The sequence below is a fragment of the Pseudomonas syringae pv. tomato str. DC3000 genome (assembly GCF_000007805.1).
Taxonomy (GTDB): Bacteria; Pseudomonadota; Gammaproteobacteria; order Pseudomonadales; family Pseudomonadaceae; genus Aquipseudomonas; species Aquipseudomonas avellanae.
Genome location: NC_004578.1, coordinates 2,621,227 through 2,676,520, shown reverse-complemented (window position 1 = coordinate 2,676,520; position 55,294 = coordinate 2,621,227). Strand labels below are relative to the sequence as shown.

Sequence of the window (55,294 nt, the reverse complement as noted above, 5' to 3'; positions counted from 1 at the left end):
GTGGCACTGCCGACAATTTCAGCAAAGGTGAACACCCGCCCCACGCCGTGCGCTACCGCATTGCCAAGGAACACATTGAAGTGGTCAAGGGGCTGTGGGACTCGTGGGAAGACGACGCTTTTGCCTACGACAAGCAAAAAGGCGAGTTTTTCACCCCTGGCAAACTGCATGCGCTGGATCACAAGGGCGAGTTCTTCTCGGTGAAAGGCCCGCTCAATATCGCTCGCTCCCCACAGGGCCAGCCGGTGATTTTCCAGGCGGGCACCTCAGAGGCCGGGCGTAACTTCGCCGCCGGCAACTCTGATGCAATCTTTGTCCACGCCGAGAGCCTGGACGAAGCGCGTGCTTACTATGAGGACCTCAAACAACGAGCCAAAGGTTTTGGCCGTGATCCGCATGCACTTTCGATTCTGCCGGGCATTCGCCCTATCGTCGGCCGCGATGAGGCTGAAGTGGAAAGCCGCTACCGGCAGGCTGTTGAACTGGTCACCATCGAAGACGCCATCGTCGCCCTTGGTCGCCCGTTCAATGACCATGATTTCAGCCAGTACCCATTGGACGAGCCATTCCCGGAACTGGGCGATCTGGGTTCCAACAGCCAGAAAGGCGGTTCGGACCGGATCAAGCAACTGGCCAGAGACGAAGGCCTGAGCCTGCGAGAAGTCGCCCTGCGCTTCTCTCTGCCGCGCCGCGACTTTGTCGGCACGCCCGAGCAGCTTGCCGATGCCCTTCAGACGTGGTTCGAACAAGGGGCTGCCGACGGTTTTATCATCAACAGCGTGCTGCCGGACGGTCTGCAATATTTCACCGAATGGGTGGTGCCGGTTTTGCAGCAGCGCGGTTTGTTTCGTACCGAATACAGCGGCACAACGCTGCGTGAAAACCTCGGTCTTGAAGTGCCTGCCAATCGTCATGCAAAGGCTGTCGCCCATCAACCAAGCGAGGCGGTGGCATGACTCAACTCGTGATAGCCAGCCAACTGGAAGATGAATTCAATCTGGTAATCCGCGAGCGGCTTGCAGTAACCCATCCTGAAGCGAGGGTCATCGGCGTACCGGCCGGGGTGCCCAGCGACCTGCCTGCCGAGGTCAGTATTCTGCTGGCGCGACCGATCAATGTCCGAGGCTACGAAGCACCCGCCTCGCCGCCACCGGGCTGGCCTTATGGCCTGAAATGGATTCAGGTGGTGTCTTCCGGCATCGATTTCTACCCGCCCTGGCTGTTCGACGGCCCGCCGGTGAGTACCTCACGGGGCAGCGCGGCAGAAAACATCGCAGAATTCTCGCTGGCCGCGATTTTTGCTGCAGCCAAGCACCTGCCCGATATCTGGGTGCATGACTCGCAATGGAATTTCACCGCCCTGACGCCGCTCAAGGGCACCACGCTGGGGATTCTCGGTTTCGGTGCCATCGGCCGCAGCCTGGCCAGCAAGGCACAGGCACTGGGTATCAAAGTGGTTGCGTTGCGGCAGAGTTCGGCCCCTTTCGAGGTTGAAGGCGTCGAAGCCGCACGCGACATCCACGACCTTTTCTCCCGCGCGGACCACTTGGTACTGGCCGCGCCGCTGACACCGGCCACCCGGCATATCGTCAACGCCGACGTGCTGGGCAGTGCCAAACCGGGCCTGCACCTGATCAACATCGCCCGTGGCGGCCTGCTTGATCACGAGGCGCTGCTCACGGCGCTGGATCAAGGCAGCATCGGTCTTGCCTCGCTTGACGTCACCGAGCCCGAGCCGCTGCCGGACGGCCATCCACTGTACTCACACCCGCGAGTGCGCTTGTCACCGCACACCTCGGCGATTTCCAGCAACAGCCACCATGAGATCGCCGACAGTTTTCTGGCCAATCTGGACCGTTTTGTGAATGGGCAGGCCTTGCACAATCAGGCTGATCGCCAGCGCGGGTATTGACGCAGTCCAACCCCGTTAGGCTGCGCAGGATACGATTCCTGACCCTCAGCATCATCTCTAAAATACCGAGCGAGCCATGTCCAGACCGATAAAAAACACCTCACCCGGCTACCGTCGCCCGCTGCTGGCAGGATTGTTTGCGGCGCTGGCTCTGTGCATCGCCCTCCCCGTCGAGGCTCAGGAAACGCTACGGATCGGCTACCAGAAATCATCGACACTGATCACCCTGCTGAAAACCCAGGGCACTCTGGAAAAAGCCCTTGCGCCCCAGCACGTCAACGTCACCTGGCATGAGTTCCCGAGCGGCTTGCCGCTGCTGGAAGCGTTGAACGTGGGCAATGTCGACATCAGCGCGGACGTGGCCGACACCGTGCCGATTTTTGCTCAGGCGGCGCAGGCCAGGCTGACGTACTTTGCACAGGAAGCAGCCTCGCCTTCGGCCCAGGCGATCATCGTTCACAAAGACTCGGCCGTGCAGCAACTGTCTGACCTCAAGGGCAAAAAAGTCGCCGTAACCAAGGCAGCGGGTTCTCACTACCTGCTGATCGCGGCCCTGCAAAAAACCGGTCTGGCATTTTCAGACATTCAGCCCGCCTACCTTTCGCCCGCCGACGGGCGAGCCGCCTTCGAGAACCACAAGGTTGATGCCTGGGTGACATGGGAACCCTTTCTGACCAGCGCACAGCGCCAGTTGCCAACCCGTACCCTGGCGGACGGCAGCGGACTGGCCAGTTACAAACGTTATTACCTGACCGGCACCGGCTACGCCAAGGCTCATCCGCAGGTGCTCAGCGTGGTTTACGATCAGTTGCACAAGACCGGAAACTGGCTCAAGGCCAACCCGAAAGACGCCGCGCAGGTACTGAGCCCTTTGTGGGGCAATCTGGACATCGAAACAGTCGAAATCGCCAACAGCCACCGCAGCTATCAGATCCGGCCCGTGAAGCGCGACGAACTGGGCGAACAACAGAAGATCGCCGACGCCTTCTTTGCAGCGGGCCTATTGCCCAAGGCAGTGGATGCGGGCGATGTCGAGATCTGGAAGCCCTGAAAACCGGTTTAACGCCTTCGCTGTGCAAAATATCCGGGGGCCTTGGTCTAAAAATGGCTTTTGCAGTTCTCAGACAACTAACAACGTGCCATCATTTTGGATCCTAACCCAGCGATAAACGGACGTACCGATGGCACAGCAATATTTGACACCTGCTCTGATCGGGCTCTTCAGCTTGCTATTTCTGGGTATTGGCTTCTGGATCAACAGCCGTGTGGCAGCCAGCAAGCTTGCACAACAGCTCGCCGAACTGAAGGCAGCGCATCAAGCTGAACATCAACAATTGTTGAATGATGCAGCGCTCGCGCACCAGCGAGAACAACAGATGCTTCATGAGCAGGAAGAGCACCAACGCGAGTTGGCACTGCTCAGCGAGGACATTGGGCGTCACCGGGACGTCGAGAGACAACTCAGTATTCAGCTCGGCGAACTCAAGGCGTCGCTGGACGCAGAAAAGCAGCGCATGTCCGACAAAGTCGAGCAACTCACTGAGGTAAACACCCTCGCCGAAAATCGCAGCCTGGAATCCAACAAACTAAGAATGCAGCTCGGAGAACTCAGGGTGCAAGTTGGCCAGGGTCAGGAACAAACAAGACAACTGGAGGAGCTTAAGCAAATACTCGCGCAGCATCAGATGCGGCTGGAAGCTGCTCAACTGCAATTGCAAAAGCAAGGCGAACAACTCGGACAAAGCACCGAACAGGCTAACCAACTGCTGGAATTGAAGGCTGCCCACGCCAACTCACAAACCCGTATCGAAAAAGCAGAGGAAGAATTCAAAAAGCAGCGTGAACAGTTGGGTCAGGCTGCGGAACAGAAAGAGCAACTTGATGTGTTGCGAGGCACGTTGGTGCAGCGCGATAAAGAATTGGGCGTGGTGCGAGATGAATTGAGCCTCGCTAAGCAAAGCCTCGCAGAAGTCAACATGCGTCACGCGCGTGACCAGCACTCCGCCGCCGAGAAACTGCAGCTACTTGAAGACAACAAGGTTCAGCTCAAGCAAGAATTTCAAAACCTTGCCAATCAGATTTTCGACAGCAAGCAGCAGAGTTTCTCCGAACAGAGTCGTCAAGGCCTGGATACGTTGCTGAAACCATTCAAGGACCAACTCGACTCATTTCGCCAGCGGGTAGATCAGGTTCACTCCGACACAGTGCAAGGACAAAGCTCGATGAAAAACGAGCTGGTCAAGCTGATGGAGCTGAATGCCCAGATCACCACGGAAGCATCAAACCTTACCAAGGCACTCAAAGGCGACAAGAAGCTGCAGGGCACGTGGGGCGAACAGAAGGTCGAAATGCTGCTTGAACAGGCCGGATTGCGCAAAGGGTTCGAGTATCACCGTGAGGCCAACTTCAAGAATGATGAGGCTGGAAACAATCGACCGGACTTTGTCGTCAATTTGCCCGAAGGCAAACACATCATCATTGACAGCAAGATGTCACTGGTCGCCTATACGGAGTACGTGTCCGCCGAAACTGACGAAGAACGCACCCGAGCGTTGTCTGCACACGTTCTTGCCCTCAAGAATCATATCAACGGCCTCTCCGACAAAAAGTACACCGACCTTAACGGCATTAATTCGTCTGACTTCGTATTTTTGTTCATGCCGGTCGAGCCTGCCTATCTGGTTGCCGCAGAGCACAGCCCGGGCGTTTTTCAGGCGGCCTATGAAAAACGTATCGCGATCATCACGGCGACGACATTGCTGCCAGTACTTCGCGTCGTTTCAAACCTCTGGAGTATCCAGCGCCAGAACAGCAGCACATTACAGCTCGCTACCATGGCGACCAAGGTCTACGACAAGTTGCGGGTTTTCGTGGAAAAAATGGACAAACTGGGCAATCAAATTGCAACAGTGCAGAAAAGCTATAACGAAAGCATCACCACACTGAAAGGAGATCACGGCAGCCTGACCAAGACCGTGGACAAATTCGTCGCGCTGGGCGTTACAGTTTCCAAGCGTTTGCCAGCTTCTGCTATTGGGGAAGACGAAGAGCTGGAAAGCGAATTGGCAATACTGCCGGTTGAAGGTGCGGCCAACACTTGAAGAGAGCAACAGATGAGCATCTGACCCGACACGCAAGCGTCGATTGTTTCTCGAAAAGCAGAAGGCCTGAACCGGGTTCAGGCCTTCTACAATCTTCAACGATTTCTATCGTTTTTCAAACACGCGGCGGCCTCGGAAACACGCCGCGAACCTGCTCGTAGGCCTGCGCGACGCGCAATGCCAGAGCATCCTGAAAGCGCGGTGCGACGATCATCATCGCGACCGGCAGGCCATCGGCGAGACCGGCCGGGATCGAGGTGGCCGGGTGGCCGGTCAGGTCGAACGGTGCGGTGTTGGCGAGCATGTTCAGCGCGCTGTGCACGTACTCTTCAATCGGCGCATCGGCGGCGGTCAACGGGGTCGCCACGAACGGCATGGTCGGCATCACCAGCACGTCGAAGTCCTTGAACGCTTCGTCGTATTGGCGAGTGAGTTCCGGCACCAGCATGCGCGCCTTGGCGTAGTAGGCACCGTGCAGGTTGTTCAGGCTGTAATGCCCGGTCAGCGCCACAGCGCGTACGCTGCTGGACAGCGTGTTGGCGTGTTCGCGACGCTTGGCACCGAAGTAGCTCATGATCTCTGGGTCGTAGTAGCCGTCGACGTTCATGCCGTAGCCATTGCCTTGCAGCATCTGGTACGCCGCGCCGTCAGTGGCGATGACGTTCCACATGTCCAGCGCCACACCATGGTGCCACGGCACGCTTGCCTCGCCGACCGTGGCCCCGAGGCTTTGCAGTTGTGCCACGGCAGCTTTGACCAGCGCATCCACCTGCGGCTCGGACATGCCGGGGATGGCGAAACCTTCGCGCAACAAACCGATTTTCAGGCCGGCAACGCCTTGATCCAGGGTCGCGACACAACTGACCGCTGGCGGATTCTTCTGCCTTGAGTCGAGACCGTCAGCACCGGCAATCACGTCGAGCATCACCGCGCAGTCGCGCACGTTGTTGGCCATCGGGCCGACATGGTCGATGGTGCGTTCAATCGGGAAAGCACCGGTGTAAGGCACCAGGCTGTACGTCGGCTTGTGCCCGACGATGCCGCTCCACGCCGACGGCATACGGATCGAACCGCCCTGATCGCCGCCAATGGCCATGTCGACCTCTTGCAGCGAAACCAGCACGGCACTGCCGCTGGACGAGCCGCCCGCGTTGCGGGCCAGGTCCCACGGGTTTTTCACCGCGCCGCTGGCCGAGGTAAAGCTGGCTCCCGAGAAACACAGGTCTTCGCACACTGACTTGCCGACCACCGTCGCACCAGCGGCCAACAGGCGTTTGACCACCGTGGCGTCTTCAGACGGCACGTAGCCATCAAGGCTCAAAGAACCATTAGCCATCGGCACGCCCGCCACTGAAACGTTGTCCTTGATGACCACCGTTCTGCCCGCCAGAGGACCGTTTGGCGCACCGACGATGTGGGTTTTTACGTACCAGGCACCGTGCAGGTTTTCGGCATCTGCCGGCTTGCTGTGCTCGCGTACCGGCGTGGGCTGTGCGACGTGGGCAGCGTATAACGCATCGATGGCTTCGTAGGAACTCAGGGTTTCGTCAGCCAGATTCAGGAATGACGCCATCTGGCTGTCGGACAACTCGTACCCGTGGTCCTGAGCGGCAATCAGAAAATCGGCTTTGCTGGGGCGTTTTACGGACATGATGTTCTCCAGATAACGGTAAGGACCGCCCGAGGTCGGGCAGGCACTGACTGGAGCCGCCTGAGCAGGATGCGCAGGCCTGGGCTCGATCCGGAGGACGCCGTTGTCCATGCCGGTCGCCACGCGGTGTTCCATACCTGCCGGGTCAGGGCGTATGGCAAGCGTCCACGCAGAAGAGGATCAGGCCCGCAGGCCGACACTCGTCGCTCGTCAAAACCTGCTCAGGAGCAGGCCTGTTGAAACAATTCATGGGCCTTGACCAGAGCCTCGGCGATCTTTTCCACCGGCTCGCGCTTGGCCATGGCCTGATCGCGCAGTGCGTTGTAAGCGTCTATTTCAGACAGCCCTTTGGTTTCCATCAGGATGATTTTTGCCTGCTGCACGGTACGCATCACCGCCATGCGCCCTTCCAGGCGCTTGACGTGTTTTTCCCGCTCGCGGGTTTTGCGCGCCTGGCTCAAGGTGATCGCCAGCGCCGTCAGCAGGCCGAACGACCTGACCGGTGAAGGGATCACCGAACAGGCGTTGAGCTGCACCAGCGCCTCGACGATGATCGGGTTTTCATAGGCGATCACCGGGATGATCGGTGGCGTTGCGCTGTGCAACAGCCACGGCGTGTTGGTTGACAGACTCTCCGGTGACACCGCCAGCACGATCACGTCGGCCTCGCTGTGCAGTCGCTCGGGGATCGGCCACTGCACCCGCACCTGACAGCCGATGCGCTGCAACTGGGCGATCAGGTTGCGACCGTCTTCGTCATCCGGGTGGATCACCAGCACGCTGATGTCGCGCAGGTCCTTGATGCCGCCTGCGCTGTCATTGCGCAGGCGTTTCTTGGCGGCACGCAGAGTCATGGACGCCTCCCGGTCAGGCTGGACCAGCCCCTGAAATCCGGCGCAACGGCGTAAGGGTCGGGCTTCAGCGCTTTCTGGCTTTCGTAGAGAATGTCGAACTGCCCTTCGGCGTTGGCCCGGCCGATCCGCGAATACAGGTAAGTGTGATGGTTGTGTTCATCGATACGCACACGCCCCTGCGGCGCGTCGTATTCCAGGCCGCGCATGGTCTGCAGCACATCTTCCACTTCGGTGCTGCCCGCTCGGGCTATCGCCTTGGCCAGCAGGTGAACCTGAAAGTAGGCAGCCTCCCAGCAGCGGTCGGTGACCTGATGCTGGCCAAACATTTCCCGATAGTGGGCAATGCACTGGCGATTGAGTGGCGTGTCGATCGACTGGAAATAGGTCGCCGCCGATATGTGCCCGGCGCCCAGATGAACGCCCATTTGCTGAATGTCGGTTTCACTGGTGGTCACGCTGGCAATCGGCATGACGGCGGGGTCGAACCCGGCGTCGGCGTAGGCCTGGTACAGGTGAGCCATGGTGTCACCGACCACCGTGGAGAAGATGAACGACGGTTTCAGCTCCCGCGCCTTGACCATCAGCCTGGCGAAGTCTTCGGCCCGGGCGTTTTTCAGCGGCAGGTAATACTCGCCCAGTTTGCTGCCGCCCCGCTCGTAGAGCAGGTCGCTCACCAGCCGATTGGTTTCGTAGGGGTAAACGTACTCGGAGCCGATCATCAGCACGCGGCTGCCGAAGTGGTCGAACATGTAATTGCCCAGCGGCACGGCGTTATGGTTCGGCGTGGCCCCGGTGTAGATGATGTTGCGCGAATACTCGAAGCCCTCGTAGTACACCGGGTACAGCAGCAATGCGTTGTAACGTTCCACCACCGGCAACACGGCCTTGCGCGCCGCCGAGGTGTAGCAGCCGAAGAAAAACCGCAGGTTTTCGTCGCGGATCAATGATTCGACGTGCATGGCAAACAGCGCAGGCGTGGAATCGGGATTGCGCAGAATCAGCTCCAGAGGGCAGCCATTCACGCCACCGGCCGCGTTGATCTGATGGATAGCAAACTGTGCGCCGCGCATCGTTGAACACTCACCGGCAGCGGTAACGCCGGTATTGGAAAACAGACCTCCTATGCGGATCGACGGGTCAACCATGCCTATAAACCTTGTTCAACGTGAGGAGAGACGCCCGCCATTGGCCGGGGTCTGGAAGAGTGCTGAGCGAAAAACCGTGAATTCAACGGTGGCTCTCAGGCGGTTGTGCCTGGGGCTGGCGTGACGACAGTGTCAGGACCAGTCATGCGAGGGGCCTTCCACACCTGCCGAGAATGGGCGTGTGGCAAGGGACCCTGCGAGGGTATCTGCTGGCAGTCATGCAGATAGCGGGCCATGCGGGGTGTGTGGGTGTTGATGATTTGTGTGTCTGCTGGCTGGGGCGGTGCTGACGTAACAGGCATTTGTTTGCAGGGATGGGCGTACATTCGCAAGGGTTGTGTCGCATGACACATCGCTTTCGCGAACAAGCGAAGCGTCGCCCGGTTCGCACACAAAAGCATCGCATTTCAGCCATTGAAAGCGCGCGCGTTACGGAAAAAGCGTGCGCAGCCTCACGTTTTTGGTGCGCAAAAGTCGGGTTCGCGCCAAAGCGGCGCATGGCGGTTTATTCGTGCAATAGATGAAGGGACGCCCTGCGCCCACACTCGATTTCTGGTGTAAAAGGCTGTTTCTGCACTTGGCACTGTGCTTGCTAAGTCTCTTCTGAGACATCGCGCCAGCTGTTTGCCCTACGCCCCCTTGGCAAGTAGGGAGACACCTCGCGTACGACTGGATCGGACACAGTTTGTCCCGCCAGATTCGGCACAGAAGCCTGACCTCCCGCCCATTGATTTGGCCGGGACGTCGGGCTTTTTTTATTCCTGGGAGAGAAGTGAATGCACAACGACAAACGCCGTTTGATCAAGCATGCTCTGTTGCTGGGCGCGATCAGCCTGCTGCCGTTTTCCCTGATCAGTCAGGCGCAGGCGGCCGACGCTGTGAAGGTCGGGATAATCCACTCGCTGACCGGCACCATGGCGATCAGCGAAGCCTCGGTGGTCGACGCCGAAAAGCTCGCCATCGAGGAGATCAACGCCAGCGGCGGTGTGATGGGTAAAACCATCGAGCCGATCATCGAGGACGGTGCCAGCGACTGGCCAACCTTCGCCGAAAAAGCGCGCAAACTGTTGGAAAACGATCACGTTGCGGTGACCTTTGGCGCCTTCACCTCGGCGTCGCGCAAAGCGGTGCTGCCGGTCTTCGAGCGCAACAAGGGCCTGCTCTACTACCCGACCTTCTATGAAGGCCTGGAAAAATCCCCGGCCATTATCTACACCGGCGCGGAAGCCTCGCAGCAAACCCTGGCAGCCGTGAGCTGGCTGATGGCCAACAAAGGCAAAAGCGTCTATCTGGTCGGCTCCGACTATATCTGGCCGCGCACCACCAACAAGCTGGCGCGCGCCTCGGTGACGAAACAGGGCGGCTCGATCGTCGGTGAAGATTACCTGCCGCTGGGGGCTATCGAATTCTCCTCGGTGATCAACAAGATCAAGGTCGCCAAACCGGACATCGTGCTGTCGACCGTCGTCGGCGGCTCCAACGTCGCATTCTACAAACAGCTCAAGGCTGCCGGGATCGACAGCAGTAATCAGACGCTGATGGCGCTGGCCGTTACCGAGGAAGAGGTCACCGGCATCGGTGCGGAAAACCTGGTCGGCTTCCTGACCTGCATGAGCTACTTCCAGAGCCTGAAAAACCCGGTCAACGAGAAATTCGTGCAGGCCTTCAAAACGCGCTACGGCCAGCAGCGCGTGGTCGGCGACCCGATGGCAGCAGCCTACACAGCCGTGTACCTGTGGAAGAAGGCGGTCGAGAAAGCCGGCAGCTTTGAGGTACCGGCCGTCATTGCCGCGTCCTCGGAACTGACCCTTGACGCCCCCGAAGGCGAGATCAAGGTGCACAAGGACAACCATCACCTTTGGAAACGCGCGCGCATCGGCACGCTCAATGCGCAGGGCCAGGTGGACGTGATCTACGAGTCCGCGCCCATCGAGCCCAACCCGTTTCCGAAACTCTGATACCGGGCCGGGCGCGACTCGCTTCGCGCCCGCTTTCGTCAATGTGCAGCCACAGGTAACGACGGCATGACTCTCGATACGCTGGTAATGCAAGTCTTCAGCGGGTTTTCGCTGTTTTCGGTGCTGGTGCTGATGGCACTCGGGCTGACCATCGTGTTCGGCCTGATGGGCGTGATCAACATGGCCCACGGTGAACTGATGGCGATGGGCTCATACGCGACCTACGTCACTTCAGTGGTGTTTCAGCGCTACTTTCCCGAGCTTATGGGTTGGTACTTCATCATCGGCATCGGGGTGGCCTTCGTGGTGACGTTTGCCTTTGGTTTTCTGCTGGAGCGCTGTTTCATTCGCTTCATGTACAACCGCCCGCTGGACACGCTGCTGGCCACCTGGGGCCTGTCGCTGGTGTTGCAACAACTGTTTCGTCAGGTGTTCGGCCCCAAGGAAGTCAGCGTGCCCACTGTGCAGTGGCTGCAGGGCGCTTGGAAAGTCAGCGAGGGCCTGGAGCTGCCGCTCAACCGGATTTTCATCATCGGCCTGACCTTTGTCATCGCCGCTGCCGTGTTTGTGTTTCTGTACCGCAGCCGCTGGGGCCTGCGCATTCGTGCCGTGACCCAGAACCGGGCGATGGCCGGTGCCGCCGGGATCAATACCGCGCGGGTCGATTCGGTGACGTTCGCGCTGGGCTGCGGCCTGGCGGGTATTGCCGGCAGCTCGTTCACCATGCTCGCCTCCACCGGTCCGGTGAGCGGCCAGCAGTATCTGGTGGACACCTTCATCGTCGTCGTGTTCGGCGGTGTTGAAAGCTTACTTGGCACGTTCCTGTCGGCCTTCGCCATCGGCCAGACGCAGATCTCGCTGGAATACCTGACCACCGGTTCCATGGCCAAAGCGATCACCTTGCTGGTGGTCATCGTGCTGCTGTTCTTCCGCCCCAACGGCCTGTTCGCCACGAAAGTGAGACGTTGAGATGAACAACATGACTGAAAAGCCGCTGACCGCGACGCCGGTCAAAGCGGGCCGAGCAGGCTGGCTGAGCGCGGGCTGGTTGCCGCTGATCGAGCGTTACAGCCTGATCTGGCTCTCCCTCCTGTTGTTGGTGGTACTGCCGCTGATACTGGGCGACTTCCGTCTCGGGCTGGCGGGCAAATACCTGAGCCTGGCGTTCTGCGCCGTGGGCATGGTGATGATCTGGGGTTACGGCGGCATTCTCAGCCTCGGCCAGGGGATCTTTTTCGGCCTGGGCAGCTACATGATGGCGATGTACTTGAAGCTGGAAGCCACCGCCACCGACGAAGCTGCCAGCGCCCTCGCCGCGTTCTACGGCTCGGCCCTGCCGGACTTCATGATCTGGAACAGCGTCGAAGCCCTGCCTTGGTGGTGGAAGCCATTCGAGTCGGCAACCTTCACTCTGGCTGCCATTCTGATCCTGCCTGCGCTGCTGGCGTTTCTGTTCAGCTACGCCTACTTCAAGAAACGCGTCGGCGGTGTGTACTTCTCGATCATCACCCTGTCGCTGGCCTCGATCATGTCAATCATGATCATCGGCCAGCAGGGCTACACCGGTGGCGTCAACGGCCTGACCGACTTCAAGACCGTGTTCGGCCTGAGCCTGCAAACGCAGCAGACGCCGTGGATTCTCTACCTGATCACCACGCTGTTGCTGCTGGCCAGCGTAGCGATGTGCGGGTTCATCCTGCGCAGCCGCCTGGGCAAGGTGATCGTCGCGATCCGTGACCGCGAAGACCGGGTGCGTTTTTCCGGCTACAACACCGCGCTGTTCAAGGCGTTCATCTTTGCCGTCGCAGCGCTGATCTCGGCGCTGGGTGGCGTGATGTTCACCTTGCAGGTCGGCCTGGCCTCGCCGTCACTGGTGGGCATCATTCCGTCCACCGAAATCGTCATCTACGCCGCGCTGGGCGGTCGTCTGTCCCTGGTCGGTGCGGTGTACGGCACGTTGCTGATCGGCGCGGCCAAAACCTATCTGTCGGAGAACTTCGTGAGTTTCTGGCAATACTTCATCGGCTTTCTGTTCATGGGCGTGGTGCTGTTCCTGCCAACCGGGCTGGCCGGCTTGCTGCAACGCCTGAGCAACAAGGAGGTGCAGTCATGAGCGGGATGTTACTGAGTGTCGAAGACCTGACCGTGTCATTCGACGGCTTCAAGGCGGTCGACAACCTCAATTTCTATGTCGAGGAAAACCAGGTGCATGTGGTGATCGGCCCCAATGGCGCGGGCAAGACCACCCTGCTCGACATGATCTGCGGCAAAACCCGCCCCAGCGCAGGCCGGATTCGTTTCAAGGACCTGCAACTGGAAACCATGATCGAGTACCAGATCACCCGCGCGGGCGTGGGGCGCAAGTTTCAAAACCCGTCGGTGTACGAAGACCTCACCGTGCGCGAAAACCTTGATATTTCTTCGCCGGACAAACGCGGCATCTTCAACTGCCTGTTCGCCGGCAAGAATGCCGCGCTGAACAGCGAGATCGAACAAACCGCCGAGATGATCTTCCTCAAGGACCAGTTGGGGCGCAAGGCCGGGCTGCTGTCCCACGGCCAGAAACAGTGGCTGGAGATCGGCATGCTGCTGATGCAGCGCCCGGAATTACTGTTGCTGGACGAACCGGTGGCCGGCATGAGCGCGGGCGAACGGGAGAAAACCGCCGGGCTGCTCAAACTCATCGCCAAAGGTCGGGCCATGGTGATTATCGAGCACGACATGGAGTTCGTGAAATCGGTGGCCGACAAAGTCACCGTCCTGCATCAGGGCAAGACCCTGGCCTACGGCTCGATGGATCAGGTGCAGAAAGATCCTCGCGTCATCGACGTCTATCTGGGGCACTGAACATGCTGAACGTCTCCAACATCAACGTGTATTACGGCGACAGCCACGTGTTGCGCGACCTAAGCCTGGACCTTGCGCCAGGCGAATCGCTGGCGATCATGGGTCGCAATGGCATGGGCAAGACCACGCTGTTGCGCAGCCTGGTGGGCATGCTGCCAGCTCGCAGCGGCAGCATCACGCTGGCCGGGCAGGAACTGACCGGCAGCAAGAGTTACGAGCGGGTCGCGGCCGGCGTCGGTTTTGTGCCCCAGGGGCGGATGATATTTCCCTACCTGAGCGTCGAGGAAAACATCCTCTCCGGCATGCAGGGCGCGCCTGCCGCGCCGATTCCCGACTACATCTTCGAATACTTCCCGGTGCTGTTCGAGATGCGCCGACGCAAGGGCGGCAACCTCTCCGGCGGTCAGCAGCAACAGCTGGCCATCGCACGGGCACTGGTTTCCAACCCCAAGGTATTGGTGCTCGACGAACCCACAGAAGGCATTCAGCCATCAATCATCAAGGACATCGCCAAGGCGCTCAACCTGCTGAAAAAGGAACGTGGTTTTTCGCTGATTGTTTCCGAGCAGGTGCTGTCGTTCGCCATGGCCGTGGCAGACCGCTACCTGATCATCGAGAAAGGCGAATTCGTGCACAGCGAAGTCCGCGAAACCGTCGATCGCGAGCGCATTTTGCGCTACCTGACCATCTGAACCGAACACCGGAGCCATCGCCATGCTGATACTCGACCGCATTCTCGGCCAGGCCAGCGACCCTGCCCTCGCTGACCGTCTGCACGACCTGAGCCACGCCGGCCAGGTGGAAACCCTGAGCCTGTCGGGCAGCGACATCCAGCGGCATCGCCTGCGCCTGGCCAGCGACCGGGGCACCGATTGCGCCATCCGCCTGGAGCGCCATCAGCAATTGCGTAACGGCTCGGTGCTGATGCTCGACAGTCAGCGCGCCATCGTTGTGCAGATGCAGGATCAGCACTACCTCGACCTGTTGCCAAGAGACTCGGCGGCGGCGCTGGAACTGGGTTACTTCGCCGGCAACATGCACTGGGCGGTGCGCTTTGCCGGTGACACGTTGCAGATTCCGCTCAATGGGCCTGAAGCGGATTACCTTGAGCGCCTGGCACCGATGCTCGCAGACGGCCGGGTGCGACGCGCATGAATACCTTGAGTAGCCTGCTGCTGGCCCTGCAACAGGCCGACAGTTTCTTTCCCGGCGGCGCGGTCGCGTGGTCGTGGGGGCTGGAAACACTGGTGGCCGACGGACGACTGGGGGCAGGCGAAAGGGTCACCGCGCGACGTCGTCAACGGGCAGTCCGTTTGGACCGCAGCGCCGCAGTGCGAGGTTTTGTCGAAGGCCAGTTGCGCCATCGCTGGCACAGTTTTGACCGGGTGTTTCTGCTCGCGGCATGGAATGCTGCCGATGACGTTTCTGCGCTGACAAACCTGGACGCGCAAATCGAAGCCCTGACCCTCGCCAAGGAGTTGCGCCAAGGCTCGCGGCGTGTCGGGCAAGCGCTGCTGGGCGTGCATGTCGCGCTGGGTACGCCGGGGGCGGCGGCTTATCAGCAACAGGTGCGGGCAGGCAACACGCCGGGGCATTTGCCGGTGCTGCAAGGCCTGCTCTGGAACCGCTTGGGCATGCACCGTGAACACTGCCAGCTGGCTGCCGCGCACGGTTTGTGTACCGGGCTGGTCAGCGCCGCCGTACGTCTCGGGGTCATGGGCCACATCGATGCACAACGGGTGCTGACCGATATCCAGCCGCTGATCACCGAGCTGCTGGCGCTGGAGCCGCCCGAACCGGAAGACGCCTGCGGCTTCACGCCGATGGCCGAAATCGCCGTTATGCGCCACGAAACCCAGGACCTGCGCCTGTTTGCCAATTGAACCGGGAACCCCGCCATGCTGCTGACCCCAACCGAGCTTGAACGGCTCACGCTGTACACCGCTGCCGAGCTGTCGCGCAAACGCCGTGGCAAGGGCCTGCGCCTGAACTTCCCGGAAGCCTCGGCGCTGATCGCCGACGAAATTCTTGAAGGCGCGCGTGAAGGTCGCAGCGTCGCCGAGCTTATCGGTTTTGGCTCGACGATCCTCAACACCGACGACGTCATGCCGGGGGTCGCCGACCTGCTGCCGGTGCTGCAAGTCGAAGGCACCTTCCCGGACGGCACCAAACTGGTCACCGTGCACCAGCCGATCCGGCCAGGCAAGCTGCCGCTGGCGGTCATGCCGACACCTGGCGAAATACTGTCGCCGAACAGCGATATCCAGCTTAACAACGGCCGACCGATCGCAACCCTGCGCGCGATCAACACCGGCGACCGGCCGGTGCAGATCGGCAGCCACTACCACTTCTTCGAGGTCAACAAGGCGCTGGATTTCCCCCGCGAAACAGCCTTCGGCATGCACCTCGACATTCCCGCCGGCACGGCAGTGCGCTTTGAGCCCGGTGAGTTGCGCGAGGTGCAACTGGTGCAGTTCGGCGGCACCGGCGACATTCACGGCTTCAGCGGCCTGACCAACGGCAACCTGCACGACCCGGCCTGCAAACGCGCAGCGCTGGAGCGTGCCCGCGCCCAACATTTCAAGGGAGCCTGAGGCATGGCGACGATGACCCGCAAGGAATACGCCGCCATGTACGGCCCCACCACGGGCGATGCAGTGCGTCTGGGCGACACCTCGCTGCTGGCCGAGGTCGAATTCGACCACTCGACGCCCGGCGATGAGTGCCTGCACGGCGGCGGCAAGACCCTGCGCGACGGCATGGGCCTGATGCCCGGTCATGACAGCTCCGACGGGGCGCTCGACATGCTGATCTGCAACGCGCTGATCATCGACCCGGTGATCGGCATCGTCAAAGGCGACATCGGCATCAAGGACGGCAAGATCGTCGCCATCGGCAAGGCGGGCAATCCGCAGATCATGGACGGCGTACACCCGCAACTGATCTGCGGCGTCGCCACCACCGTGCGCGATGCCGAGGGCTTGATCGTCACCCCCGGCGGCATCGACGTGCATGTGCATTTCGATTCGGCGCAGCTTTGCGATCACGCACTGGCGGCGGGCCTGACCACACTGATCGGCGGCTCGCTGGGGCCGATTACCGTGGGCATCGACTGCGGCGGCGAATGGAATGTCGGCAAGATGTAACAGGCCGCCGAAGCGTGGCCGATCAACTTCGGCTTTCTAGGGCGCGGCAATTCCAGCAAGCCCGAATCGCTGCTCGGGCAACTGCGCGGCGGCTGTCTGGGGCTGAAAATCCATGAAGACTGGGGCGCCATGCCGGCGGTGATCGACACCTGCCTGAAAGTCGCCGACGAGTACGATTTTCAGGTCCAGTTGCACACCGACACGCTGAACGAGTCAGGGTTTCTCGAAGACACACTGGCGGCCATCGGCGACCGCACTATCCACATGTATCACACCGAAGGCGCAGGCGGCGGGCATGCGCCGGACATCATCAGCGTGGCCGGCAAAAGCAACTGCATTCCCTCCTCCACCAACCCGACCAACCCTTACACGGTGAACACCTTCGACGAACACCTGGACATGATCATGGTTTGCCACCACCTCAACCCGGACGTGCCGGAAGACGTGGCGTTCGCCGAATCGCGGGTGCGCCCGCAGACCATCGCCGCCGAAGACATTCTTCACGACACCGGGGCGATTTCGATCCTCGGCTCCGACAGCCAGGGCATGGGGCGCATCAACGAAGTCATCTGCCGCACTTGGCAACTGGCGTCGAAAATGAAGGATCAGCGCGGCCGTCTGCCGGAAGAAACCACGGCACTGGGCGACAACGAACGGATCAAGCGCTATATCGCCAAATACACCATCAACGCTGCGCGGGTGTTCGGCATCGACAGCTACATCGGCTCGCTGGAGCCCGGCAAACTGGCCGATCTGGTGCTGTGGCGCCCGGCGTTCTTTGGCATCAAGCCGGAACTGGTGGTCAAGGGCGGCTTTATTGTGCACGGCGTGATGGGCGACTCTGCGGCCTCGCTGTACACCTGCGAACCCTTGGTGATGCGCCCGCAATGGGGCGCATTCGGTGAAGCGAAACAGGCGCTGTCGGTCAACTTCGTCAACCGCCTGGCCGTCGAGGCCGACACTGCGACCCGGCTGGGGCTCAAGAAAAAGCTGCTGCCTGCGTTCGGCACTCGCACATTGCGCAAGTCCGACATGCTGCACAACGATGCCTGCCCGGACATCCGCGTCGACCCGCAAACCTTCGATGTGTATGCCGACGGCGAGCGCCTTTATTGCGAGCCGGTCAGCGAAGTGCCCCTCGCGCAGCGCTACATGCTGCGCTGAAACCCTTATCGCACAGGAAACCTGAGCATGAGCTTGCCCTTGAATACACCTGCCCTGCACGCCAACACACAACCCCACCCCGGTGCCGCGCGCGTCGGGATCGGCGGCCCGGTAGGCTCGGGCAAGACCCGTTTGCTGGAGCAACTGATTCCACGTTTTATCGCGCGAGGCATCGAGCTGGCGATCATCACCAATGACCTGGCCACCCGCGAAGACGCCGAGCGCGTGCAGCGCAGCGGTCTGATCGACCCGCAGCGGGTGCGCGCCGTGGAAACCGGTGCCTGCCCGCACACCGCCATCCGCGAAGACCCGACCCTCAACCTGCAAATGGCCGACGAACTTGAAGCACGTTTCGGCAATCTCGACCTGATACTGATCGAGTCCGGCGGCGACAACCTGGCATCGACCTTTTCGCTGGACCTGGTGGACTACTGGATCTTCGTTATCGACGTCGCCGGTGGCGATGACATCCCGCGCAAACGTGGCCCCGGCGTGTTGAACTGTGACCTGCTGGTGGTCAATAAATATGACCTGGCGCCCTACGTCGGCGTCGACCTGCCGCGCATGCGTCGCGAGTCCGCTGAGGCCAGAAACGGCAGACCGGTGCTGTTCACCAACTGCGCCACAGGTGAAGGCGTGGATGAAGTGGTCGAAGCCATCAGCCGCGCCGTACTGTTTGATCGCCCATGAACGCCCACTCGTCGTTACTGCCCATCTGTAAAAAAGCCACGGCACACATTGCCTTTAGCAAAGCGCCTTCGGGCATCAGTTATGTGTCTCGCCAGGAGGTCGGCTACCCTTTCCACCTCGGGCGCACGCTGAAGCTGCCGCAAGACCCGCCCGGCATGGCGGCGATCTATCTGCAGTCGTGTTCGGGCGGCCTGTTTGCCGGGGAAACGCTGCACCTGCAACTGCACGCCGGGCCGCACACGCAGGTGCATGTCAGCACTGGCGCGGCAACGGTCGCGCACAGCATGCTTGAACAACCCGCGCGGCAGACCGTCACGCTGATCGCCGAAACCGGCGCACTGCTGGAATACCTGCCGATGGCGACCATTCTGTTCCCGCAGGCACGACTGCACAGTGTGGTAAACGTCACGCTGCACCCGAACGCACGGGTGATGCTCTGCGACGCGTTTTGCTTGCACGTCCCGCCAGGCAGCGCAGGATTACCCGGCTTCTATCGCGCCGATCTGCACATACGGTGCCCGGCCGGAACGTTACTGGCGGGTGACCGGCTGGCGTTGACCGGCGCCGACCTGCAACGTCGTTTGCCGGGCGTCAGCGCAGAGCTGCAGGCCTTGGCAACCTTCATGCTGGTGGGTCAGGATTTACCGGTGGATGAGTTGAAACGGGCCTTGCGCGACGCATTGCGCGTCGTTCCCGAGAGTTACTTGGGCGTCAGCGCCCTGCCGAACGATTGCGGCGTGTCGGTACGCATCATGACCGCCGATGCCGTGGCACTGCGCAGCGCCCTGCACCTGGCCTGGGCGTGCGCTCGCCAGCAACTGACCGGTATTGCGCCGCGGGTGCGGCGCAAGTAAAGCTTACTGATAGGGTTCCTTGCATCAATATCCTGTCAGACCCGGATAAAGTTCTGCGCAGCAAGCGGACCGAACGGAAGCGATGCCAGCGGGCCGCCCACATCAAGGGTGCCCAGATCGACCGGAACGAAGCCGGTGTCCTCAATGATCTTGCGCACTTCTGTTTTTGCCGCAGCATCATCACCCGAATAGAACAGCACGCGCTTGCCGCCCGTTACTTCAGGCGCCGAGAACACATTGGCATCAAGGTGATTGAACGCCTTGACGACCCGCGCGCCCGGAACGAACTGACGAAAAATTTCGCTTGAATACTTGCCATGCAAATCTACCGCCTTGATGCCATAGGCCGCGAGCGGGTTGGTCGGGTCGTTTGCATCAGGGGAGTCTGGATCGATAAATTCCACCGGGTTGGTTGCATCGATCACGATGCGCCCTTCCCAGGCCGGCAGGCTGCTCAATACTTTTTCCGCATCCACCCAGCGCACTGCAGCGAAGACGATATCTGCACGTGCGGCTTCTTCTGCGGTGCCCGCCTTGATGGACCCGCCGAGCTCCCTGACCAGCGAGGCAAGCGACTCCGGGCCGCGACTGTTTGAAATAATGGCCGAAATGCCTTTGCTGGCAAGGATACGAGCAATGCCTGAGCCCAGCGCGCCAGAACCGATAATACCGATAGTCATGATGTGTTCCTGATTGTGTGAAGGGTTGGAAAAGGTAAGTCGTCTTGAAACGAACAGCGTTGTAAGTGAATCCGGGCCGGTACAACCTTTAAATGACGATATGTTTACGTCACACCGACATTTATGATCAAAACTGTCACCATGTTAACGGGACAGTGAATTTACCAAGGCGCGCCACTTCTGCTGCGATGTCAGCAACCGTCACTTTCGCGAGCTCATCTTCAAGTGCAGTACGAGCGCGACCCAGCGTGGGTGCCAGGGCTTCCAGGATATTGCCCCCGACAGCACATTGTTCGCAGGGCGCCACCCGGTGTGACGAGAACAGCTCGGTATCCTCGACCGCTTCGTAAACGTCCAGCAAGCGTATCTTCTCTGCAGGCCTGGCCAGCAAGGCACCGCCACCAGCACCCAGTTGCGAACGTGTCAGCCCCGCCGTACTCAGCCGGGACAGCAGCCCACGAATCACCACAGCGCCGGTATTTGCCGAATAGGCAAGGTCTTCGGAACGTAGCGGCCTTCCGTCGCTGACGGCCAGAGCGGCCAGCGTATGGACGGCAACCACAAAACGACTACTGGTTGGCATGGTGAGAAATCCGTTAAAGACTTAATGTGTCGACGACATTATTACACTTAATTTTGGCTGTCAACTTTCTGTTTCAGATAGTTTCGGTTTACGTCAGATTGCTGGACGCAATGCTGGGCTGGCAGCGTTAAACGGTGCAGCCCAGTCATTGCTAGACGTTTGCGTTAGCGATAACGCTCAAGCCAGTGAGCGTAAGGCGCAGGCAAGGTCCAGGCCGACTTTTCGACGCCCAGTTCTTTCGCTGCAAAGTACGCCCAATGCGGGTCGGCCAAGTGCGCACGGCCTATCGAAACTAGATCAAGCTGGCCGGATTTAACCGCTTCTTCGGCCAGTTTCGGCTCGCCAAAACCCCAGGCGCTGGTGACCGGAATAGCCGCTTCACGACGCACACGCTCGGCAATCGGCCCCATGAACGCAGGCCCCCACGGGATGTTGGCGTCCGGCGTGCTGAAACCGACGCTGACACTCAACAGGTCCAGACCGCCAGCCTTGAAGCGACGTGCCAGTTCGATCGACTCGGTGAGGGTTTGTTCGTCACGGCCGTCGTACTCGAGCACGCCGAAACGGGCCGTCAACGGCAGGTTTTCCGGCCAGACTTCACGCACTGCCGCCAGCGTTTCAAGCAGGAAACGGCTGCGGTTGTCGAAGCTGCCGCCGTACTCGTCGGTACGCTGGTTGGAGTGCTCGGAGAAGAAGCTCTGCCCCAGATAACCGTGGGCAAAGTGCAGTTCGATCCACTCAAAGCCTGCATCACGGGCACGACGGGCAGCATCGACGAAGTTCTGACGAACGCGGGCGATGTCGTCCAGGGTCATGGCGCGCGGCACTTTCGGCAGGTTGGCGCCGAAGGCGATGGCGGACGGAGCGATGGTGTCCCAGCCACGCGAATCGGAAGCGACAATGTGGTCGTCGCCTTCCCATGGGCGGTTGGCGCTGGCCTTGCGGCCTGCGTGGGCGATCTGGATGCCCGGCACGCAACCGGCATCCTTGATGGCTTTGACGATCGGCACGAATGCCTGCGCCTGCTCGTCATTCCAGATACCGGTGCAACCGGGGGTGATACGCCCTTCCGGTGCAACGGCGGTGGCTTCAACCACCAGCAACCCCGCACCACCACGCGCCATGCTCGCCAGGTGAACGTGGTGCCAGTCATTGACGACACCGTCGATTGCCGAGTATTGGCACATCGGTGGAATAGCGATTCGGTTGCGCAGCGTGACGTCTTTCAGTTTGAAGGGTTCGAACAATGCAGACATTGGAAAGCTCCCGTGGGCCAGATGACTTTGATTTTCAGTTGTTCGATGGTAATCGAACTATGGCAATGAACGGAAGCCCTGATATCATGCACCCCATGCGAACCTTCCAGCACCCCGAACCTGAAGACCTCACCCTTGAGCGCCTGTTGTATGCGTTGAGCGACCCTGTACGCATGGGCATCGTGCGCTGCCTGGCAGGTGTGACCGAAGCCACCTGCGGCGAGCTGGACGGTGGCCGACCGAAATCCAGCATGTCCCACCACTTCCGGGTATTGCGCGATGCCGGGCTTGTGCAAACGCGCAACATCGGCACCACACACATGAACTCGCTGCGCACGCAGGTGCTGGAGAGCCGCTTTCCGGGGTTGCTGGCGAGTATTCTGGCGCAACGGTGAAGTCGCAAGGCGTTAGGCCTGTGCCAACCTGCGCTGCCATTGCAATGATCTCGATGCGTTAAGCGAAACTTCTAGCTCAACCCCCTCAACACACCACCCGCCCCAAAGCCTTCTGCCACTCCTGATACACACCCTCCAGATCCCTGCCGGGAACGGGGTCGAAGCGTTCGCGCTGTCTTTCCAGTACTTGCAGGTCGGCGGCGTCATTCCAGAGGCCGAGGGCTTTGCCTGCCAGGTGTGCGGCGCCCAGTGCCGAGACTTCCGGTGACAGGCTGCGGATGACCGGACGTTGCAGCAGGTCGGCAAGAAATTGCATGAGCCAGCGATTGCGGGTTGCCCCGCCGTCTACCCAAAGTTCCTTGAGCGGGCTGCCGATGTCGGCCTGCATGGCGTCGAAGACGTCGCGAATCTGATAGCCGATGGACTCCAGAGCCGCACGCATGATGTGTGCGCCAGAACTGCCTTCCGTAAGGCCGCAGATCAGCCCTCGGGCGTCGGCCTGCCAATGTGGCGCGCCCAGACCGGACAGCGCCGGCACAAAGTAGACGCCGCCATTGTCGGCCAATTGCGCGGCCTGTTCGCTCAGGGCATCTATGGATTCGCCGGCCACCAGCCGCGCAGCCCATTGCACCGCTGCGCCGGTGTGCACAATGTTGCCTTCCATTGCATAAGTTGACGCTGCGCCATCGTGCCAGGCCAGCGTCGTCGACAGTCCGTGGCGAGAGGCAATAGGCCCGGCCATTGGCGTCATCAGCGAAGAGCCGGTGCCCAGGGTCGCCTTGACCAGTCCAGGGGCAAAACCGCCCTGCCCGTACAGCGCCGCATGCGAATCGCCGATCATCGACAGAATCGGAATGCCGGCGTCCAACCCGCCGACCGCCACCGTATGAGCAAACAGCCCGGCACTGGGTTGAATGCTGGCCAGTGCTGCAGCAGGGATCGAAAACAGCTCAAGCAATTGCGGGTCCCAGTCGCAGGTCTGCAGGTTGAACAGTTGAGTACGTGCTGCGTTGGAATAATCGGTTGCAAATGCTTGCCCTGCGCTGAGTTTCCAGAGCAGCCAACTGTCGACTGTCCCCAGACAGATTTCGCCTGCCGCTGCGCGAGCGTGACCGTCGTCCAGATGGTCGAGAATCCAGCGCATCTTGCCTGCGGAAAACATCGGGTCCAGCGCCAGACCGGTTCTGGCCAGAATCATGGCCTCGTGACCTTGCGCATGCAGTTCATTGCACAGCGGCAACGAGCGACGGCACTGCCAACTGATACAGGGCGACAACGGTGCCCCGCTGACCCGGTCCCACGCCACCACCGACTCGCGCTGATTGCTGATGGCCAACGCGCTGATCGGGCGCTGCAGACCAGTCATGCAGTCTGCAATGGCCTCAAGCGTGGCCTGCCAGATCAGCAGCGGGTCCTGCTCCGAATAACCGGCTTGCGGGTGGCTGATACTCAAGGGCCGCGAGCCACGAGCGACGACTTGCCCTTGTTCGTTGACCAGCACGGCCTTGGCGTTGCTGGTGCCTTCATCGATGGCCAGAATCAGCGGAGAGTGTTGATTCATGCTCTGGATACTCGACATGCAGAAATGCCCCTAACGCAAACGTGCAGCGGCCGCGACAATGCCGTCCGCATCGATACCATGCAAGGCACGCGTCGGCTCACGGGCACCCGCTGCTGCGTATTCGCCATCACCAATGCCGAGGCGAATCAGGGTAATGCCAAGTGCATTCTCGGCCAGCAATTCGGCCACCAGGCTGCCAAGCCCGCCGTTGATATTATGTTCCTCAACAGTAATCACCCCGCGACTGCCGCTCAGGGCGCTGAGCAGCGCATCACGCTGCAGCGGGCGAATCGAAGACAGGTTGATGACCTGCGCGTCGAGCCCCTGCTCCGCCAGCTGCGCCGCAGCGTCGACCGCCTCGTGCACCACCGAACCCAGTGCGACGATGGTCAGGTCTGAACCCTGGCGCAGAATATCCACGTTTCCCGGTACGAAGCGATAGCCGGGGTCATGCAGTTCACGCAACGGCTTACCGTCGAGGCGGATGTACACCGGGCCGTGATAACGCAGGACGTAATCGATGATCTGCCGGCACTCCAGCGGGTCGGACGGGGCGAAAATCTGCACGTTGCCAAAGCCGCGCATGACCGAAATGTCGTCCAGACAATGATGGGTACTCGCCAACGGCCCATAGCTGGTACCCGCATTGAGGCCGAACATTTTCACGTTGGCCTGGTTGTAACAGACATCGACCTTGACCTGCTCGTTGGCCCTGGAAATCAGGAACGGCGCAGCGTTGCAGGTGGCGGCGATCTTGCCGCCCAGCGCCAGGCCCGCAGCCACACTGACCAGCGACTGCTCGGCGATGCCGACGTTGATCACGCGCTCCGGGAAGCGCTGCATGAAGGGGCCGATCTTGGCGGTGGACGTCGAATCGCTGACCACCGGCACCAGGTCGAGGCCTTCGTCAACGGCCGCGATGAACGCGTCCACCATCACGCTGGCAAAATGCTCACTCGACATGATTCAACTCCTCCAGTGCTGCGCTGACTTCATCACCTTTCGGCACCCGGTGGTGCCATTCAGGCCGCCCTTCGATAAATGACACGCCCCTGCCTTTGATGGTGTGGGCGATCAGCACCTGAGGCGCGCCTTTGCGCAGTTGCATGTGTTCCAGCGCCGTCACCAGTTGGCCGACATCGTTGCCATCGCACTCGCTGACCGTGAAACCAAACGCCGCCCATTTCGCATCCAGTGGGTCCAGCGGCATGATCTCTGCCGTCAGACCGGCCAGCTGCAGTTTGTTTTTGTCGACGATCACAAACAGGTTGTCCAGGCCGTACTTGGCGGCTGCCATCGCCGCCTCCCAGTTCGAGCCTTCCGCCAGTTCGCCATCGCCGGTCAGCACGTAAATTCGCTTGTTGCTCCCGGACATTTTCGCCGCCAGCGCCAAGCCCACTGCAACCGGCAGGCCGTGCCCCAGCGCACCGGTATTGAGCTCGATGCCCGGCGTTTTTTGCCGCACCGGATGGCCCGGCAGGCGTGAATTGAAGTGCTGATATTCAGGCAGCCACGCTTCGGGAATGTAACCGGCCTGGGCCAGACAGCAATACAGACCACCGACGCCGTGGCCTTTGCTCTGGATGTAGATATCCCGCTCCGGGTCTTCGATGCGCTCGGGGCTGATGTCGAGAATACGGAAATACAACGTGGCCAGAATGTCGGTTTCCGAAAGGTCGGCCCCCGTGTGCCCTCCCGCAGGCGATCCGGCGTTCAGGGTGATGACATTGCGCCTGATCAGGCGTGCCTGTTCTTTGATCTGCTGGGCATCGTAGCGGAAGGCATTCATGGAGCGGCTCCTGTGGGGCTGGCCACGCGGCGAATATTTATTGTTCTGGAAAGCGCCTGAATATTTATTCATCACTGACAATATATTTATATTTAGACGCCGATCGCTCAACAGGTCAAGCAGGCGCGCACCTGAAAAATCAAAAACCACTGAATAAGTTTTTTGCCGACGCCATTTGAATCAGAGGCGCGAGGCTCTGCCTTGCGGCTCGCAGGGACGATTGAGGCGTGTTTATGAGGATCGAAGAAAATTAAACCGCTTGACTTTGCTCTGCCGGAGACGGAATCTGAATTAACAGTCAGGCATGCATATATATTCAAGCAGCCAGAATGAACTCCAACAAAAATAAATCCGGAGAACCCCATGGACGCCAAAGCCCCTGTTCATCAGGCCGCCGCAAAACCGTCAGGCCGTGTGTGGTTGCTCAAGCTGCTGCCCAACAATATCGGCGGGCCATTGATTGGTCTGGCCCTGCTGTTAGTCGTCTTTTCTTTCAGCTCCGAATTCTTCTTCACCCTGCGCAACGGCCTGAACATTCTTGATCAGGTAACAGTGCTGGGCATTCTCGCCATCGGCATGACAGCGGTGATCGTCATCGGCGGCATTGACCTATCTGTCGGTTCGGTACTGGCGTTTTCGATGATGATGCTCGGCTGGCTGTATCAGGATCAAGGCCTGGCGCTTGGCCTGGCGATCCCGGTAGCAATAGCAACTGGCATGCTCGCAGGCCTGGTGTCCGGCTTGTTGATTACCTACGCCCGACTGCCCGCTTTCATCGCCACGCTGACCATGATGTCGGTCGCCCGCGGCCTGGCAAACATTCTCACCGAGGGCCGGCAGATCGTCGGTTATCCGGAGTGGTTCACCAGCCTGGCCACGGTTCGTCATTTCGGCTTCTTATCGGCTACGGTCGGGCTGTTTCTGGTCATGCTGGTGGTGGCCTGGGTATTCCTGCGCTTTCGGGCCGGTGGTCGCAACCTGTATGCCATTGGCGGCAGCCCCGAAGTGGCGCGGCTTTCGGGGATTAAGGTGCGCGCCATCACCTTGTGGGTGTACGCCATCAGCGGTGCGCTGGCCGGTATAGCCGCCGTGACCATGGCTGCCCGCCTCGACTCCTCGCAACCCAGCGCCGGGCTGACGCTGGAACTGGACGCCATCGCCGCGGTGGTGATCGGCGGTGCCAGCCTCAGCGGCGGTGTCGGCAGCGTCGGCGGCACGCTGGTCGGTGTGCTGATCATCGGCGTGCTGCGTAACGGCCTCAACCTGCTCGGTGTGTCGCCCTTCATTCAACAGGTGGTCATCGGCGTAGTGATTGCCCTTGCTGTGACCATCGATACCTTGCGTCGCCGTTCCAACAGTGCTCATTAAGAAGCTGTGCCGTTTTGCGCTTGACCGATGTTGACATCCCCAACAATAAAATCAGGAGTCACCGCCATGTTCATGACCAAAAAACTGCTGCTCGCCACGGCTCTGGCCGCCGTTACCCTCACCACCGCAGGCTCGACCTGGGCCAAAGAGCTGACCATCGGCCTGGCCGTGGCCAATCTGCAGGCTGACTTCTTCAACCAGATCAAACAGTCGGTCGAAGCCGAAGGCAAAGCTCGCGGGGTAAAGATCATCACCGTTGACGCACAGGGCAATTCCTCGACTCAGGTCAGCCAGATCGAAGACCTGATCACCCGCCAGATTGACGCACTGATCTACATTCCGGCTGGCGCCACTGCCGCCGGGGTGCCGGTCAAAGCCGCCAAGGCTGCGGGAATCCCGGTGATTGCAGTGGACCGCAACGCGCCTGACGCACCCGGCGACACGTTTATTGCCAGCGACAGCGTGGCGGGAGCCAAAGCCCTCGCCGAGTACGTGGGCAAAGTCACCGACGGCAAAGGACGCATCGCGATTCTTCAAGGCCAACTGGGCACCACCCCGGAAAACGACCGGGCGAAAGGCTTTCAGGAAGGCTTGAAAGGCTTCCCCGGCCTGAAGGTCGTGGCTGAACAGCCTGCCGAGTGGGCGCAGGACAAAGGCTTTGCAGTCGCTCAGGACCTGTTGCAGCGTGACCCGAACATCACCGTATTCTTTGGCCGCGCCGATGCGATGGCGCTCGGCGCTGCCCAGGCGGTAAAAGTCGCCAACCTGTCACAACCCGTGGTGGTGGTCGGTTTCGACGGCGACGTGGCAGGCCTCAAGGCGGTGGCCAGCGGCGTGCTGCAAGCAACCATGACCCAGCAAACGCAGAAAATGGGCCGCATGGCCGTCGCCTCTGCGTTGGACCTCAAGGCTGGCAAAGCCGTACCCAAGGAACAACTCCTCGAAACCGTGCTGACCACCAAAGACAACGTCGCGCCTTTCCTGCAACAGCATCCTTAAGCCAGGGAGTTCGCCATGCACGCTGTTCTGGATAACCCGACGCCCTACAACCCAGAGGTCACCGCTGCGGCGGTGCTGTGCCTGCGCAACATCGGCAAGTCCTACGGCCCGGTGCAGGTGCTTTCGCAGATCAACGTCGATGTGCGGCCGGGCGAAGTGCTCGCCCTGCTCGGCGAAAACGGCGCAGGCAAATCGACCCTGTCGTCGATTATCGCGGGCCTGGTGCAGCCTGAGGCGGGAGGCTCCATGAGCTGGCTTGGCGAGGATTACGCGCCTGCCTCGCCGGGCGCGGCGCTGGGTGCCGGTATCGGCCTGATTCATCAGGAAATCCGCCTGCTGGCGCAGTTGTCGATTGCCGAGAACATCTTTGTCGGGCGGCTGCCGATGCGCCACGGCAAGGTTGACCGCGACTACATGCTGGCGCAGGCGCAAAAACAGCTGGAACGCCTCGGCCTGAATGTGCCGGCTTCGCGCAAGGTCGAGGGTTTGAGCGTCGCCGCGCAGCAACTGGTCGAGATCGCCAAAGCCCTGACCCTGAACGCACGCCTGCTGATTCTCGACGAACCCACGGCGGCCCTTGGCGGTGAAGAAACCGAGCTGCTGTTTCAGCAGGTCGAGCGCCTCAAGGCCGAAGGCGTGTCGTTCATTTACATTAGCCATCGTCTGGAGGAAATCGCGCGGATCGCCGACCGTATTCTGGTCCTGCGCGACGGCCGACAGATCGCGCTGCACGCCACGGCTCAAGTGCCGGTGCGTGAACTGGTCGAGCAGATGGTCGGGCGTAGCCTTGAACGTATCTTCCCTGCCCTGCAAGCACCGCAGGAGCGGGTGATGCTGCAGGTCAAAGACCTCACCTGCCGCGAGTTCGCCTTGCACGGTATCTACTTCAGCGTACGCGCCGGTGAAGTGTTCGGCATCGCCGGAGTGGTCGGCGCAGGCCGTACCGAGCTGATCCGGGTAATTGCCGGTGCGGCCCAGGATATTCAGGGCCACATGCAACTGGATGGCGAAACCGTTCACCTGCGCTCGCCCTCGCAAGCCATTCAAGCGGGCGTGGTGCTGGTACCGGAAGACCGCAAACAACAGGGCGTGGTGGTCGAGCATCGGATTGAAGACAATCTGGTCTACGGCAACACCGACCTGCTACACAGCGGTAACTGGGTGTTGCCAAAAGGCCTGCACGAATTCGCTCGCAACGCTATTTCGCGCCTCGGCGTAAAAGGTGCGCCCGAGCAGCGCATCGACAGCCTGTCCGGTGGCAACCAGCAGAAAGTCATCATCGCCAAATGGCTGGCCCGTAACCCCAAGGTGTTCATTCTCGACGAGCCGACCCGAGGCATCGACGTCGGTGCGCGGGCGGCGATCTACGAGGTGATCGCCGAGCTGGCAGCCACCGGCATGGCCGTGATCGTGGTCAGTTCCGACCTCGACGAAGTGCTGGGCCTGTCGCACCGGGTCATGGTCATGAGCCGTGGCAGGCAGATGGGCATCCTTGAACGTGGCGAGGCGACACCGGTGTCAGTCATGGAAATGGCCACCGCCTGAGTGCAAACACACTGATTACGTGGAGAGCGACATGCAACTTTTTCGACTTGATGGTCAGGTGGCCTTTGTGACCGGCGCCGGCAGCGGCATTGGCCAGGCCATTGCTGTCGGCCTTGCCGAGGCCGGGGCGGACGTGGCGTGTTTTGACTTGCCGGGCAGCACAGGCATCGGCAGCACCGTAGAGCGCATCAACGCACTGGGCCGACGCGCCCTTGCCCTGCAGGGCACGGTCACCGACCGCGCAACGCTGGATGCCGCCATCGCGCGCACCGAAACCGAACTGGGCGCACTTAGCGTGGCCGTCAACTGCGCCGGCATCGCCAACGCCCAGGCCGCCGAAGAGCTGGAGTTGCAACGCTGGCAAACCATGCTGGACATCAACCTGACCGGCATCTTTCTCAGTTGCCAAGCGCAGGCGGCGGTCATGCTGCCGCGCGGCAAAGGCGCCATCGTCAACATCGCCTCGATGTCCGGCAGTATCGTCAATCGCGGGCTGTTGCAAGCGCACTACAACGCCTCGAAAGCCGGCGTCATCCACCTGAGCAAAAGCCTGGCGATGGAGTGGGCGAACAAGGGCTTGCGGGTCAACTGCATCAGCCCCGGCTACACCGCCACCCCCATGAATTCACGCCCGGAAGTGGCCGAGCAAGTGAAGATATTCGAGCAGACCACGCCCATGGGCCGTATGGCCAGCGTGGACGAAATGGTCGGCCCGGCGGTCTTTCTGGTCAGTCAGGCGTCATCGTTTTGTACCGGCGTCGACCTGCTGGTGGACGGCGGCTTTGTCTGCTGGTGAGCCCGCCTTGCCCATCAATGGAGCACACCCATGTATCAACGTTTTAGCGGTAAAACCGTGGTTATCACCGGCGCGTGCCGAGGCATCGGCGCAGGCATTGCCGAGCGCTTCGCTCAGGAAGGCGCCAATCTGGTGCTGGCTTCCAACGACCTCGAACGTATGACGTTCAGCTCCGAGCAACTGGCCAGCGAATACTCGGTCAACAGCCTGGCACTTGGCATCGACGTCACCGACGAGGCCGACATACAGCGCCTGTACCAGAGCGCCCACGAGCGCTTCGGCAGCATCGATGTGTCGGTGCAAAACGCCGGCATCATCACCATCGACCATTGCGAAAGCATGCCCCGCGCAGACTTCGACAAGGTCCTGCAGGTCAACACCACCGGCGTCTGGCTCGGCTGCCGGGAAGCCGCCCGCTATATGGTCAAACAAGGCAGCGGACGGTTGATCAACACCTCGTCAGGCCAAGGCCGCCAAGGCTTCATCTACACTCCCCATTACGCCGCGAGCAAGATGGGCGTGATCGGCATCACCCAAAGCCTTGCGCTGGAACTGGCGCGGCATAACATCACGGTGAATGCCTTCTGCCCCGGTATCATCGAAAGTGAAATGTGGGACTACAACGACCGGGTCTGGGGCGAAATCCTCGGCACCGAAGAAAAACGCTACGCCAAGGGCGAACTGATGGCCGAGTGGGTCCGCAACATCCCCATGCGCCGCGCCGGCAAACCCTCGGACGTGGCCGGGCTGGTCGCCTTTCTGGCCTCGGACGACGCCGCCTACCTGACCGGCCAGGCGATCAACATCGACGGCGGGCTGATCATGTCCTGACCGCGATGGCAGGCACGACCCGCTGCCAGTTTGGTATCCTCGCCGCCACTTTGGATATCGCTATCATTTTTTGGGGCCTGCATGAGCCAGATCGAAGAACAACGGCTGATGAGCAAGATCGCCAGCCTCTACTATGAAGAAGGACTCAAACAGTCCGAGATTTCCACCCGGCTCGACCTGTCCCAGTCCTTCATCAGCCGCGCCCTGCGCCGCGCCTTGCAGGAAGGCGTGGTGAAAATCACCGTCATGCGCCCGCAGGGCCTGCACCTGGAGCTGGAAACCCGGCTACAAAAGATGTACGGCATACGCCAAGTGATCGTCGTCGAAGCCACCGAGCCGGATGACGAAGAAAGCATCAAACAAGCCATCGGCTCCGCCGCCGCGCACTACCTGGAAACCAGCCTCAGCGCCCAGGACCACATCGGCATCTCCTCCTGGAGCAGCACCATCCGCGCGATGGTCAGCCACATGCACCCCCAGCCGGGCAAACAGAGCGCCCAGGAAGTCGTGCAACTGCTCGGCGGCGTCGGCAACAAAGGCGCTTTCGAAGCCACCCTGCTGACCCAACGCCTCGCCACCCTGCTCAACTGCCCCGCCTTCCTCCTACCGTCGCAGAGCATCGAACAGTCGGTGGAAAGCAAACAACGCATCGTCGAAATGGAAGAAGTCAAAGAAGTCCTCCACCGCTTCGACAGCATCACCCTCGCCATCGTCGGCATCGGCGAACTTGAACCCTCACAACTGCTGCGCAACAGCGGCAACTACTACACCGAAGACATGCTGCGCGTGCTCGCTGAGCGTGGGGCGGTTGGGGATATCTGCTTGCGGTATTTTGATGCGCAGGGGAAACCGGTGCTGGAAGAGGATGAGGAGTTTGTGGTGTCGATGGGGTTGGGTAAGTTGCGGTCGATTAATCGGGTGTTGGGGTTGGCTGGAGGGGTGAGGAAGGTGCAGGCGATTAAGGGGGCGCTGTTGGGGGGGTATCTGGATGTGTTGATTACGGATGTGGGGACTGCGCGGGGGTTGGGGGGGTGAGTGCTCGGAGCAGCGTTAGAGCTGAGTTTGCAGGCTGTTCAGGTTAATGGTCACAGCCAAGACTCAGAGGTGCATGTATGCCACACAGTTAATCCTTGCACGCCAGGCATGCCTCAGCGACCGTTCTTACGGTTTTGCAACAGAAATTTACGAAACCGCAGTAGAGAGTTCGCCAGTTGTCCGTGGCGCTTACACATCGAGAGTTTTATTGCACTTCAAGCTGGCTAGGCTAATATCTATCCGCAACTCAACGATGCTACCAAGGTCGTAACGCTAATTTCAGGAGGATTATATGCCTTGCAGAATATTACGATCTCTGTATCTCAGAGCCAATGGTGAGATACCTTGCGATGATGACTTTGGGGAGCAGATGAATCTGGGTTGGGTACAAAAAAATGCCAAGTTCTCTCCATCAGAGATATTTTCCAATGAAAAGTATATTGCCATAGAGGAAGCTTTTTTAGCCGGCGCCATGCCATGGGGAAGAATCTGCAATCATTGTGCACTCAACCGCCCATCTGACCCTGTAGACAACCACCTCAGACAGAAAGTGATTTCCTACTTTCAGATTGAAACTACTCTAGCGTGCGGCCTGGGCTGTCCTGGCTGTTCTAGGAGTAAGCAAATACGCCTCCGTCCCGGCCCTCACACCCTCGACCTGCCCAGACTGAAAAACCTGCTTGACGGCCTGACTACGGAAGGCTACGACGTTTACAACATTGAGTATTGCGGTCAGGGTGAACCCTTGGATCATCCCCATTTCCGAAGTATCGTCGAAATGACCAGAGCGTCTTACCCTTTGGCGAAGCAACGTTTGATAACTAACGGAAATCACTCATATCAAGAAAAAATCGAAGGCACGTTTATTGAGGAAATACTGGTCTCGATAGATGGCGCTTACCAAGACAGTTATGAGAAATACAGAATAGGCGGGGATTTTGAGAAGGCGTTGAAATTCACTCAAGATGCAAAAGCATCAAACACCAATCAACACGTCACATGGAAATACATCTTATTTGAGCACAATGACTCAGAGCAAGAAATTGAACATGCGGAAAAGTTGGCCGAAGCCATTGGCGTTGACAGGTTGCAGTTTGTTCGAACTCACAGCGTGGGTAAATCAACAAACTGGGAAGACAGCATTCTGCCTCTGCGGTGGGTAAACTCTGTTGATACCTCTACCCCATTGGTTGAGCGGCAAAATTCTGTATAGACGCTGGTCAATTTAACTGGAGGAGATCGACCGCGACGGGCTAATAAGATGCTCACCCCCAACACCCTGTGAGGGCTATGTTTTCACGGGGCGAGCTGGTCTAATGACCCCGGACACCTCAATAGGTGAAACTACATCCATTGAGGAGTCACCATGACCAAGAAATACAGAAAATTTGATTCAGCCTTCAAGCTTGATGCCTGGTATCCGCGCCACAAACCCCACCTAGCAAAAAATGAGGGTCTGGTTTACCGAGGCATCTCTGGCGAGCAGTTCCATGACAAAAACGCTTCGTAGTCTTCTACAGATGCAGCATGTGGCAAACGCTCAAGTACGTGGCGCAGCCACGTATAATGCTCTTGGCCATTGAGTTTGGCGGTCTCGACCAAGCTGTAGATCTGGGCGCTGGCGGTGGCGCCCTTGGGTGTGTCGCTGAACAGCCAAGCTTTTCGTCCTATGGTAAACGGTCTGATTGCTCGTTCGGCAGCGTTGTTGTCGATGGGTAAAAACCAGCTTCGATATAACGCTCCAGCCGGGTCCAGTTGTTGGCCAAATAATTTACCGCTTTGCCCAAGGCGCTTTGCGACGTGACGGCTGCGTTTTTTCCATCCATGCTTTCAGCTTCGCCAACTCAGGCAGGCTTTTTTCCTGACGGCCGATGTAACGCTGCTCATCGCTGACATCCTTGAGTTCACGCTCGATTCCATACAGTTTGTTAATGCATGCCAGTGCAACATCGGCGCGGCCCGTTTTGCCTTGGGGCTTCACTTTCTTTGCCTCCACGAACTTGCGTCGTACATGGGCCATGCATGCCAGACGCTCCACACCCGGTTGCAACGCCAACGCGTTGTAGCCCGCGTAATCATCGGTCATCACGTAGCCGCGATAACTTTCCAGCAGGCACAGCGGCACTTCCTGCGCACGGCTGGAGGTGTAGTCGAACAGGACGACTTTTCGGTCTGGCGGGCCGCTGGCTTGCACCCACATCCAGGACTGGCTGGTCGGGTCACGATCCGGCTCTTTTAGTACCTGGACTCGGGTTTCATCGCAGTGGATAAACGGGCTTTCGAATAATCGGTCACGCATCAAATTCAACAGCGGCTGGAAGTGCTCGCTGCACTGGATCACCCAGCGTGCCAGTGTCTGACGCGGTATCTCGATGCCATGTCGGCTGAGCACCGTTTCAAAACGATGCAGGGGCAAGCCGTCGACATATTTAGTGGTCAGCAGCATGGCCAGTACGCTCGGACTGGCCATGCTCTTTTCGATCAATTGAGCCGGTTTGTCCGCTGTGACCGGTGCTGTTTCGCAACCGCGGCAACCGTAAACTTTGCGGATGTGTTTGATCACACGGATCTGCATTGGCACGATATCCAGCTGCTCGCTGGCTTCTTCGCTGATGACATGCTTGCGGCAACCGCAGGCACAGGTCAGTTCGTGCTCGGGCAGTTCGTGAATGACTTCGATGCGGAGAAGGTCAGCCGACAGGGGTTTGCGTTTACCACGGCGTTTGACCGGTGCAACGACCTCTTCTTCGGCGTCGCCGACGGGAAGCATCGGCTCGCTTTCGGGTTCGTTGAACAGTGCCAATTGCGGCGTGTTGGGTTCGACCGTCTTTTCGGACTTACGTCCGAAAAGACGGTCGCGCAGTAACTTGATCTGTTCTTTGAGATCGACGATATGCCCCTTATCAGCCGTGCGCTCAATCAGTAACTGCGCGAGCAGTTGCTTGAGCAATACAGGGTCATCTGGAAGATCTTCGGGCATGGAAATCATGCCCGGATTATACCTGTCAGGCGACGAATCTTGGAGTTAAAACCTGATGAGGACGGTTGCGCCAGAGATCAAAACCGTCAAGCAACCAGTTCAGTTCCTCAACCGTCAGCACGATGGCTTCGTCTGTCTCATCGGGAGATGTTTTGAAACGCTCGGACTCCAGGCGCTTGAGCCAAAGGCAGAAGCCGTTGCGCTCCCAATAAAGAATTTTCACCCGGTTACGGTGGCGATTCAGAAAAACAAAAAGCACGGGGTCGAACACAGCGACTTTGATATCCAGCTCGACCAGCGCAGCAACGCCATCGATGGATTTTCGGAAATCCACAGGCTTGGGGTAGAGGTACACTTTTTCGACTTTGGCGTCGGGTCGCATCATGGGGAGCTGGCTCCTGAAAAGAATCGGGAGCAAAGGATTAGGCTTCAATTGTCTGTTTGGAATGTGGGGTTCATGAGGCGCTTACGCTCAAGCGGCAGAAGGCCGGGGAAGAGGAATTGCGGTTCAGAGTGCGGCCCGGCACGAAGCAGGAGCTGGCTGAGCTGATGGAGTGGGCTGTGATCGAGGAGCAGGCCGAGGCAATGACCCTAATGATTCACCACTTTCATGCGCTTGGCCCAGTTGAGGCGCTGCGTTTTCTTCAGGTTCCGCGCCACGAAATCACAGTGTCGAATATCGTGGCGCTGGAGTTTCATCGCAAAAGCATGCTGATGATTCAGCAAGATCCGGGGGATGAGATTTTATCACCTCTTGACTAGATTTTTAGTTTGCTCGAAGGCGTTGAGCTCAGGTCATTTGCAATCTTTACTGCATCGTCTTTGCTTAACAAGCTTGTAGAGTCCGCACCCGGCCCTTCAACACGATGTCCAATGATCTCGGTCGTATTATCCAAATATGTTTTGATAACTTCGTAAACCTGATACTTGCCTACGGCGTGAATTACCGTTCCGCGACTTTCCATCCTCAGCTCCTTGATCCGGCACCATGCCGGTCATCACCTATAGCTCACCCCAAACCAATTTGCCAGGGTCTTAAACGTAACAGTATTGTTCAATTGCTGGGCGATTCGACTTTAAACAGCCTTCCCACCGGGCCCTTTCGGTCGTTGATCGCTGCCGCAAGCGCCTCCAAAGCCTGCTTGCGGTCACCGAAAACCTCTTCAAGTAAGTATTCCATGATTTCCAAAGCATGGAGGGCGTCCTCAAACTCAATCTCGTTACCTGGGTGGCTACCGTGGTTGCCTATCCAACGTATGGCATTGAACAAGTTTTTCGTTGAAGCTTGCTCTTCCGGCAGAAGATTGATTCGATTTCCGAAGGAAATAAATTTTTCTTCGGTTTTGACGGCGATACCGAGATGAGTAAGAACCTCCTCAGCGGATGCTCTTATCGCGTTGCAACTGGATGCAGGACTGGAGAAAAACATAGCGCCCGCTGTAGATAACGGCGAAACCACCTCCTTTGGCGCCTTGGCAGGGTAATCAATAAGCTGCAAAGCAGGATGGAAGAATGTAGGTCTATAATAAGACGTCCAATCTTTTGACCATTCACCGCGCTCATCCACATCATATTCTTCTTCAACAACACCATTACCAACAACGAATACCAACTCAGAACATGTACCGCACTTCAAAGTGCAGTTGAAAATCAATTCGATATATTCCGGCTCCCACCATTCCTCATTATGTACTGCAGCGCTTCCCTCAGTTTCAAGTCCGTTGAATTCACCTTCAAGTCTTAAATAACCTTTGTAGCATCGAGGACATTTGTACTCAGGAACAGTTGATTCAGTGAAGGCTTTTTTGAGAATTTCTTTGTCCATGCTCACATCCTTGTAGGTTGATGAGCCAATCATAGTGAAAGGGTCGATAAATGGCTAATTCGAGATCAAGAATAGTTTGCCAGTTTAGCTGCGGTGCTGCCTCGGCGGTGGCCACGAAACTGGCCCTGGCCGATTACAGCGCAACTCATGACGTGCAAATCCTCAACGCCTACCTGGTGAACGAGCACGCCGACAGCCTTCGCTTTCTGGCCGATTGCGAAGCTTGGTTCGAGCAACCGGTGACGGTGCTGCGCGACGAGAAATACGGTGCCGACATCATCGAGGTGTTCCGGCGAGAACGATTCATAAAAAAACAATACGGTGCCTCCTGTACCCAGCTGCTCAAGCGCCGCCTGCTGGATATTTGGAAGCTGCCGGGTGACGTAATGGTTTTCGGGTATACCGCCGAAGAGGCTGACCGCCTGGAAGACTTCCGTGAGCGCAATCCAGATCGCCCGGTGATCGCTCCGCTGATTGACCGAGGGCTCGGTAAAGAAGACTGCAAGGCGATGATCCAGAGAGCCGGTATCGAACTGCCTGTCATGTATCGCATGGGTTATGACAACGCAAACTGCATAGGCTGCGTGAAGAGTGGCGAAGGATACTTTCGTGCGATCCGCGAAGATTTCCCGGAGCAGTTCGAGCAGCTTTGCCAAGTACAGGACACTCTCGGTGCTGGCTCCTACCTGCACCGCAACAGGACGACCAATGTGCGCTTTTCACTGCGCGAACTGGGCGAACTGGGCGAAGGCCCGGTGCGTCGCAACGAGAAACGGCCTTCCTGCTCGTTTTTTTGCGAGATGGCCGAGGCTGACATTATCGCCAGCGCGTGATTAAGGCAGAACTTTTATCCCGCTTGCCGCTGCTGTAAGCCGGTGGAGGCTCCTGACTGACCCAGAAAGACCTTCTGAGACACTGCCTTCAAACTCTGCCAATCCTGGGCCCGCGAGTTTTTCAATGATTGCTGCAACTTCAGCGATTGTGAGCCTGACCTCATGATCATATTCACCCTTGCCGTCATGACTCTTGGTTCTCTTCATCAAAAAAGTAACCACTGGACCATCACCCAAGTCTGATTGAAGACCTACCTGAACAGGCTTTTCCTTTCTGTTCTTTACTAGGCTCCAGCCTTCTTTTCGATTTGATCCTTGACGACGAATTTCCATTAGCTCTACTCCGTGTCAACGCCAACTAAAAAGTGACCCCCTTCCGTGCTAAATCGCCAACTTAGTTTTGACCCCCCTCGGGTTCATATTTTCGAGCCGGTTCGGCCCGAGAAGATTTGGTTCCTGCTTTGCGCTTGTCCTTGAGTCGATAGCTTTCACCTGTCATCTGCACGATATGGGCATGATGTAACAGCCTGTCCAGCATGGCCGCTGTCAGTGTTTGATCATCCGCAAAGGTTCCGGCCCACTGGGTAAACGGCAAGTTACTCGTGAGGATCAGGCTGCCTTGCTCGTAGCGCTTGGCGACAACATTGAAGAACAGGTTGGCTTCATCACGACCAAACGGCAGGTAGCCGATTTCATCGATGACCAACAACCCAGGGGCCATCACCACACGACTGAAGTATTCCTTGAGCCGTTCCTGGCGGTGCGCAGCGGTCAGTTGCAGCATCAAGTCAGCCGCCGTGACGAAGCGGGTTTTGATACCGGCCATCACTGCCCGGTAGGCCAGGGCGATAGCCAGGTGGCTCTTGCCTACACCACTAGGCCCCAGGAACACGATGTTCTCGGCACGTCCAACAAAACTCAGTGCTGCCAGCTCCTGGAGCTGTGCCCGGGGGACGCCGGTGGCAAACGCGAAGTCGTATTGCTCCAGCGTTTTCACAGCGGGCAGCGCGGCAGTTTTCAGCAGGGCCTGTCGAGAGCGTTCACTTCGGGCATCGGTCTCGGCAGCCAGCAGCTTTTCGAGGAAGTCGGCAAAGCTGTCTTCGCCGCTTGCTGCTTGTTGGGCCAGGTGCGGCCAGTCCACCCCGACGCGCTCAAGCTTTAGCCCCTTGCATAGTTCTGTCAGGCGAGCATGTTGAAGGTTCATGCTCTCACCTCCAGCAGTTGCTCATAAACCGACAGCGGATGCTGCAAGCTCTCGTACGGCAGGACCCGTCCCAGGCGTAGGCCTTGGGCGGGTTGTGGGCGCAGGCTCTGTGTTGGCAGTGGTAATAGTACCTGCTGCTCTTGGGCCAGACGTACCGCCGGTTGAACACCCGTCGTGCCGTGAATCCGCTGATGAGCGACTTCGTCGAGCCATTGGCCGATATGTGCGTTGGCCGTCACCACATCCAGCGTCAGACCCGCACTCTTGAGCGTAGCGGCCAACGGGGTAATGAAACTGCCCTTCAGATACCCGTTGAAGCGCTCAACCTTGCCCTTGGTCTGGGCACGGTAAGGGCGGCAGACCTTGGGAATAAAACCAAACTCATCGGCCAGCGCAGCCAATCGGGGATGCCAACGGTGCTGGCCCTCCCCAAAAGCATCTCGCTCGGTGATGATGGTTCCGGCGTTATCAAACAATGCCTGCTCGGGCACGCCGCCAAAGTAAGCGAACGCCTCCCGAAGCCCTGTCAGCCAGGCTTCGCTGTCCTCTCGCTCGGAGAAACGGACAAAGCTTGCTCGACTAAAACCAAGTGTCGCCACGAACGCCTTAAGCGGCTGACGGCCTCGTCGAATGGTGGTGAAGTCCACCTGTATCTGCTTGCCGGGCAGTGTCTCGAAACGTACCACCGGCTCTTCTGCCTTACGTTTGAAGGGGCGAATATAAGCCTTCAGACGACTGACGCCGCCGCTGTACCCCAATGCCGTGATCTCACGCAGCAGGACGGTCGCCGGAATCCAGTGTGGGCGCGCCGCCTCAATACGCTCGTGCAGGTAGTCCTTGAAGGGGTCGATTTTGCACGGACGTGCGGGTCTCACCTTGTCACTGGGTAGCGACCGGGCCTTTCGCAGGTACTTGCGCACGGTGTTACGCGAAATACCCAGCTCACGGGCGATGAATTTGATGCCATGGCCCTGACGGGCCAACACTTTAATTTCCACAGACTGCTCCTGGGTCAACATATTGGCAGCTCAAAGCCGCCAGTTTTACCCAGGGGGGTCAATTCTAGGTTGGCGTTAGGGGGTCATTTTTACAGTGGCGGTGACAACTCCGAGACATCGGCTAAATGCCGGTCTGCACACCAATACCCCACTTCAACAACTTACGCCACCCCGGCGAGGATAAACCATGTCTGACTTCGGCGGTTATCGCCTATAGGCGGCTGTACCAAACCAAACACCGATACACAGCGGGATTAACCCCAGAAGAAAGATATCTATAGCGCCTCGCTCAATTGCGGTTATTAGCAGCGCCATCTGGAACACCCCCGACCATATCAAGAACGGCATCATTTCTGACCACTTCATTATCAGTCACCTTTGATTTCGCCGTATCATAATTCAGCAGGTAATCACATGCCCACAGCAATCGATTTGTTCGCCGGTCTCGGCGGATGGAGTAATGGCGCGCGCAGGGCTGGCGTCAAAGTCCTTTGGGCGGCCAACCACTGGCCGGTCGCGGTCGGATGGCACAGCGCCAACCACCCAGACGCGATTCATGTCTGCCAAGACCTGCACCAAGCTGATTGGTCGAAAGTGCCGGCCCACGGCATCATGCTGGCCTCGCCATGCTGCCAGGGTCATTCGAAGGCGCGCGGCAAGAAGTCAGGTAATGCTCAGCACGATTCGTCACGGTCGACTGCATGGGCAGTGGTTTCTGCTGCCGAGTACCACAGCCCCGAAGTGGTGCTGGTCGAAAACGTCGAAGAGTTCACCGACTGGGCGCTCTATCCGGCTTGGTCTCAAGCTATGGCAGCGCTGGGCTATATGATCGCGCCGCACGTCGTGGATTGCGCAGACCTCGGCGTGCCTCAGCACCGGGTCAGGCTGTTCCTTGTCTGCACGCGCAGCAAGGCACCGCTCAACCTGCAACTGCATCAGCGCCAGCACGTACCCGCCTCGTCTTTCATAGACTTTGACTCCGGAAAATGGTCGCCCATCGTCAAGCCTAGCCGCGCCGAATCGACGCTGACGCGAGTCAAGAACGGCCGCCAGCGATTTGGTGAGCGTTTCATCATGCCGTATTACAGGTCTGGCTCCGGGCTGACCGGAAGCTGCATCGAGCGCCCCATCGGAACCATCACGAAGCTTGATCGCTGGGCGCTCGTACGCGGCAACGAAATGCGAATGCTGTCAGCCGACGAGGGCTTGGCTGGCATGTCGTTCGATGCGGATACAAAACGGCCGGCAAGCCATCGACTAACCATGCACATGGCTGGTACCAGCACGAATCCTGTTGGATAAAAATGTTATCGGAGCAATCAACTTTCATTGCGGCGATGGCGATGGTCAGTTCGGTGATTACGTCGACGGAGAGCTGTGGGTTGGGGTGCTCACCCAGGATACGCTTCCATCAGAGTGCACGATCTGAAGCATACATTTGGCAGACGTCTTCGCGCGGTGGGCGTCACTGGGGAGGACCGGAAGGCGCTGCTCGGACACAAAAACGGCAGCATCACCAGTCACTACTCAGGCGCTGAGCTCGGTCACTTGATAGAAGCTGCAAAGATGGTATCAGCAACCGACTCACGCGGCCCGGTTCTGACAATTTTGAAAAGGAGGCAGGCATGAAAAAGCAACGAGTCACGCAAAAGTCACGCGCATGAAAAAGGCCAATGCTGCGAACATTGGCCTAAGTCATTGAATAATATGGTCGGGACGGAGTGATTCGAACACTCGACCCCTAGCACCCCATGCTAGTGCGCTACCGGACTGCGCTACGCCCCGACTAGGCGTGTATCTGTTTTGCAACCTGCGAAAACGTTGAGAAATATACCCTAAGCATTTGAATTTTGGAAGTATCTTGCTCGATTAAGCCTTGAGCATGACCAGTACGTCTTCCAGTTCGGCAATCATTTCCCGAATCATTTGCTTGTACTGCTGAGTATCGTCCTTCGGTTCGCCGGCGGTGAGGCGCAAGCGGGCTCCACCGATGGTGAATCCCTGATCGTAAAGCAAACCGCGGATCTGGCGGATCATCAGCACGTCGAGGCGCTGATAATACCGGCGGTTTCCGCGTCGCTTGACGGGGTTGAGCTGAGGAAATTCCTGTTCCCAATAACGCAGAACGTGCGGTTTTACCGCGCAGAGCTCACTGACCTCACCGATGGTGAAGTAGCGTTTGCCGGGGATCGGCGGTAGCTCGTCGTTATGACTTGGTTCCAGCATATGCCTCAACTCGGGCTTTCAACTTCTGCCCTGGACGAAAGGTGACCACACGGCGCGCCGTGATCGGGATCTCTTCTCCGGTCTTGGGATTTCTCCCAGGCCGCTGGCGCTTGTCTCGCAGGTCGAAATTGCCGAAACCTGACAACTTCACCTGCTCGTTATCTTCCAGAGCGTGCCTGATTTCTTCAAAAAACAGTTCGACCAATTCCTTGGCTTCCCGTTTATTCAGGCCCAGCTCTTCGTACAGACGTTCGGCCATCTCAGCTTTCGTCAGAGCCCCCATACGCTACTTCCTTAACGTGGCGTTTAACCTCTCCTCCAGCGAGGTGAGGATAGCAAGTGTCGTTGCGTTTACCTCATCGTCATTAAGAGTGCGCGATGGATGCTGCCAGGTCAAGCCGACTGCAAGGCTTTTTCTATGTGGATCAATGCCTTTACCCTGGTAAACATCAAATAACCTGAGGTCTGTGAGCCACTCGCCTGCATTTTCACGAATTACGTCGAGAACCGCACTGGCGGAAACGTCGCGATCGGCAAGCAGCGCCAGGTCGCGGCGCACTTCAGGGAAGCGTGACAACTCGTGGAATTTCGGCAAACGGCCTGTAGCAACTTCGGCAAGCACCAGCTCGAAAACAAACACCGGACGATCCAGACCCAGGTTTTTTGACAGCTCCGGATGGATGGCACCCAGGAAGCCGACTTCACGACCGTCGCGCAAAATGCGCGCAGTCTGGCCAGGATGCAAAGCCGGGTGCTGACCCGGCGTGAAGGTGAATTCACCCAGCGCACCGGCAAAACCCAGAACCGCTTCGACATCGGCTTTGACGTCGAAGAAATCGACCGCATCGCGACCTTGCGCCCAACCTTCCGGCAGACGGCTGCCACATACCACACCGGCCAGCATCGGCTCTTGCTTCAAGCCGTCAAGCTGACCGACGAAGCGCAGGCCGCTTTCGAACATGCGGACGCGGTCCTGCTGGCGGTTGAGGTTGTGCTGCAGCGCTTTGACCAGACCCGGCCACAACGAGGCGCGCATGGCGGCCATGTCGTTGGAGATCGGGTTGGCCAGCAACAGTGGCTTGACGCCCGGCGAGAACAGCTCGAACCACTTGGGGTCGATGAAGCTGTAGGTGATCGCTTCCTGATAACCACGCGCAACCAGCAGACGACGCAGCTCGGGCAGATCGCCTTTGGCTTCGGCATTGGCCTGCGGGGCCAAACGGGCTTGCGGGTAACGAACCGGCAGGCGGTTGTAGCCGTAAAGACGTGCCAGCTCTTCGATCAGATCGACTTCAAGGCTGATGTCGAAACGATGACTTGGCACGTCTACACGCCACTGGCCGTCAGCTTCGGCGGACACTGTCAGGCCAAGACCGGTCAGCAGACGCTCAATCTCGGCGTTCTCGATGACCAGACCGAGCATTTGCTCGACACGGCTGGCACGCAGCGTGACCGGCGCAATTGAAGGCAGATGCTGTTCGCTGACCACTTCAATGACCGGACCGGCTTCGCCACCGGTGATGTCCAGCAACAGGCCAGTGGCCCGCTCCATCGCTTCACGGGCCAGTTGCCAGTCAACACCACGTTCATAGCGGTGCGAGGCATCGGTGTGCAGGCCGTAGGAACGCGCCTTGCCCGCCACCGAAATGGTGTCGAAGAACGCGCTTTCAAGGAAGATGTCACGAGTACCGGCCGTTACGCCGCTGTGCTCGCCGCCCATCACGCCGGCGATGGCCAGTGCGCGCTGGTGGTCGGCGATGACCAGAGTGTCAGCACGCAGGCTGACTTCCTGACCGTCGAGCAGAACGAGCTTCTCGCCCTCCTCGGCCATGCGTACGCGGATCCCGCCGTTGATTTCAGCCAGGTCGAACGCATGCAGAGGCTGGCCCAGCTCGAGCATCACGTAGTTGGTGATGTCGACAGCGGCATCGATGCTGCGCACATCGGAACGACGCAGACGCTCGACCATCCACAGAGGGGTCGGACGCGAAAGGTCGACATTGCGGATCACGCGGCCGAGGTAGCGCGGGCAGGCAGCTGGCGCCAGCACTTCAACCGGACGCACTTCATCGTGTACAGCGCTGACAGCAGCGATTTGCGGGCGGGTGACGTCGGCGGCGTACAGCGCGCCGACTTCACGTGCCAGACCGGCCACCGACAGGCAGTCGCCACGGTTCGGGGTCAGGTCGACCTCGATGCTGGCGTCGTCCAGGCCCAGGTAGACACGAATGTCCTGGCCGACCGGCGCATCAGCCGCCAGCTCCATCAGGCCATCATTGCCTTCACCGGCCTGCAACTCGGCAGCGGAACACAGCATGCCGTTGGACTCGACGCCGCGCAGTTTGGCTTTCTTGATCTTGAAGTCGCCCGGCAGCTCGGAACCGATCATGGCGAACGGGATTTTCAGGCCAGGGCGCACGTTTGGCGCACCGCAGACGACCTGAAAGGTTTCTCTGCCATTGCTGACCTGGCACACACGCAACTTGTCGGCATCAGGGTGTTGCTCGGTGCTCAGCACCTCGCCCACCACGACTCCGGTGAAAATGCCGGCGGCCAGCGTCACGCTGTCAACCTCAAGACCGGCCATCGACAGACGAGCAACCAGCTCGTCGCGGGAAACCTGCGGGCTTACCCAGCCGCGCAGCCATTGTTCACTGAATTTCATCCTGCTCTCCTGAAAGGTTCATTACGACTTAGCGAAATTGCGCGAGGAACCGCAAATCGTTGTCGAAGAACAGGCGCAAATCATTGACGCCGTAACGCAGCATGGCCAGACGTTCTACGCCCATGCCGAACGCGAAGCCCTGAAACTCTTCAGGATCGATGCCGGACATGCGCAGCACGTTCGGGTGAACCATGCCGCAACCCATGACTTCCAGCCAACCGGTCTGTTTGCAGACGCGGCAGCCTTTGCCACTGCACATCACGCATTCCATATCCACTTCTGCCGACGGCTCGGTGAACGGGAAATACGAAGGACGGAAGCGCACAGCCAGCTCTTTCTCGAAGAACACCCGCAGGAACTCTTCGATGGTGCCTTTCAGGTCGGCAAAATTGATGTCGCGATCGACCAGCAGACCTTCGATCTGGTGGAACATCGGCGAGTGGGTGATATCGGAGTCGCTGCGGTACACACGGCCTGGGCAGACGATGCGGATCGGCGGCTGCTGCGATTCCATGGTGCGGACCTGTACCGGCGAGGTATGGGTGCGCAACAGCATGTTCGCGTTGAAATAGAAGGTGTCATGCATCGACCGGGCCGGATGATGGCCCGGGATGTTGAGCGCCTCGAAATTGTGGTAGTCGTCTTCGACTTCCGGGCCTTCGGCAATGCCGTAGCCGATGTGCGTGAAGAATTGTTCGATACGTTCCAGAGTGCGGGTAATCGGGTGCAGACCACCGGAGGTCTGGCCACGGCCCGGCAGGGTCACGTCGATGCATTCGGCGGCGAGTTTGGCAGTCAGTTCTGCCTGCTCGAACGATGCCTTGCGTGCATTGAGGACCTCTGTGACACGCTCCTTGGCAACGTTGATCAGCGCGCCGACGTGCGGACGCTCTTCAGCCGGCAGGTTCCCCAGGGTCTTCATCACCTGAGTCAACTCGCCTTTCTTGCCGAGGTAGTGAACCCGGATTTGCTCCAGGGCATTGATATCTTCGGCGCTTTGCACAGCCTCAAGAGCTTGAGAGACCAGCGCGTCCAGGTTTTCCATGTACAGACTCCAGATACAAAATAGGGGAAGAGCTGAAGGCTCTTCCCCTATTTATGACGTTTAACACCGACCCCGGAAACCGGGGCCAGTGATTGTCGGGGACTTAGGCCAAAGTGGCTTTAGCTTTCTCGACAATCGCAGCAAACGCCGCTTTTTCGTTCACTGCCAGATCAGCCAGAACCTTACGGTCGATCTCGATGGACGCTTTTTTCAGGCCAGCAATGAAACGGCTGTAGGACAGACCGTTAACACGAGCACCAGCGTTGATACGAGCGATCCACAGAGCGCGGAACTGACGTTTTTTCTGACGACGGTCACGGTAGGCGTATTGGCCTGCCTTGATTACCGCTTGCTTGGCAACACGGAATACGCGTGAACGCGCGCCGTAGTAGCCTTTTGCAAGTTTCAGAATTTTTTTGTGACGCTTACGGGCAATGACGCCACGCTTTACACGAGCCATGAGTTACTTCCTCTATATCTTGATCAAAATTAACGAAGGCGCAGCATGCGCTCGACTTTTGCCACGTCAGACGGATGCAGCAAGCTGCTACCGCGCAGTTGACGCTTACGCTTTGTCGACATTTTGGTCAGGATGTGGCTCTTGAAAGCGTGTTTGTGCTTGATGCCGTTAGCAGTTTTCAAAAACCGCTTAGCTGCACCACTTTTAGTCTTCATCTTTGGCATGTTCGGATACTCCGCATTCAGTTGATAAATATAACCGCAAGGCCTGCCGTGCCTTGGTGGTTATTTCTTCTTTTTCGGGGCGATGACCATGATCAGCTGGCGTCCTTCCATCTTAGGATGCTGTTCGACGGAACCGTATTCAAGAAGGTCACCTTCAACCCGCTTCAACAATTCCATACCCAGCTCCTGGTGGGCCATCTCACGACCGCGGAATCTCAACGATACCTTGGCCCTGTCCCCGTCACTCAGGAAACGTACCAGGTTGCGTAGTTTTACCTGGTAATCCCCTTCCTCCGTCCCTGGACGAAACTTGATTTCTTTAACCTGGATCTGCTTCTGGTTTTTCTTCGCTGCAGCAACCTGCTTCTTCTTTTCGAAGATCGATTTGCCGTAGTCCATCACACGGCAGACCGGAGGTACTGCGTCGGCAGAAATCTCTACCAGATCCAGCTTGGCCTCTTCGGCTATACGAAGCGCTTCATCAATCGAGACGATGCCAATCTGCTCGCCGTCAGCGCCAATTAAACGAACCTCGCGGGCCGAGATATTCTCATTGATCGGGGCCTTGGGTGCAGCTCGTTTATCTTGTCTCATTTCACGCTTAATAATAATTACTCCGTATCTTGGCGACCACGCCGGGAAACCGCTTGTGCGAGGAATTCAGCGAACTGGGCGACCGGCATCGAGCCAAGGTCAGCGCCTTCACGTGTACGCACAGCGACAGTTTGCATTTCAACTTCCCGATCTCCAATCACGAGGAGATAGGGAACCTTGAGCAAAGTATGCTCACGGATTTTAAAGCCGATCTTTTCATTTCTCAAGTCGGACTTGGCACGAAACCCGCTTTCAGCCAGAGTTTTTTCCACTTCAAGGGCAAAATCGGCCTGTTTGTCAGTGATATTCATGATCACTGCCTGGGTTGGCGCCAGCCAGGCTGGAAACGCGCCTTCGTAATGCTCGATCAGAATTCCGATGAAACGCTCGAACGACCCAAGAATTGCGCGGTGCAACATGACCGGATTCTTGCGACTGTTGTCTTCCGAAACGTACTCTGCACTCAGACGGATCGGCAGATTGAAGTCCAGCTGCAAGGTGCCACACTGCCATACCCGACCGAGACAATCCTTGAGGGAAAACTCGATTTTGGGACCGTAGAACGCACCTTCGCCCGGCTGCAGGTCGTAAGGCAGGCCTGCGCTGTCGAGTGCGGAAGCCAGCGCCGATTCGGCACGATCCCAAAGCTCGTCGGAGCCTACACGCTTTTCAGGGCGAGTGGACAATTTCAGTTCGATATCCTTGAAACCGAAATCGGCGTAGACATCCAGCGTCAGCTTGATGAATGCGGCGGACTCGGCCTGCATCTGGTCTTCGGTGCAGAAGATGTGCGCGTCGTCCTGAGTGAAACCACGTACGCGCATGATGCCGTGCAGGGCACCCGACGGCTCGTTACGGTGGCAGGCACCGAACTCGGCCAGACGCAGCGGCAGCTCGCGGTAGCTTTTCAGGCCCTGATTGAACACCTGCACGTGGCACGGGCAGTTCATCGGCTTGATGGCGTAGTCGCGGCTTTCGGACTGCGTGGTGAACATGTTGTCGGCGTAGTTGGCCCAGTGCCCGGATTTTTCCCAGAGCGAGCGATCGACCACTTGCGGGGTTTTGATCTCAAGGTAGCCATTTTCGCGCTGCACTTTGCGCATGTACTGTTCAAGCACCTGATACAGGGTCCAGCCCTGCGGGTGCCAGAACACCATGCCCGGCGCCTCTTCCTGGGTGTGGAACAGGCCGAGGCGCTTGCCGATCTTGCGATGGTCGCGCTTCTCGGCTTCTTCGATCCGCTGGATGTAAGCTGCCAGTTGCTTCTTGTCTGCCCAAGCGGTGCCGTAAACGCGCTGCAATTGCTCGTTCTTGGCATCGCCGCGCCAGTAGGCACCCGACAGTTTGGTCAGCTTGAACGACTTCAGGAAGCGGGTGTTCGGCACGTGCGGACCGCGGCACATGTCGACGTATTCTTCGTGGTAATACAGGCCCATGGCCTGCTCATCCGGCATGCCTTCTACAAGGCGCAGCTTGTAGTCCTCGTGACGGGCGGTGAACACCTCGATCACTTCGGCGCGCGGAGTGACTTTCTTGATGACGTCGTAATCTTTTTCGATCAGCTGCTGCATGCGCTGCTCGATCGCCGCCAGGTCGTCAGGCGTGAACGGGCGCTCGTAGGCGATATCGTAATAGAAGCCGTCGTCGATCACCGGGCCGATGACCATTTTCGCAGTCGGATACAACTGCTTGACCGCATGCCCTACCAGGTGAGCGCAGGAGTGACGGATGATCTCCAGTCCCTCTGCGTCCTTGGGGGTGATGATCTGCAGGCTGGCATCGTTTTCGATCAGGTCGCAGGCGTCGACCAGTTTGCCGTCGACTTTACCGGCAACGGTGGCCTTGGCCAGACCGGCGCCGATTGAAAGCGCGACATCGGCTACGGAAACCGCATGATCGAATGAACGTTGACTGCCGTCGGGAAGAGTAATAGTTGGCATGGCGCCTCCTCTCCTAGTGGTGACCCCTACCAAAGGTCACGTGGGTTGGGATGAGCCAGTACGTGATCCGGTAGTATGCCTGCCTCACAGTGGCAGGAGCCTTGGGGCCAACCTTGAACCGGACCAGATGACTGGAATGTACGAAAACCCTGCTTGCGCTGCACTAAAAGCTACTGGCCAAAGCCGCTCGCCAAGGCGCACTTGAAAATAACAGGACGCGCATCCTAACACAGTGCAGCCGGCACAAGATGTACATCGATGCAAAAGAAGCGGAATTAGCACGCCACCTGAACTGACAAGCCCTGCAGGCGTCAGAACCCATCGAGATCCTGTACGTTTTTTCCAGCCAATAGGAGAACACCATGAAGTTTTCGAATCTGACCACCCTCCTCGCCTGCGCCGCCGCCCTGATACCGCTGGGCGCCCAGGCCGCCATGGACGGCGCCACACGCAGCACGTTCACTCAGGAATGCGTTGCAGCGGCCAAGCAACAGAAGCTGGATGACAAGACTGCCAAGGCCCACTGTGAGTGCGGAGCAAAACAGGTAGACAGTCATTTTACCGACAAGGAAATAGCCTCGCTCGGCGCAACCGACGTCGCACCACCCGCCGCATTGACCGCAAAACTGCAGAAACTGGTCGCGGAAAACTGCACCGCAGCAAAATAATCATTTTTTTCTGCCGGGGTAAAACAAGCGATTCAAACGCTTGTAACAGCAAGCTCCGGCGCGGCTCAACACCGCTGAAAGCCAATGAAATCATGGCTTTCAGCGGTGTTTGCATCGGCCGACTGGAACCCGGCTCACGGGGTCACTCGGGCGTTTTCAGTGCATGGCGCGCTGCCTGCACGAGACCTTTACGCAAAGTACTGACCTTAGTAGCTGTTTTTTTGCGCATTTCGACTATGATACCCCGGTGTGCCCAGTTGGCCTGAGCAGCACGTTATTGAAAATTATGTTTCTGGAGATACACCATGTCTAATCGCCAAACCGGCACCGTAAAATGGTTCAACGATGAAAAAGGCTTCGGCTTTATCACTCCACAAGGTGGCGGTGACGACCTGTTCGTACACTTCAAAGCGATCGAAAGCGACGGTTTCAAAAGCCTGAAAGAAGGCCAGACCGTTTCTTTTGTTGCTGCTAAAGGCCAGAAAGGCATGCAAGCAGAACAAGTTCGCGTTGACTGATTCATTCGGCGCAAAAAAACCCCGTCACTGACGGGGTTTTTTATGCGCGACAGAAAAGTGCCGACTCAGCCGCAATTGATGCGCGTCACTTTACCCGAAGCGTCGGTATTGACGTTTACCCGCTCGGACCGGTATTCCAGCGTGACCATGTCGTCTGGCCCGAGAATGCGCGCATCCTGCGAACCGGTACGTGTGCGCACTTGTGACAGAAGGTCGATGGACGCCGGCTTGCCAACTGCGAATTGACCCAGCCCTGCATCACAGCGGCCCGGTATGGCGTTGCTGGCTGGCGCATCGGCCTTGACTGCCGATGCAGCGCCCGAATCGGAGGCAGTGCTGCTGCAACCTGCCAATACCGATGCCATGACCACAAAACCTAGTGTTGCGAACTTCCGGGGCATACACCCTCCTCTGCCAATAAACATTTCCAGACCTCGTCCGACCGCACCCAAGCGCGTTGGTTGCACATCACGACGAGCATGCCGCAGGTAACCTGTTGATCTGCCTGGGCGAAGAGTCTGCACTGCCACCACGCAGGCTGCGCGATGAAATCGTCACAAAACGTTTAGCGTCGGCATCCATTGAATTAATGCATCAAGGCAATGTGCAAGTAGAAGTGTCAAAACGCGCGCGGAGTGGTTTACTGCCACAAGAGCAAGCGCCAGGAAGCGAAGAGCGTGGCTACCCAATGGAGAGCAGTGGTGGAGGTCAGACAGACATGACAAGCATATCGATAGATGCGGACATAAAAGCCAAATGGCCCCAAGGCCATTGCTCGCACAGTCCGGGAACCCCGGAAGAGTTGATGATCATCGCTGTCGACCTGCTGATCAAGGAGCTGGGCACAGACGGTGCCCGCTCCTTCATCGGCCAGGTGCTGAGCCGCTATGCCGCGGCAAAGTTGCCTGCCTGACAGGCGTCATCCAGAGACTGTGATTACTTGAGTCGTTTCAGACGCTCGGTCAGCAGGTCGAAAAACCCCTGAGCGTTGCCGTCTTCGACCCAGAACACGTTCTGTGGCTGTTTCAGCGTGCCGTACCAGTCGGCGACTGTCTGACCGAAACCGATGCCCTCGCGCGTGTCAATGGCGACATTGATCTGCCGGCCGGAAAACAGCTCAGGCTTGAGCAGCCAGGCAATGACGCTGGCGTCGTGAACCGGCCCACCCGGCAAGCCGTAGTGCTCCATGTCCAGCTTGACGTATTCATTGAGAATCCCGTCCACCAGCTTGCCAGCGTTGTTGCCCAGCGCAGCGATCTGCTTGAGGCGCTGTTCGCTGGTGAGAATTTTGTGGGTCACGTCGAGCGGCACGTAGGTCAGCTTCACGCCACTGGCCAGGACGATCTGCGCGGCGTGCGGGTCGGCGAACAGGTTGAATTCGGCAGCCGGGGTGATGTTACCGCCATTGAAATGCGCCCCGCCCATGACCACCACTTCCTTGATGCCCTGAGTGATTTCCGGAGCCTGCACCAGCGCCAACGCCAGATTGGTCTGCGGACCGAGCATGGCGATGGTAATGCTGTGTGGCTTGGCCTGGGTCAATGTGCGAATCAGATAATCGACCGCGTTGCCTTCGGCAAGCCCTTTGGCTGGCTCATGAATGGGAACACCCGGCAAACCTTCCTGACCGTGAACGTTCTCGGCGTAAATAGGTGTGCGCACCAGTGGCTTGGGCGCACCGGCATACACCGGCACTTCTTCGCGCCCGGCCCATTCACGCGCCAGTCTGGCGTTGCGCGAGGTCTTGTCCAGCCTGACGTTGCCGGCCACGGTAGTGATGGCCATCACGTTCAGCTCTTCGGGTGACGCCAGCGCCAGCAGCAGTGCGACCACGTCGTCCGCACCAGGGTCGGTGTCGATGATCAGATCACGTTTTTCTGCCGCCTGAACGGCAGCGGTACTCAGGAGGGACAAGAGCAATGCTCCACGAATGAATTGCCTGGAAAACTGTATCAACGTCATATGAAACTCCCTTTCTTGGTAGCTTGAAAAGCTTGATAGCTAGAAAACGACTCCGGACACCAGCGCCAGATTACTGTACGGCTGACATTCTCCGGTGCGGATGATCGCCTTGGCCGTGCGGCTCAGGGCTTTGAGGTCTTCGTGGCTGATCCAGCGCTGCTGCCCCAGTTGATCGTCGAGATTCAGGCTTTCGATGATCTGCAAGGCAGGCGGCTTGATATCGGCCATTTCTCTGGCCAGCACGTGGCTTTCAACCTGCATTTCACTCAGCACCACGTCCAGCACACTGACGAAATCAGGTACACCGCGGGTCAGCGCCAGGTCGATCAGCTCAACGCCCGGCGGCACGGGCATTCCGGCATCGACGATCATCAGGATGTCGCCGTGCCCCAGCGAAGCAATGACGCGGGACAGGGCGATATTGAGTAGCGGTGTCTTTTTCATAACGAATTGAGTTCCTGTACTTCCTCGAACGTCGGTATGGACGGCTGGGCACCCGCGCGGGTGACGGATATGGCCGCCGCCGCCTGACCGAAGCGAATGGCTTGCGACTCGCCCTGACCAGCGGCCAGTGCTGCCGCAAAACCACCGACAAAGGTATCACCTGCAGCGGTGGTGTCCACGGCCTGTACACGACGCGCAGGAATATGCTCCACGCCAGCGGCATTGGCGAACAGAGTGCCGCGCTCGCCGAGGGTGATGATCACGTTGCGCGCTCCGGCCGCCAGCATTGCCATGGCAGCCTGTTCGGCAGAGGCGGCTGAATCGACATTCACACCCGTCAGGGTCTGCGCTTCGCTTTCGTTGGGGATCAGGTAATCGATCAGGCCGTACCAGCTTGCGGGCAATGGCTCGCTGGCCGGGGCCGGATTGAGAATGACGGTCTTGCCCAGCGCACGGGCCCTGGACAGGGTATGGAAAACGGTTTCAGTCGGGACTTCCAACTGACAGATAACGATCTCGGAGCCTGCCAGCAACGCATCGAAACGCTCGATCAGCGCCGGGGTGAGCCGACCATTGCCGCCAGCCACAATGACGATGGCATTCTGGCTGTTGGCGTCGACCACGATCGATGCAATGCCGGTGGAGACGCCCTCCACGACGGTCACCGCCTGGCAGTCGATGCACTCGGCCAGCAGCGCCGCCCGCAGTTGCTGCCCATAGGCATCGGCGCCTACGCAACCGATCATTGCCACGCTGGCACCCAGGCGCGCCGCAGCAACTGCCTGATTGGCGCCTTTGCCGCCGGGCACGGTGTCGAAGGTTTCCCCGCTGAGTGTTTCACCGGGGCGTGGCAAACGCTGGGCGCGGATGACCAGATCCATGTTCAGACTGCCCACTATCACTACTTTTGCTTGCATGGCTCATTCACTCATTGCTGTGCGTGCGCGTCATTCATTGGACGACGTGTTCGGCGCGGCCGTGGATTCACGCACCACGACACATGGCTTCACAAGTCGTTTCTCGACAGGGGTTGCATGGGGGCTGGCGATCCGGCTCAGGAGCATCCCGGCGGCGGTTTCACCCAGTTGCATGATCGACTGCCCGACGGTGGTCAGCGCCGGATAAACGTAGCGACTGATCTGGATATCATCAAAACCGATCACCGACAGGTCCTGTGGCACGCGAATCGAACGCTCGGCTGCCGCCCGCAGCACACCGATGGCGATCACATCGTTACCGGCGAAGATTGCAGTCGGCGCATGCTCAGCCAACAGCCGGCCCGCCGCTTCATGGCCGGCCGGGCTGGTGAACTCGCTGTGCACCGCCCAGCCTGCACCGACTTCGATGGACGCCTGCTGCATGGCGCGCCGATAACCGGCCAGACGAAGTTCGGCGACCGCACTTTCGCGCGGCCCGGCAATACAGGCAATGTGCCGATGCCCGAGGTCCAGCAAGTGACGAGTGGCCAGCCAGGCGCCCTGCTCATGATCGATGCGCACCATGTCGGCGTCGATGCCCTGCAGCTCGCGGTCGACGATCACCAGCGGTGTGCGCACCTCGGTCAGCCCGCAGGTGACGCTGGTATCGCCAGCCACCGACGAGACAATCAGGCCGTCCACGCGTTTTTCCAGTAATACGCGCAGGTAACTGCGCTGTTTTTCCGGGTTGTCGTCGGAGTTGCAGAGGATCACGCAGAAGCCGTTACGCTCGCAGTAATCCTCGATGCCCCTGGCCAGCTCGGCGAAGTAGGGGTTCATGCCGTTGGGAATCAGCAGGCCGATGGTTGAGGTGGTCTTGGCCTTCAGCGAACGCGCCACGGCGCTGGGCACGTAATCCAGCTGCGCGATGGCCGCTTCGACCTTGAGCCTGACCGGCTCGCTCACCGGCCGGGTCTTGTTCAGCACATGGGAGACCGTGGTGTACGAGATCCCCGCCAGCGCCGCGACATCCTTGATGGTCGCCATATCAGCCCTGGCGCCGTGCCCGGTGGCTGCGATAGGTGTCCAGCACCACCGCAATGACGATCACCGCACCGGTGATGATGCGCTTGGTCGGCTCGGTAGCACCGATTTGCGCCAGGCCTGCGGCCAGCACCGAAATGATCAGCACACCAAAAAAGGTACTGATGATCGAGCCGCGCCCGCCCATCAGGCTGGTGCCGCCAATCACCACTGCGGCAATCACCTGCAGCTCGAGCCCGGCACCGGCATTCGGATCAGCCGCTTCCAGTCGCGAGATCTGAAACAGCGCCGCCACGCCGGCCAGCAGCCCCATCAACGAGAACACCAGAATCTTGTAGGGCTTGGGGTTGATACCGGCCAGACGCACGGCTTCTTCATTGGTGCCGATGCCGATCAGGTAGCGGCCAAAGACGGTACGGGTCAGCACGGCCTGGGCAACGAAGATGACCAGCAGCGCGATGATGAACGACGGCGCAATGCCGAACGCAATCGGGTCGGACAGCCAGGCAAAGGAGTCGCCAATGTAGGCCGTGCGCGAATTGGTCATCTGGTATGCCGCGCCACGGGCCATTTCCAGCACGCCGAGA

Annotated in this window: 58 protein-coding genes, 1 tRNA gene and 3 pseudogenes (2 of these 62 running past the window's edge); 31 read left to right on the top strand and 31 right to left on the bottom strand. The window is 58.9% G+C overall.

Annotated features, from left to right (window positions below; genetic code table 11):
• The 4 genes from PSPTO_RS12605 to rmuC all read left to right on the top strand — a co-directional run.
• Window positions 1-956: the 3' portion of an LLM class flavin-dependent oxidoreductase gene (locus tag PSPTO_RS12605; protein WP_011103996.1), read on the top strand. 391 nt of this gene lie to the left of the window's left edge; only the last 956 of its 1,347 coding nucleotides appear in the window; its start codon lies beyond the left edge, outside the window; the stop codon is at window positions 954-956.
• Window positions 953-1,912 carry a D-isomer specific 2-hydroxyacid dehydrogenase family protein gene (locus PSPTO_RS12600; protein ID WP_007246890.1) on the top strand — a complete coding sequence of 320 codons (960 nt, stop codon included), beginning with the start codon at window positions 953-955 and terminating at the stop codon, window positions 1,910-1,912. Before PSPTO_RS12605 ends, PSPTO_RS12600 begins: the two co-directional genes overlap by 4 nt.
• A 76-nt stretch (window positions 1,913-1,988) precedes the next feature.
• Entirely contained in the window at window positions 1,989-2,963 is a 975-nt protein-coding gene (locus tag PSPTO_RS12595; protein WP_011103995.1) for an aliphatic sulfonate ABC transporter substrate-binding protein, read from the top strand.
• A 130-nt stretch (window positions 2,964-3,093) separates the two neighbouring features.
• The gene (gene rmuC, locus PSPTO_RS12590) at window positions 3,094-5,013 is read left to right on the top strand and encodes a DNA recombination protein RmuC (RefSeq protein ID WP_011103994.1); all 1,920 of its coding nucleotides are present in this window, start codon (window positions 3,094-3,096) and stop codon (window positions 5,011-5,013) included.
• Window positions 5,014-5,128: 115 nt separating this feature from the next.
• Here rmuC and PSPTO_RS12585 read toward each other — a convergent pair whose 3' ends face one another.
• The 3 genes from PSPTO_RS12585 to PSPTO_RS12575 form a co-directional block, all read right to left on the bottom strand.
• Window positions 5,129-6,799: an amidase gene (locus PSPTO_RS12585; RefSeq protein ID WP_174518557.1), complete on the bottom strand. Its 1,671-nt coding sequence runs from the start codon at window positions 6,797-6,799 to the stop codon at window positions 5,129-5,131.
• A gap of 86 nt (window positions 6,800-6,885) precedes the next feature.
• Window positions 6,886-7,518 carry an ANTAR domain-containing response regulator gene (locus PSPTO_RS12580; RefSeq protein WP_005617488.1) on the bottom strand — a complete coding sequence of 211 codons (633 nt, stop codon included), beginning with the start codon at window positions 7,516-7,518 and terminating at the stop codon, window positions 6,886-6,888.
• Entirely contained in the window at window positions 7,515-8,663 is a 1,149-nt protein-coding gene (locus PSPTO_RS12575; RefSeq protein ID WP_005770316.1) for a transporter substrate-binding domain-containing protein, read from the bottom strand. The genes PSPTO_RS12580 and PSPTO_RS12575 overlap by 4 nt, the downstream gene beginning before the upstream one ends.
• 776 nt (window positions 8,664-9,439) lie before the next feature.
• On the opposite strand from PSPTO_RS12575, the gene urtA reads away from it, so the two are divergent.
• The 11 genes and pseudogenes from urtA to PSPTO_RS12520 all read left to right on the top strand — a co-directional run bounded on the left by urtA (window position 9,440) and on the right by PSPTO_RS12520 (window position 19,322).
• Window positions 9,440-10,621 (top strand): urea ABC transporter substrate-binding protein, encoded by a 1,182-nt coding sequence (gene urtA / locus PSPTO_RS12570; RefSeq protein ID WP_007246896.1) that lies wholly within the window; start codon window positions 9,440-9,442, stop codon window positions 10,619-10,621.
• A 66-nt stretch (window positions 10,622-10,687) separates the two neighbouring features.
• Window positions 10,688-11,590, top strand: coding sequence for an urea ABC transporter permease subunit UrtB (gene urtB / locus PSPTO_RS12565; protein ID WP_005770312.1), 903 nt, complete (start codon window positions 10,688-10,690; stop codon window positions 11,588-11,590).
• Between the two features lies 1 nt (window position 11,591).
• Complete coding sequence (urtC, locus tag PSPTO_RS12560) at window positions 11,592-12,734, top strand: urea ABC transporter permease subunit UrtC (protein WP_005770310.1); 1,143 nt, start codon at window positions 11,592-11,594, stop codon at window positions 12,732-12,734.
• Complete coding sequence (gene urtD / locus PSPTO_RS12555) at window positions 12,731-13,468, top strand: urea ABC transporter ATP-binding protein UrtD (RefSeq protein ID WP_005770308.1); 738 nt, start codon at window positions 12,731-12,733, stop codon at window positions 13,466-13,468. The genes urtC and urtD overlap by 4 nt, the downstream gene beginning before the upstream one ends.
• Before the next feature lie 2 nt (window positions 13,469-13,470).
• Window positions 13,471-14,160 carry an urea ABC transporter ATP-binding subunit UrtE gene (gene urtE, locus PSPTO_RS12550; protein WP_011103991.1) on the top strand — a complete coding sequence of 230 codons (690 nt, stop codon included), beginning with the start codon at window positions 13,471-13,473 and terminating at the stop codon, window positions 14,158-14,160.
• Window positions 14,161-14,182: 22 nt separating this feature from the next.
• On the top strand, window positions 14,183-14,623 hold the full coding sequence (gene ureE, locus PSPTO_RS12545; protein ID WP_003376859.1) for an urease accessory protein UreE: 441 nt from the start codon (window positions 14,183-14,185) through the stop codon (window positions 14,621-14,623).
• The gene (locus PSPTO_RS12540; protein ID WP_011103990.1) at window positions 14,620-15,351 is read left to right on the top strand and encodes an urease accessory protein UreF; all 732 of its coding nucleotides are present in this window, start codon (window positions 14,620-14,622) and stop codon (window positions 15,349-15,351) included. The genes ureE and PSPTO_RS12540 overlap by 4 nt, the downstream gene beginning before the upstream one ends.
• A 15-nt stretch (window positions 15,352-15,366) precedes the next feature.
• Entirely contained in the window at window positions 15,367-16,062 is a 696-nt protein-coding gene (locus PSPTO_RS12535) for an urease subunit beta (RefSeq protein WP_007246901.1), read from the top strand.
• A 3-nt stretch (window positions 16,063-16,065) separates the two neighbouring features.
• Window positions 16,066-17,778, top strand: a pseudogene (gene ureC, locus PSPTO_RS12530) (urease subunit alpha).
• 27 nt (window positions 17,779-17,805) lie between these two features.
• Window positions 17,806-18,468 carry an urease accessory protein UreG gene (ureG, locus tag PSPTO_RS12525; RefSeq protein WP_011103989.1) on the top strand — a complete coding sequence of 221 codons (663 nt, stop codon included), beginning with the start codon at window positions 17,806-17,808 and terminating at the stop codon, window positions 18,466-18,468.
• The gene (locus PSPTO_RS12520; protein WP_046464006.1) at window positions 18,465-19,322 is read left to right on the top strand and encodes an urease accessory protein UreD; all 858 of its coding nucleotides are present in this window, start codon (window positions 18,465-18,467) and stop codon (window positions 19,320-19,322) included. Before ureG ends, PSPTO_RS12520 begins: the two co-directional genes overlap by 4 nt.
• 35 nt (window positions 19,323-19,357) lie before the next feature.
• Here the strand turns inward: PSPTO_RS12520 and PSPTO_RS12515 are convergent, their stop codons facing one another.
• From PSPTO_RS12515 to PSPTO_RS12505, 3 genes are all read right to left on the bottom strand, one after another.
• Window positions 19,358-20,002 carry an NADPH-dependent F420 reductase gene (locus tag PSPTO_RS12515; RefSeq protein ID WP_011103987.1) on the bottom strand — a complete coding sequence of 215 codons (645 nt, stop codon included), beginning with the start codon at window positions 20,000-20,002 and terminating at the stop codon, window positions 19,358-19,360.
• Window positions 20,003-20,138: 136 nt separating this feature from the next.
• Window positions 20,139-20,585: an Rrf2 family transcriptional regulator gene (locus PSPTO_RS12510; RefSeq protein ID WP_005770293.1), complete on the bottom strand. Its 447-nt coding sequence runs from the start codon at window positions 20,583-20,585 to the stop codon at window positions 20,139-20,141.
• A gap of 164 nt (window positions 20,586-20,749) precedes the next feature.
• Window positions 20,750-21,841, bottom strand: coding sequence for an NADH:flavin oxidoreductase/NADH oxidase (locus PSPTO_RS12505; RefSeq protein WP_011103986.1), 1,092 nt, complete (start codon window positions 21,839-21,841; stop codon window positions 20,750-20,752).
• A gap of 59 nt (window positions 21,842-21,900) precedes the next feature.
• Here PSPTO_RS12505 and PSPTO_RS12500 point away from each other — a divergent pair, with 59 nt between their 5' ends.
• Complete coding sequence (locus PSPTO_RS12500) at window positions 21,901-22,236, top strand: ArsR/SmtB family transcription factor (RefSeq protein ID WP_005770289.1); 336 nt, start codon at window positions 21,901-21,903, stop codon at window positions 22,234-22,236.
• Between the two features lie 85 nt (window positions 22,237-22,321).
• Here the strand turns inward: PSPTO_RS12500 and PSPTO_RS12495 are convergent, their stop codons facing one another.
• From PSPTO_RS12495 to PSPTO_RS12485, 3 genes are read right to left on the bottom strand one after another with little or no spacing between them, the layout of a single operon-like run.
• A complete protein-coding gene (locus PSPTO_RS12495; RefSeq protein ID WP_011103985.1) occupies window positions 22,322-23,797 on the bottom strand; it encodes an FGGY family carbohydrate kinase in 1,476 nt (491 codons plus the stop codon).
• A gap of 30 nt (window positions 23,798-23,827) precedes the next feature.
• Entirely contained in the window at window positions 23,828-24,760 is a 933-nt protein-coding gene (locus PSPTO_RS12490; RefSeq protein WP_011103984.1) for a transketolase family protein, read from the bottom strand.
• A complete protein-coding gene (locus PSPTO_RS12485; RefSeq protein WP_011103983.1) occupies window positions 24,750-25,586 on the bottom strand; it encodes a transketolase in 837 nt (278 codons plus the stop codon). The genes PSPTO_RS12490 and PSPTO_RS12485 overlap by 11 nt, the downstream gene beginning before the upstream one ends.
• A gap of 363 nt (window positions 25,587-25,949) precedes the next feature.
• Here PSPTO_RS12485 and PSPTO_RS12480 point away from each other — a divergent pair, with 363 nt between their 5' ends.
• The 8 genes from PSPTO_RS12480 to PSPTO_RS12445 all read left to right on the top strand — a co-directional run bounded on the left by PSPTO_RS12480 (window position 25,950) and on the right by PSPTO_RS12445 (window position 33,670).
• Complete coding sequence (locus tag PSPTO_RS12480; RefSeq protein ID WP_007246911.1) at window positions 25,950-26,954, top strand: ABC transporter permease; 1,005 nt, start codon at window positions 25,950-25,952, stop codon at window positions 26,952-26,954.
• 66 nt (window positions 26,955-27,020) lie between these two features.
• On the top strand, window positions 27,021-27,953 hold the full coding sequence (locus PSPTO_RS12475) for a sugar ABC transporter substrate-binding protein (RefSeq protein ID WP_011103982.1): 933 nt from the start codon (window positions 27,021-27,023) through the stop codon (window positions 27,951-27,953).
• Between the two features lie 15 nt (window positions 27,954-27,968).
• Window positions 27,969-29,498 carry a sugar ABC transporter ATP-binding protein gene (locus tag PSPTO_RS12470; protein WP_011103981.1) on the top strand — a complete coding sequence of 510 codons (1,530 nt, stop codon included), beginning with the start codon at window positions 27,969-27,971 and terminating at the stop codon, window positions 29,496-29,498.
• Between the two features lie 31 nt (window positions 29,499-29,529).
• Window positions 29,530-30,294 (top strand): SDR family oxidoreductase, encoded by a 765-nt coding sequence (locus PSPTO_RS12465; RefSeq protein WP_011103980.1) that lies wholly within the window; start codon window positions 29,530-29,532, stop codon window positions 30,292-30,294.
• Window positions 30,295-30,324: 30 nt separating this feature from the next.
• Entirely contained in the window at window positions 30,325-31,125 is an 801-nt protein-coding gene (locus tag PSPTO_RS12460; protein WP_011103979.1) for an SDR family oxidoreductase, read from the top strand.
• Between the two features lie 81 nt (window positions 31,126-31,206).
• Complete coding sequence (locus PSPTO_RS12455) at window positions 31,207-32,160, top strand: sugar-binding transcriptional regulator (protein WP_005770270.1); 954 nt, start codon at window positions 31,207-31,209, stop codon at window positions 32,158-32,160.
• 370 nt (window positions 32,161-32,530) lie between these two features.
• Window positions 32,531-33,373, top strand: a complete 843-nt coding sequence (locus PSPTO_RS12450) for a radical SAM protein (protein WP_161797818.1) — start codon at window positions 32,531-32,533, stop codon at window positions 33,371-33,373.
• Window positions 33,374-33,526: 153 nt separating this feature from the next.
• On the top strand, window positions 33,527-33,670 hold the full coding sequence (locus PSPTO_RS12445; protein WP_226992715.1) for a hypothetical protein: 144 nt from the start codon (window positions 33,527-33,529) through the stop codon (window positions 33,668-33,670).
• Here the strand turns inward: PSPTO_RS12445 and PSPTO_RS12440 are convergent.
• A pseudogene (locus tag PSPTO_RS12440) lies at window positions 33,622-35,149 on the bottom strand (IS66 family transposase). The gene PSPTO_RS12445 and the pseudogene PSPTO_RS12440 sit on opposite strands and share 49 nt — an antisense overlap.
• A gap of 16 nt (window positions 35,150-35,165) precedes the next feature.
• Window positions 35,166-35,525: an IS66 family insertion sequence element accessory protein TnpB gene (gene tnpB / locus PSPTO_RS12435; RefSeq protein WP_011103977.1), complete on the bottom strand. Its 360-nt coding sequence runs from the start codon at window positions 35,523-35,525 to the stop codon at window positions 35,166-35,168.
• Between the two features lie 176 nt (window positions 35,526-35,701).
• Here tnpB and PSPTO_RS30655 point away from each other — a divergent pair, with 176 nt between their 5' ends.
• Window positions 35,702-35,902 (top strand): hypothetical protein, encoded by a 201-nt coding sequence (locus PSPTO_RS30655; RefSeq protein ID WP_310886558.1) that lies wholly within the window; start codon window positions 35,702-35,704, stop codon window positions 35,900-35,902.
• On the opposite strand, the gene PSPTO_RS12425 is transcribed toward PSPTO_RS30655, so the two are convergent.
• Window positions 35,899-36,105, bottom strand: a complete 207-nt coding sequence (locus tag PSPTO_RS12425) for a hypothetical protein (protein ID WP_046464005.1) — start codon at window positions 36,103-36,105, stop codon at window positions 35,899-35,901. The two genes, PSPTO_RS30655 and PSPTO_RS12425, sit on opposite strands and share 4 nt — an antisense overlap.
• 89 nt (window positions 36,106-36,194) lie before the next feature.
• Window positions 36,195-36,965: a DUF4145 domain-containing protein gene (locus PSPTO_RS12420; protein ID WP_011103975.1), complete on the bottom strand. Its 771-nt coding sequence runs from the start codon at window positions 36,963-36,965 to the stop codon at window positions 36,195-36,197.
• A 152-nt stretch (window positions 36,966-37,117) separates the two neighbouring features.
• Between PSPTO_RS12420 and PSPTO_RS12415 the strand changes: the two genes are divergently transcribed.
• A complete protein-coding gene (locus PSPTO_RS12415) occupies window positions 37,118-37,798 on the top strand; it encodes a hypothetical protein (RefSeq protein ID WP_226992693.1) in 681 nt (226 codons plus the stop codon).
• Here the strand turns inward: PSPTO_RS12415 and PSPTO_RS12410 are convergent, their stop codons facing one another.
• The 3 genes from PSPTO_RS12410 to istA all read right to left on the bottom strand — a co-directional run bounded on the left by PSPTO_RS12410 (window position 37,799) and on the right by istA (window position 40,021).
• On the bottom strand, window positions 37,799-38,131 hold the full coding sequence (locus tag PSPTO_RS12410) for a hypothetical protein (RefSeq protein ID WP_057443182.1): 333 nt from the start codon (window positions 38,129-38,131) through the stop codon (window positions 37,799-37,801).
• Between the two features lie 61 nt (window positions 38,132-38,192).
• Window positions 38,193-39,002: an IS21-like element ISPsy4 family helper ATPase IstB gene (gene istB, locus PSPTO_RS12405; RefSeq protein ID WP_005741073.1), complete on the bottom strand. Its 810-nt coding sequence runs from the start codon at window positions 39,000-39,002 to the stop codon at window positions 38,193-38,195.
• Window positions 38,999-40,021, bottom strand: a complete 1,023-nt coding sequence (gene istA / locus PSPTO_RS12400; protein WP_002551322.1) for an IS21-like element ISPsy4 family transposase — start codon at window positions 40,019-40,021, stop codon at window positions 38,999-39,001. Before istA ends, istB begins: the two co-directional genes overlap by 4 nt.
• 393 nt (window positions 40,022-40,414) lie before the next feature.
• On the opposite strand from istA, the gene PSPTO_RS12395 reads away from it, so the two are divergent.
• Both PSPTO_RS12395 and PSPTO_RS12390 read left to right on the top strand, forming a co-directional pair.
• Entirely contained in the window at window positions 40,415-41,302 is an 888-nt protein-coding gene (locus tag PSPTO_RS12395) for a DNA cytosine methyltransferase (protein ID WP_011103973.1), read from the top strand.
• A gap of 87 nt (window positions 41,303-41,389) precedes the next feature.
• Window positions 41,390-41,629 (top strand): annotated as a pseudogene (locus PSPTO_RS12390) (site-specific integrase); the annotation flags it as partial.
• A gap of 79 nt (window positions 41,630-41,708) precedes the next feature.
• Here PSPTO_RS12390 and PSPTO_RS12385 read toward each other — a convergent pair.
• The 9 genes from PSPTO_RS12385 to thrS form a co-directional block, all read right to left on the bottom strand.
• Window positions 41,709-41,785 (bottom strand) — tRNA-Pro (locus tag PSPTO_RS12385).
• 84 nt (window positions 41,786-41,869) lie between these two features.
• On the bottom strand, window positions 41,870-42,226 hold the full coding sequence (locus PSPTO_RS12380; RefSeq protein ID WP_003382396.1) for a MerR family transcriptional regulator: 357 nt from the start codon (window positions 42,224-42,226) through the stop codon (window positions 41,870-41,872).
• Window positions 42,207-42,509: an integration host factor subunit alpha gene (ihfA, locus tag PSPTO_RS12375; protein WP_002553164.1), complete on the bottom strand. Its 303-nt coding sequence runs from the start codon at window positions 42,507-42,509 to the stop codon at window positions 42,207-42,209. Before ihfA ends, PSPTO_RS12380 begins: the two co-directional genes overlap by 20 nt.
• A gap of 3 nt (window positions 42,510-42,512) precedes the next feature.
• Window positions 42,513-44,891: a phenylalanine--tRNA ligase subunit beta gene (gene pheT, locus PSPTO_RS12370; RefSeq protein WP_011103972.1), complete on the bottom strand. Its 2,379-nt coding sequence runs from the start codon at window positions 44,889-44,891 to the stop codon at window positions 42,513-42,515.
• Window positions 44,892-44,919: 28 nt separating this feature from the next.
• The gene (pheS, locus tag PSPTO_RS12365; protein ID WP_003382398.1) at window positions 44,920-45,936 is read right to left on the bottom strand and encodes a phenylalanine--tRNA ligase subunit alpha; all 1,017 of its coding nucleotides are present in this window, start codon (window positions 45,934-45,936) and stop codon (window positions 44,920-44,922) included.
• A gap of 103 nt (window positions 45,937-46,039) precedes the next feature.
• Window positions 46,040-46,396, bottom strand: coding sequence for a 50S ribosomal protein L20 (rplT, locus tag PSPTO_RS12360; RefSeq protein ID WP_002553161.1), 357 nt, complete (start codon window positions 46,394-46,396; stop codon window positions 46,040-46,042).
• Between the two features lie 29 nt (window positions 46,397-46,425).
• Complete coding sequence (rpmI, locus tag PSPTO_RS12355; RefSeq protein WP_002553160.1) at window positions 46,426-46,620, bottom strand: 50S ribosomal protein L35; 195 nt, start codon at window positions 46,618-46,620, stop codon at window positions 46,426-46,428.
• A gap of 60 nt (window positions 46,621-46,680) precedes the next feature.
• The gene (gene infC / locus PSPTO_RS12350; RefSeq protein ID WP_170846037.1) at window positions 46,681-47,232 is read right to left on the bottom strand and encodes a translation initiation factor IF-3; all 552 of its coding nucleotides are present in this window, start codon (window positions 47,230-47,232) and stop codon (window positions 46,681-46,683) included.
• Complete coding sequence (gene thrS, locus PSPTO_RS12345; RefSeq protein WP_005738829.1) at window positions 47,232-49,154, bottom strand: threonine--tRNA ligase; 1,923 nt, start codon at window positions 49,152-49,154, stop codon at window positions 47,232-47,234. Before thrS ends, infC begins: the two co-directional genes overlap by 1 nt.
• Before the next feature lie 362 nt (window positions 49,155-49,516).
• On the opposite strand from thrS, the gene PSPTO_RS12340 reads away from it, so the two are divergent.
• Both PSPTO_RS12340 and PSPTO_RS12335 read left to right on the top strand, forming a co-directional pair.
• Complete coding sequence (locus PSPTO_RS12340; protein WP_005765633.1) at window positions 49,517-49,822, top strand: hypothetical protein; 306 nt, start codon at window positions 49,517-49,519, stop codon at window positions 49,820-49,822.
• A 305-nt stretch (window positions 49,823-50,127) separates the two neighbouring features.
• The gene (locus tag PSPTO_RS12335; RefSeq protein ID WP_002553156.1) at window positions 50,128-50,340 is read left to right on the top strand and encodes a cold-shock protein; all 213 of its coding nucleotides are present in this window, start codon (window positions 50,128-50,130) and stop codon (window positions 50,338-50,340) included.
• Window positions 50,341-50,405: 65 nt separating this feature from the next.
• On the opposite strand, the gene PSPTO_RS12330 is transcribed toward PSPTO_RS12335, so the two are convergent.
• On the bottom strand, window positions 50,406-50,741 hold the full coding sequence (locus PSPTO_RS12330) for a lipoprotein (RefSeq protein WP_007246354.1): 336 nt from the start codon (window positions 50,739-50,741) through the stop codon (window positions 50,406-50,408).
• 317 nt (window positions 50,742-51,058) lie between these two features.
• Here PSPTO_RS12330 and PSPTO_RS12325 point away from each other — a divergent pair, with 317 nt between their 5' ends.
• Window positions 51,059-51,253: a hypothetical protein gene (locus PSPTO_RS12325; protein ID WP_080898792.1), complete on the top strand. Its 195-nt coding sequence runs from the start codon at window positions 51,059-51,061 to the stop codon at window positions 51,251-51,253.
• A 23-nt stretch (window positions 51,254-51,276) separates the two neighbouring features.
• Here PSPTO_RS12325 and PSPTO_RS12320 read toward each other — a convergent pair whose 3' ends face one another.
• The 5 genes in view from PSPTO_RS12320 to PSPTO_RS12300 are tightly spaced (at most 39 nt apart) and all read right to left on the bottom strand, a layout consistent with a single transcriptional unit that may run on beyond the window.
• Window positions 51,277-52,302, bottom strand: coding sequence for a nucleoside hydrolase (locus tag PSPTO_RS12320; protein WP_007246356.1), 1,026 nt, complete (start codon window positions 52,300-52,302; stop codon window positions 51,277-51,279).
• Between the two features lie 39 nt (window positions 52,303-52,341).
• Window positions 52,342-52,746, bottom strand: a complete 405-nt coding sequence (gene rbsD, locus PSPTO_RS12315) for a D-ribose pyranase (protein WP_005765637.1) — start codon at window positions 52,744-52,746, stop codon at window positions 52,342-52,344.
• The gene (gene rbsK / locus PSPTO_RS12310; RefSeq protein ID WP_007246357.1) at window positions 52,743-53,663 is read right to left on the bottom strand and encodes a ribokinase; all 921 of its coding nucleotides are present in this window, start codon (window positions 53,661-53,663) and stop codon (window positions 52,743-52,745) included. Before rbsK ends, rbsD begins: the two co-directional genes overlap by 4 nt.
• A gap of 30 nt (window positions 53,664-53,693) precedes the next feature.
• Window positions 53,694-54,710 (bottom strand): substrate-binding domain-containing protein, encoded by a 1,017-nt coding sequence (locus PSPTO_RS12305; protein ID WP_005765639.1) that lies wholly within the window; start codon window positions 54,708-54,710, stop codon window positions 53,694-53,696.
• 1 nt (window position 54,711) lies between these two features.
• A protein-coding gene (locus tag PSPTO_RS12300) for an ABC transporter permease (protein WP_011103970.1) crosses the window boundary here: on the bottom strand, window positions 54,712-55,294 show its 3' portion. Its footprint extends 410 nt past the window's final position; the window shows 583 of its 993 coding nt (coding positions 411-993); its start codon lies beyond the right edge, outside the window; the stop codon is at window positions 54,712-54,714.

Coding starts and splice junctions, on each gene's coding strand:
- PSPTO_RS12585 (WP_174518557.1), bottom strand. CDS start 6,799: ATGGAACACCGCGTGGCGACCGGCATGGACAACGGCGTCCTCCGGATC.
- istA (WP_002551322.1), bottom strand. CDS start 40,021: ATGTTGACCCAGGAGCAGTCTGTGGAAATTAAAGTGTTGGCCCGTCAG.
- urtB (WP_005770312.1), top strand. CDS start 10,688: ATGACTCTCGATACGCTGGTAATGCAAGTCTTCAGCGGGTTTTCGCTG.
- ureG (WP_011103989.1), top strand. CDS start 17,806: ATGAGCTTGCCCTTGAATACACCTGCCCTGCACGCCAACACACAACCC.
- PSPTO_RS12450 (WP_161797818.1), top strand. CDS start 32,531: ATGAATCTGGGTTGGGTACAAAAAAATGCCAAGTTCTCTCCATCAGAG.
- PSPTO_RS12505 (WP_011103986.1), bottom strand. CDS start 21,841: ATGTCTGCATTGTTCGAACCCTTCAAACTGAAAGACGTCACGCTGCGC.
- tnpB (WP_011103977.1), bottom strand. CDS start 35,525: ATGATGCGACCCGACGCCAAAGTCGAAAAAGTGTACCTCTACCCCAAG.
- PSPTO_RS12520 (WP_046464006.1), top strand. CDS start 18,465: ATGAACGCCCACTCGTCGTTACTGCCCATCTGTAAAAAAGCCACGGCA.
- PSPTO_RS12575 (WP_005770316.1), bottom strand. CDS start 8,663: ATGGTTGACCCGTCGATCCGCATAGGAGGTCTGTTTTCCAATACCGGC.
- rplT (WP_002553161.1), bottom strand. CDS start 46,396: ATGGCTCGTGTAAAGCGTGGCGTCATTGCCCGTAAGCGTCACAAAAAA.
- PSPTO_RS12515 (WP_011103987.1), bottom strand. CDS start 20,002: ATGACTATCGGTATTATCGGTTCTGGCGCGCTGGGCTCAGGCATTGCT.
- PSPTO_RS12425 (WP_046464005.1), bottom strand. CDS start 36,105: ATGGAAAGTCGCGGAACGGTAATTCACGCCGTAGGCAAGTATCAGGTT.
- PSPTO_RS12490 (WP_011103984.1), bottom strand. CDS start 24,760: ATGTCGAGTGAGCATTTTGCCAGCGTGATGGTGGACGCGTTCATCGCG.
- PSPTO_RS12600 (WP_007246890.1), top strand. CDS start 953: ATGACTCAACTCGTGATAGCCAGCCAACTGGAAGATGAATTCAATCTG.
- ureE (WP_003376859.1), top strand. CDS start 14,183: ATGCTGATACTCGACCGCATTCTCGGCCAGGCCAGCGACCCTGCCCTC.
- PSPTO_RS12595 (WP_011103995.1), top strand. CDS start 1,989: ATGTCCAGACCGATAAAAAACACCTCACCCGGCTACCGTCGCCCGCTG.
- PSPTO_RS12510 (WP_005770293.1), bottom strand. CDS start 20,585: ATGCCAACCAGTAGTCGTTTTGTGGTTGCCGTCCATACGCTGGCCGCT.
- PSPTO_RS12470 (WP_011103981.1), top strand. CDS start 27,969: ATGCACGCTGTTCTGGATAACCCGACGCCCTACAACCCAGAGGTCACC.
- PSPTO_RS12455 (WP_005770270.1), top strand. CDS start 31,207: ATGAGCCAGATCGAAGAACAACGGCTGATGAGCAAGATCGCCAGCCTC.
- ihfA (WP_002553164.1), bottom strand. CDS start 42,509: ATGGGGGCTCTGACGAAAGCTGAGATGGCCGAACGTCTGTACGAAGAG.
- thrS (WP_005738829.1), bottom strand. CDS start 49,154: ATGCCAACTATTACTCTTCCCGACGGCAGTCAACGTTCATTCGATCAT.
- PSPTO_RS12320 (WP_007246356.1), bottom strand. CDS start 52,302: ATGACGTTGATACAGTTTTCCAGGCAATTCATTCGTGGAGCATTGCTC.
- rmuC (WP_011103994.1), top strand. CDS start 3,094: ATGGCACAGCAATATTTGACACCTGCTCTGATCGGGCTCTTCAGCTTG.
- PSPTO_RS12420 (WP_011103975.1), bottom strand. CDS start 36,965: ATGGACAAAGAAATTCTCAAAAAAGCCTTCACTGAATCAACTGTTCCT.
- PSPTO_RS12445 (WP_226992715.1), top strand. CDS start 33,527: ATGACCAAGAAATACAGAAAATTTGATTCAGCCTTCAAGCTTGATGCC.
- urtE (WP_011103991.1), top strand. CDS start 13,471: ATGCTGAACGTCTCCAACATCAACGTGTATTACGGCGACAGCCACGTG.
- PSPTO_RS12535 (WP_007246901.1), top strand. CDS start 15,367: ATGCTGCTGACCCCAACCGAGCTTGAACGGCTCACGCTGTACACCGCT.
- PSPTO_RS12465 (WP_011103980.1), top strand. CDS start 29,530: ATGCAACTTTTTCGACTTGATGGTCAGGTGGCCTTTGTGACCGGCGCC.
- pheT (WP_011103972.1), bottom strand. CDS start 44,891: ATGAAATTCAGTGAACAATGGCTGCGCGGCTGGGTAAGCCCGCAGGTT.
- urtD (WP_005770308.1), top strand. CDS start 12,731: ATGAGCGGGATGTTACTGAGTGTCGAAGACCTGACCGTGTCATTCGAC.
- PSPTO_RS12495 (WP_011103985.1), bottom strand. CDS start 23,797: ATGAATCAACACTCTCCGCTGATTCTGGCCATCGATGAAGGCACCAGC.
- PSPTO_RS12395 (WP_011103973.1), top strand. CDS start 40,415: ATGCCCACAGCAATCGATTTGTTCGCCGGTCTCGGCGGATGGAGTAAT.
- PSPTO_RS12540 (WP_011103990.1), top strand. CDS start 14,620: ATGAATACCTTGAGTAGCCTGCTGCTGGCCCTGCAACAGGCCGACAGT.
- PSPTO_RS12580 (WP_005617488.1), bottom strand. CDS start 7,518: ATGACTCTGCGTGCCGCCAAGAAACGCCTGCGCAATGACAGCGCAGGC.
- PSPTO_RS12460 (WP_011103979.1), top strand. CDS start 30,325: ATGTATCAACGTTTTAGCGGTAAAACCGTGGTTATCACCGGCGCGTGC.
- PSPTO_RS12335 (WP_002553156.1), top strand. CDS start 50,128: ATGTCTAATCGCCAAACCGGCACCGTAAAATGGTTCAACGATGAAAAA.
- PSPTO_RS12480 (WP_007246911.1), top strand. CDS start 25,950: ATGGACGCCAAAGCCCCTGTTCATCAGGCCGCCGCAAAACCGTCAGGC.
- PSPTO_RS12330 (WP_007246354.1), bottom strand. CDS start 50,741: ATGCCCCGGAAGTTCGCAACACTAGGTTTTGTGGTCATGGCATCGGTA.
- urtC (WP_005770310.1), top strand. CDS start 11,592: ATGAACAACATGACTGAAAAGCCGCTGACCGCGACGCCGGTCAAAGCG.
- istB (WP_005741073.1), bottom strand. CDS start 39,002: ATGAACCTTCAACATGCTCGCCTGACAGAACTATGCAAGGGGCTAAAG.
- rpmI (WP_002553160.1), bottom strand. CDS start 46,620: ATGCCAAAGATGAAGACTAAAAGTGGTGCAGCTAAGCGGTTTTTGAAA.
- PSPTO_RS12380 (WP_003382396.1), bottom strand. CDS start 42,226: ATGCTGGAACCAAGTCATAACGACGAGCTACCGCCGATCCCCGGCAAA.
- PSPTO_RS12475 (WP_011103982.1), top strand. CDS start 27,021: ATGTTCATGACCAAAAAACTGCTGCTCGCCACGGCTCTGGCCGCCGTT.
- PSPTO_RS12305 (WP_005765639.1), bottom strand. CDS start 54,710: ATGGCGACCATCAAGGATGTCGCGGCGCTGGCGGGGATCTCGTACACC.
- pheS (WP_003382398.1), bottom strand. CDS start 45,936: ATGGAAAACCTGGACGCGCTGGTCTCTCAAGCTCTTGAGGCTGTGCAA.
- rbsD (WP_005765637.1), bottom strand. CDS start 52,746: ATGAAAAAGACACCGCTACTCAATATCGCCCTGTCCCGCGTCATTGCT.
- PSPTO_RS12500 (WP_005770289.1), top strand. CDS start 21,901: ATGGCAATGAACGGAAGCCCTGATATCATGCACCCCATGCGAACCTTC.
- PSPTO_RS12340 (WP_005765633.1), top strand. CDS start 49,517: ATGAAGTTTTCGAATCTGACCACCCTCCTCGCCTGCGCCGCCGCCCTG.
- rbsK (WP_007246357.1), bottom strand. CDS start 53,663: ATGCAAGCAAAAGTAGTGATAGTGGGCAGTCTGAACATGGATCTGGTC.
- urtA (WP_007246896.1), top strand. CDS start 9,440: ATGCACAACGACAAACGCCGTTTGATCAAGCATGCTCTGTTGCTGGGC.
- PSPTO_RS12485 (WP_011103983.1), bottom strand. CDS start 25,586: ATGAATGCCTTCCGCTACGATGCCCAGCAGATCAAAGAACAGGCACGC.
- PSPTO_RS12325 (WP_080898792.1), top strand. CDS start 51,059: ATGACAAGCATATCGATAGATGCGGACATAAAAGCCAAATGGCCCCAA.
- PSPTO_RS12410 (WP_057443182.1), bottom strand. CDS start 38,131: ATGGAAATTCGTCGTCAAGGATCAAATCGAAAAGAAGGCTGGAGCCTA.